At 43.0% G+C, this 57,671-nt stretch carries 48 protein-coding genes, 2 tRNA genes and 4 pseudogenes (2 of these 54 only partly in view); 33 read left to right on the top strand and 21 right to left on the bottom strand.

Annotated elements, in window-relative coordinates; translation table 11 throughout:
- Positions 1-804: the 5' portion of a tryptophan--tRNA ligase gene (trpS, locus tag ACZ45G_RS12890; RefSeq protein ID WP_464178693.1), read on the bottom strand. The gene continues 207 nt to the left of window position 1, outside the view; 804 of the gene's 1,011 nt are visible here — the first part of the coding sequence; it begins with the start codon at positions 802-804; its stop codon lies off the left edge, out of view.
- A gap of 79 nt (positions 805-883) precedes the next feature.
- Positions 884-3,559: a CBS domain-containing protein gene (locus ACZ45G_RS12885; RefSeq protein ID WP_464178691.1), complete on the bottom strand. Its 2,676-nt coding sequence runs from the start codon at positions 3,557-3,559 to the stop codon at positions 884-886.
- Positions 3,560-3,691: 132 nt separating this feature from the next.
- Between ACZ45G_RS12885 and ACZ45G_RS12880 the strand changes: the two genes are divergently transcribed.
- From ACZ45G_RS12880 to aroC, 17 genes are all read left to right on the top strand, one after another.
- Positions 3,692-4,903, top strand: a complete 1,212-nt coding sequence (locus ACZ45G_RS12880) for a type II secretion system F family protein (RefSeq protein WP_464178689.1) — start codon at positions 3,692-3,694, stop codon at positions 4,901-4,903.
- Positions 4,890-6,263, top strand: a complete 1,374-nt coding sequence (locus ACZ45G_RS12875; protein WP_464179947.1) for a two-component system sensor histidine kinase NtrB — start codon at positions 4,890-4,892, stop codon at positions 6,261-6,263. Before ACZ45G_RS12880 ends, ACZ45G_RS12875 begins: the two co-directional genes overlap by 14 nt.
- A 108-nt stretch (positions 6,264-6,371) precedes the next feature.
- On the top strand, positions 6,372-7,850 hold the full coding sequence (gene lysS, locus ACZ45G_RS12870; RefSeq protein WP_464178687.1) for a lysine--tRNA ligase: 1,479 nt from the start codon (positions 6,372-6,374) through the stop codon (positions 7,848-7,850).
- 6 nt (positions 7,851-7,856) lie between these two features.
- Positions 7,857-9,128, top strand: coding sequence for a lipoprotein-releasing ABC transporter permease subunit (locus tag ACZ45G_RS12865; protein ID WP_464178685.1), 1,272 nt, complete (start codon positions 7,857-7,859; stop codon positions 9,126-9,128).
- The gene (locus ACZ45G_RS12860) at positions 9,121-9,807 is read left to right on the top strand and encodes an ABC transporter ATP-binding protein (RefSeq protein WP_464178683.1); all 687 of its coding nucleotides are present in this window, start codon (positions 9,121-9,123) and stop codon (positions 9,805-9,807) included. Before ACZ45G_RS12865 ends, ACZ45G_RS12860 begins: the two co-directional genes overlap by 8 nt.
- Before the next feature lie 44 nt (positions 9,808-9,851).
- Entirely contained in the window at positions 9,852-12,533 is a 2,682-nt protein-coding gene (bamA, locus tag ACZ45G_RS12855) for an outer membrane protein assembly factor BamA (RefSeq protein ID WP_464178680.1), read from the top strand.
- 37 nt (positions 12,534-12,570) lie between these two features.
- The gene (locus tag ACZ45G_RS12850) at positions 12,571-13,104 is read left to right on the top strand and encodes an OmpH/Skp family outer membrane protein (protein WP_464178678.1); all 534 of its coding nucleotides are present in this window, start codon (positions 12,571-12,573) and stop codon (positions 13,102-13,104) included.
- 17 nt (positions 13,105-13,121) lie between these two features.
- Positions 13,122-14,168, top strand: coding sequence for a UDP-3-O-(3-hydroxymyristoyl)glucosamine N-acyltransferase (gene lpxD / locus ACZ45G_RS12845; RefSeq protein ID WP_464178676.1), 1,047 nt, complete (start codon positions 13,122-13,124; stop codon positions 14,166-14,168).
- A 3-nt stretch (positions 14,169-14,171) separates the two neighbouring features.
- Positions 14,172-14,942, top strand: coding sequence for an acyl-ACP--UDP-N-acetylglucosamine O-acyltransferase (lpxA, locus tag ACZ45G_RS12840; protein WP_464178674.1), 771 nt, complete (start codon positions 14,172-14,174; stop codon positions 14,940-14,942).
- A gap of 4 nt (positions 14,943-14,946) precedes the next feature.
- A complete protein-coding gene (locus ACZ45G_RS12835; protein ID WP_464178673.1) occupies positions 14,947-15,765 on the top strand; it encodes an LpxI family protein in 819 nt (272 codons plus the stop codon).
- On the top strand, positions 15,762-17,000 hold the full coding sequence (locus ACZ45G_RS12830; RefSeq protein ID WP_464178671.1) for a lipid-A-disaccharide synthase: 1,239 nt from the start codon (positions 15,762-15,764) through the stop codon (positions 16,998-17,000). The genes ACZ45G_RS12835 and ACZ45G_RS12830 overlap by 4 nt, the downstream gene beginning before the upstream one ends.
- A gap of 84 nt (positions 17,001-17,084) precedes the next feature.
- A complete protein-coding gene (locus ACZ45G_RS12825) occupies positions 17,085-18,320 on the top strand; it encodes a hemolysin family protein (protein ID WP_464178669.1) in 1,236 nt (411 codons plus the stop codon).
- A gap of 301 nt (positions 18,321-18,621) precedes the next feature.
- Positions 18,622-19,734, top strand: a complete 1,113-nt coding sequence (pheA, locus tag ACZ45G_RS12820; RefSeq protein WP_464178667.1) for a prephenate dehydratase — start codon at positions 18,622-18,624, stop codon at positions 19,732-19,734.
- Positions 19,735-19,738: 4 nt separating this feature from the next.
- On the top strand, positions 19,739-20,548 hold the full coding sequence (locus ACZ45G_RS12815; RefSeq protein WP_464178665.1) for a shikimate dehydrogenase: 810 nt from the start codon (positions 19,739-19,741) through the stop codon (positions 20,546-20,548).
- Between the two features lie 43 nt (positions 20,549-20,591).
- The gene (aroA, locus tag ACZ45G_RS12810; RefSeq protein ID WP_464178663.1) at positions 20,592-21,932 is read left to right on the top strand and encodes a 3-phosphoshikimate 1-carboxyvinyltransferase; all 1,341 of its coding nucleotides are present in this window, start codon (positions 20,592-20,594) and stop codon (positions 21,930-21,932) included.
- 24 nt (positions 21,933-21,956) lie between these two features.
- Positions 21,957-22,490 (top strand): shikimate kinase, encoded by a 534-nt coding sequence (locus ACZ45G_RS12805; protein ID WP_464178661.1) that lies wholly within the window; start codon positions 21,957-21,959, stop codon positions 22,488-22,490.
- Positions 22,480-23,553, top strand: coding sequence for a chorismate synthase (aroC, locus tag ACZ45G_RS12800; RefSeq protein WP_464178659.1), 1,074 nt, complete (start codon positions 22,480-22,482; stop codon positions 23,551-23,553). The genes ACZ45G_RS12805 and aroC overlap by 11 nt, the downstream gene beginning before the upstream one ends.
- Here the strand turns inward: aroC and ACZ45G_RS12795 are convergent.
- Both ACZ45G_RS12795 and ACZ45G_RS12790 read right to left on the bottom strand, forming a co-directional pair.
- Positions 23,543-23,857 carry a hypothetical protein gene (locus tag ACZ45G_RS12795; protein WP_464178657.1) on the bottom strand — a complete coding sequence of 105 codons (315 nt, stop codon included), beginning with the start codon at positions 23,855-23,857 and terminating at the stop codon, positions 23,543-23,545. The genes aroC and ACZ45G_RS12795 overlap by 11 nt on opposite strands.
- Positions 23,858-24,122: 265 nt before the next feature.
- Positions 24,123-25,382 carry a TolC family protein gene (locus tag ACZ45G_RS12790; protein ID WP_464179945.1) on the bottom strand — a complete coding sequence of 420 codons (1,260 nt, stop codon included), beginning with the start codon at positions 25,380-25,382 and terminating at the stop codon, positions 24,123-24,125.
- A gap of 260 nt (positions 25,383-25,642) precedes the next feature.
- Between ACZ45G_RS12790 and ACZ45G_RS12785 the strand changes: the two genes are divergently transcribed.
- Genes ACZ45G_RS12785 through ACZ45G_RS12775 form a run of 3 tightly spaced genes read left to right on the top strand, consistent with a single transcriptional unit; the run spans position 25,643 to position 28,645 of the window.
- On the top strand, positions 25,643-26,530 hold the full coding sequence (locus tag ACZ45G_RS12785) for a phosphoribosylaminoimidazolesuccinocarboxamide synthase (protein ID WP_464178655.1): 888 nt from the start codon (positions 25,643-25,645) through the stop codon (positions 26,528-26,530).
- Positions 26,523-27,542: a hypothetical protein gene (locus ACZ45G_RS12780; protein WP_464178653.1), complete on the top strand. Its 1,020-nt coding sequence runs from the start codon at positions 26,523-26,525 to the stop codon at positions 27,540-27,542. The genes ACZ45G_RS12785 and ACZ45G_RS12780 overlap by 8 nt, the downstream gene beginning before the upstream one ends.
- Positions 27,539-28,645 carry an SPL family radical SAM protein gene (locus ACZ45G_RS12775; protein WP_464178650.1) on the top strand — a complete coding sequence of 369 codons (1,107 nt, stop codon included), beginning with the start codon at positions 27,539-27,541 and terminating at the stop codon, positions 28,643-28,645. Before ACZ45G_RS12780 ends, ACZ45G_RS12775 begins: the two co-directional genes overlap by 4 nt.
- Positions 28,646-28,997: 352 nt before the next feature.
- Here the strand turns inward: ACZ45G_RS12775 and ACZ45G_RS12770 are convergent, their stop codons facing one another.
- Genes ACZ45G_RS12770 through ACZ45G_RS12725 form a run of 10 tightly spaced genes read right to left on the bottom strand, consistent with a single transcriptional unit; the run spans position 28,998 to position 39,285 of the window.
- Positions 28,998-30,677 (bottom strand): B12-binding domain-containing radical SAM protein, encoded by a 1,680-nt coding sequence (locus ACZ45G_RS12770; protein ID WP_464178648.1) that lies wholly within the window; start codon positions 30,675-30,677, stop codon positions 28,998-29,000.
- Positions 30,678-30,693: 16 nt separating this feature from the next.
- Positions 30,694-31,878 carry an MFS transporter gene (locus ACZ45G_RS12765; RefSeq protein WP_464178646.1) on the bottom strand — a complete coding sequence of 395 codons (1,185 nt, stop codon included), beginning with the start codon at positions 31,876-31,878 and terminating at the stop codon, positions 30,694-30,696.
- Positions 31,879-31,901: 23 nt separating this feature from the next.
- Positions 31,902-33,272 (bottom strand): DUF711 family protein, encoded by a 1,371-nt coding sequence (locus ACZ45G_RS12760; protein ID WP_464178644.1) that lies wholly within the window; start codon positions 33,270-33,272, stop codon positions 31,902-31,904.
- A 37-nt stretch (positions 33,273-33,309) separates the two neighbouring features.
- Entirely contained in the window at positions 33,310-33,864 is a 555-nt protein-coding gene (locus ACZ45G_RS12755; RefSeq protein ID WP_464178642.1) for a glycine cleavage system transcriptional repressor, read from the bottom strand.
- 9 nt (positions 33,865-33,873) lie between these two features.
- Complete coding sequence (rpe, locus tag ACZ45G_RS12750) at positions 33,874-34,524, bottom strand: ribulose-phosphate 3-epimerase (RefSeq protein WP_464178640.1); 651 nt, start codon at positions 34,522-34,524, stop codon at positions 33,874-33,876.
- Complete coding sequence (locus ACZ45G_RS12745; protein ID WP_464178638.1) at positions 34,515-35,516, bottom strand: PASTA domain-containing protein; 1,002 nt, start codon at positions 35,514-35,516, stop codon at positions 34,515-34,517. Before ACZ45G_RS12745 ends, rpe begins: the two co-directional genes overlap by 10 nt.
- Positions 35,513-36,859 (bottom strand): 16S rRNA (cytosine(967)-C(5))-methyltransferase RsmB, encoded by a 1,347-nt coding sequence (gene rsmB / locus ACZ45G_RS12740; protein ID WP_464178635.1) that lies wholly within the window; start codon positions 36,857-36,859, stop codon positions 35,513-35,515. Before rsmB ends, ACZ45G_RS12745 begins: the two co-directional genes overlap by 4 nt.
- On the bottom strand, positions 36,856-37,803 hold the full coding sequence (fmt, locus tag ACZ45G_RS12735; RefSeq protein ID WP_464178633.1) for a methionyl-tRNA formyltransferase: 948 nt from the start codon (positions 37,801-37,803) through the stop codon (positions 36,856-36,858). The genes rsmB and fmt overlap by 4 nt, the downstream gene beginning before the upstream one ends.
- A 26-nt stretch (positions 37,804-37,829) precedes the next feature.
- Positions 37,830-38,354 carry a peptide deformylase gene (gene def / locus ACZ45G_RS12730; protein ID WP_464178631.1) on the bottom strand — a complete coding sequence of 175 codons (525 nt, stop codon included), beginning with the start codon at positions 38,352-38,354 and terminating at the stop codon, positions 37,830-37,832.
- Positions 38,341-39,285: a bifunctional riboflavin kinase/FAD synthetase gene (locus ACZ45G_RS12725; RefSeq protein WP_464178629.1), complete on the bottom strand. Its 945-nt coding sequence runs from the start codon at positions 39,283-39,285 to the stop codon at positions 38,341-38,343. The genes def and ACZ45G_RS12725 overlap by 14 nt, the downstream gene beginning before the upstream one ends.
- Before the next feature lie 119 nt (positions 39,286-39,404).
- On the opposite strand from ACZ45G_RS12725, the gene ACZ45G_RS12720 reads away from it, so the two are divergent.
- Positions 39,405-39,491, top strand: a tRNA-Leu gene (locus tag ACZ45G_RS12720).
- 428 nt (positions 39,492-39,919) lie between these two features.
- On the opposite strand, the gene istB is transcribed toward ACZ45G_RS12720, so the two are convergent.
- The 4 genes from istB to ACZ45G_RS12700 all read right to left on the bottom strand — a co-directional run bounded on the left by istB (position 39,920) and on the right by ACZ45G_RS12700 (position 42,975).
- Complete coding sequence (gene istB / locus ACZ45G_RS12715; RefSeq protein ID WP_464171863.1) at positions 39,920-40,645, bottom strand: IS21-like element helper ATPase IstB; 726 nt, start codon at positions 40,643-40,645, stop codon at positions 39,920-39,922.
- Entirely contained in the window at positions 40,642-42,120 is a 1,479-nt protein-coding gene (gene istA / locus ACZ45G_RS12710; RefSeq protein WP_464178527.1) for an IS21 family transposase, read from the bottom strand. The genes istB and istA overlap by 4 nt, the downstream gene beginning before the upstream one ends.
- Positions 42,121-42,129: 9 nt before the next feature.
- Positions 42,130-42,450, bottom strand: coding sequence for a hypothetical protein (locus ACZ45G_RS12705; protein WP_464171865.1), 321 nt, complete (start codon positions 42,448-42,450; stop codon positions 42,130-42,132).
- Positions 42,451-42,528: 78 nt separating this feature from the next.
- Positions 42,529-42,975: a hypothetical protein gene (locus ACZ45G_RS12700; protein ID WP_464178627.1), complete on the bottom strand. Its 447-nt coding sequence runs from the start codon at positions 42,973-42,975 to the stop codon at positions 42,529-42,531.
- A gap of 827 nt (positions 42,976-43,802) precedes the next feature.
- Here ACZ45G_RS12700 and ACZ45G_RS12695 point away from each other — a divergent pair.
- The gene (locus ACZ45G_RS12695) at positions 43,803-45,212 is read left to right on the top strand and encodes a transposase (RefSeq protein ID WP_464178625.1); all 1,410 of its coding nucleotides are present in this window, start codon (positions 43,803-43,805) and stop codon (positions 45,210-45,212) included.
- 550 nt (positions 45,213-45,762) lie between these two features.
- On the opposite strand, the gene ACZ45G_RS12690 is transcribed toward ACZ45G_RS12695, so the two are convergent.
- The gene (locus ACZ45G_RS12690; RefSeq protein WP_464178623.1) at positions 45,763-45,987 is read right to left on the bottom strand and encodes a PEP-CTERM sorting domain-containing protein; all 225 of its coding nucleotides are present in this window, start codon (positions 45,985-45,987) and stop codon (positions 45,763-45,765) included.
- A 650-nt stretch (positions 45,988-46,637) separates the two neighbouring features.
- Here ACZ45G_RS12690 and ACZ45G_RS12685 point away from each other — a divergent pair.
- Positions 46,638-46,860 (top strand): annotated as a pseudogene (locus tag ACZ45G_RS12685) (IS4 family transposase); the annotation flags it as partial.
- Positions 46,861-47,115: 255 nt separating this feature from the next.
- Here the strand turns inward: ACZ45G_RS12685 and ACZ45G_RS12680 are convergent.
- Entirely contained in the window at positions 47,116-47,328 is a 213-nt protein-coding gene (locus ACZ45G_RS12680) for a hypothetical protein (RefSeq protein ID WP_464178621.1), read from the bottom strand.
- A gap of 521 nt (positions 47,329-47,849) precedes the next feature.
- Between ACZ45G_RS12680 and tnpA the strand changes: the two genes are divergently transcribed.
- The 10 genes and pseudogenes from tnpA to ACZ45G_RS12630 all read left to right on the top strand — a co-directional run bounded on the left by tnpA (position 47,850) and on the right by ACZ45G_RS12630 (position 56,376).
- A complete protein-coding gene (gene tnpA, locus ACZ45G_RS12675; protein ID WP_464178618.1) occupies positions 47,850-48,131 on the top strand; it encodes an IS66 family insertion sequence element accessory protein TnpA in 282 nt (93 codons plus the stop codon).
- Positions 48,132-48,195: 64 nt separating this feature from the next.
- On the top strand, positions 48,196-48,561 hold the full coding sequence (gene tnpB, locus ACZ45G_RS12670) for an IS66 family insertion sequence element accessory protein TnpB (protein WP_464178616.1): 366 nt from the start codon (positions 48,196-48,198) through the stop codon (positions 48,559-48,561).
- 103 nt (positions 48,562-48,664) lie between these two features.
- Positions 48,665-49,894 (top strand): annotated as a pseudogene (gene tnpC, locus ACZ45G_RS12665) (IS66 family transposase); the annotation flags it as partial.
- Positions 49,895-49,996: 102 nt separating this feature from the next.
- A complete protein-coding gene (locus tag ACZ45G_RS12660; RefSeq protein WP_464178614.1) occupies positions 49,997-51,898 on the top strand; it encodes a tyrosine-type recombinase/integrase in 1,902 nt (633 codons plus the stop codon).
- Positions 51,895-52,869 carry a tyrosine-type recombinase/integrase gene (locus ACZ45G_RS12655; RefSeq protein ID WP_464178612.1) on the top strand — a complete coding sequence of 325 codons (975 nt, stop codon included), beginning with the start codon at positions 51,895-51,897 and terminating at the stop codon, positions 52,867-52,869. Before ACZ45G_RS12660 ends, ACZ45G_RS12655 begins: the two co-directional genes overlap by 4 nt.
- A complete protein-coding gene (locus ACZ45G_RS12650; protein ID WP_464178610.1) occupies positions 52,859-53,896 on the top strand; it encodes a tyrosine-type recombinase/integrase in 1,038 nt (345 codons plus the stop codon). The genes ACZ45G_RS12655 and ACZ45G_RS12650 overlap by 11 nt, the downstream gene beginning before the upstream one ends.
- A 116-nt stretch (positions 53,897-54,012) precedes the next feature.
- Positions 54,013-54,264: pseudogene (locus tag ACZ45G_RS12645) on the top strand (transposase domain-containing protein); the annotation flags it as partial.
- A gap of 209 nt (positions 54,265-54,473) precedes the next feature.
- Positions 54,474-54,549: transfer RNA gene (locus tag ACZ45G_RS12640), tRNA-Ala, on the top strand.
- A 105-nt stretch (positions 54,550-54,654) separates the two neighbouring features.
- A pseudogene (locus tag ACZ45G_RS12635) lies at positions 54,655-54,858 on the top strand (DUF6538 domain-containing protein); the annotation flags it as partial.
- A 15-nt stretch (positions 54,859-54,873) separates the two neighbouring features.
- Positions 54,874-56,376, top strand: a complete 1,503-nt coding sequence (locus ACZ45G_RS12630; RefSeq protein WP_464179943.1) for a site-specific integrase — start codon at positions 54,874-54,876, stop codon at positions 56,374-56,376.
- 420 nt (positions 56,377-56,796) lie between these two features.
- On the opposite strand, the gene ACZ45G_RS12625 is transcribed toward ACZ45G_RS12630, so the two are convergent.
- On the bottom strand, positions 56,797-57,671 hold the 3' portion of the coding sequence (locus tag ACZ45G_RS12625) for an AbiJ-NTD4 domain-containing protein (protein ID WP_464178608.1). It continues 187 nt past the right edge of the window; 875 of the gene's 1,062 nt are visible here — the last part of the coding sequence; the start codon falls outside the window, past its right edge — the gene reads right to left on this strand; the stop codon is at positions 56,797-56,799.

Raw genomic sequence — 57,671 nt, 5'->3', positions numbered from 1 at the left:
TTGGGCATAGCGTTCTGCCATGACCTTTGTTTCAGCTTTTGTTGCAAAGGCCTTGTATATGGAAAACAGGGTACAGGTCGCAGGATCTTTGGGTTCGTCGGGACCTAGAGAATTGGTGGCAATTTTCATGATCATTTTTCGAAGCTGCTTTTCCGTATCAAACAAGGGAATAAAATTATTATAACTCTTGCTCATTTTTCTGCCGTCAAGCCCCGACAAAACGGCAGATGATTCATCCACCACCACCTCGGGAAGGATGAATAATTTTTTATATTGATGATTAAAACGACCGGCAATATCCCGAGTCATCTCAAGGTGCTGAATCTGATCCTTTCCCACGGGTACTCGTCTGGCATTAAACATGAGAATATCCGCTGCCATGAGAATGGGATATGAAAACAGGCCCATGGTAATTGCCTTGTCCGGATCTTTGTTCTTGTCCGCCTCATTTTCCTGGACCGCGGCCTTGTATGCATGGGCCCGGTTCATTAACCCTTTTGCTGTCAAACAGGTTAATATCCATGTGAGTTCCGGGATTTCAGGAATATCAGACTGGCGGTAAAAAACACAATTTTCATAATCTAGGCCCATGGCAATCCAGGCCGCTGAAATTTCCAGTGAAGAGCGTTCCCGTTTTTTGGGGTCATGGTTTTTGATCAGGGAGTGGTAATCCGCCAAAAAATAATAGGAGGTAAGATTCTTGTCTTTACTGGATTCAACTGCAGGGCGAATGGCACCCACATAATTGCCTAAATGGGGGGTACCGCTGGGGGTTATGCCGGTTAAATAATCTGCGTTTTTCATTTATATTCCTAAAATTGAAGTGTTAATTTAATGGGTTGAGCCAATTTAAAAACAAGAAGGAGTACCAAAAACCTAAGTTTTAATCAATAAGTTTGTTGGTCCTTGCATATTGGGCGGCAAATAAAATTTCCTTTTCCAGGGTCTCAAGTTTATTGTCCAGTTTCTCATTGATAATCAGATTTGTAATTTGGGTAAACACAGGTCCTGGTTTTATTCCCATTGCCAATAGATCTTTTCCACAAATGATAGGGGTGATATATCTATGGCGGGTGTAAAAATTGGATATGGCTTTTCTGACGGCTTCATCCTTTGCCAATGCCATCATGTACAAAATAAACTCCGTGTTGAAATTGATAAGCCCCCAATACAATTCCTGGCGGGTGATGGGATAGGCACTTTCAATGAGCGCCAGCCTGTTTTCCGCCTTATATCTTTTTTCAACCAACAGGCTTTTTTCCTTGACCGGTATCATCAGTCTGTGGCAGATCTCTTCACACACCCCATGGGAACATCGGTTTAAAAGGGCCATAAAATAGACGGCCCATCTGGGATAAGGGTCATCTAAATAGAGCAGATCATGCCAGGTCAATGTTTTGTTCACAGATTCAAACAATGCATATGTGGTGGGGGTTATCATCAGCTGCTTGTTGATAACCCGCTCAAGGCCGTATGATTCCATGGTGTGAATGGCAGGAATCGGATTCTCTTCTCCAAAAATCTGTTTTAGTTCAGACAGGACCCGAAGACCGCTTAAATGCTTGAAACAATCAATTTTCACCGCATTTTTAATTAAAGTGGAGGTTACTTTTCCAATATTAAATCCAAATCGGTTTGCAAATTTGATGGCCCGAAACACCCGTGTGGGGTCTTCCACAAAACTCAAGTTGTGGAGGGTTCGGATGGTTTTATCCTTTAAATCCCGGGTGGCCCCGAAATAATCGATCAGGGTTCCAAAGGTTTCTGTGTTCAAAGAGAGGGCCAGGGTGTTGATGGTAAAATCCCGCCGGGCAAGATCTTTTTTTATGGAACTTTTTTCAACAATGGGCAAAGCTGCCGGTGTGGCATAATATTCAAGACGGGCCGAGGCCACGTCCACTTTAAAATTATCCGGGAAAACGATCACGGCTGTGCCAAATTTTTTGTGAGTATTCACCCGGCACCCCTGTTGCCCTGCGTAAAATTTAGCAAAGGCAATCCCATCGCCTTCCACCACAATATCAATATCTTCAATCTCCCGGTCCAGCATCAGATCACGGACAAACCCCCCGACAACGTAGAGGTTTACCCCGAGATCCTTTCCCGCGGTACTGATGCTTTTTAAAAGGCATTTTGTATTGGGAGACACTCGATTTTCAAAAAGCGTCTCGATCTGGCGTTTTTTGACCTGGTGTTTTTGGGAAACCTGGCTTTGTGTCTGGGAGACTTCCCAATTGTGCTGCACCAGATAATTGAGAAGATCTGTCCGGGTGATGACGCCTTTTATCCGGCCGTCATCGATGACGGGTATGATCCGCTGCTTGCCTTCGATAATTTTTAATTCAATCTCGGCCACATCGGCATCGGAAGAGACAAAATGAATTTCAGAATTCATATACTCACACACCAATTGCCCGGATAATTGATGAAACAACACTTTTTCCACCACCCGCCGGGTAATATAGCCTTCATAGGCGTTGTTTTCCCCATCCACCACCAGGAGGGTATTCACATTGTACCGGGTCATGATTTTTCCGGCATCCTTACAGGTTGAATAGGGGTCTATGGTTATGGCAGGGGAGGACATAAGCTTTTTGACCACCTGTATGCTCTTGACCTCACGTTTTAATTTGTCCAAAAGCATCATCTCCGCCTGGGGCAGGGTCTGGTTGTCAATCCTGGCAGATGCAGCATAGGCGTGTCCACCGCCACCTAGCTGGGTCATGATCTTGCCCACGTCCACCTCGGGTATCCTGTTCCGGGCAATGATGTTTATTTTTGTCCCCATCAGCACAATGGCAAAAAAGATATCCAGATTTTCCATCCTCACAATTTTTTGAACAATGGAGGCCAAATCTGTAATATAAGAAGGGGAGGAAATGGTAGAAATATACACATCTATTCCATTTATCCTGTGGACCGTCATTTCGTTGAGCAATTCATTGAGCCAGGTCACCTGTTCGGCCTTGATTTCTTTTACCACAAGACTTGCAATGGTGTTTAAACTGGCACCACAGGCGAGTAAAAAGCCGGCTTGCATAAAATCTGCCTGGGTTGTGGAGGAATAGGTAAAATTTCCTGTATCCTCATAGATACCAAGGGCCATCACGGTTGCTTCTTCCGGTGTCAGTGAAATTTTTTGTTCCTGCAGTATTTCGCTCAAGATGGTGGTGGTGGCACCATAGGCTTTTGAAATATCCACATTACCCCTGATGTCATTGTCCATGGGGGGGTGATGATCATAGATTTCTATAAAAAGATCTTTTTTTTCCAATAATTTCGCGACCCGGGTCAGTCTGCTCGCCTGCCGGGTGTCCACAATGACAAGGGTTGCGGTTTCTGAAAAATCAATCATTTCCGGATCAACCATGTTGAACAGATAACTCATTGAGCTGATAAAAAAATCCCTTAGACTTTTTTCCTGGGATCCTGGAAAAATAATAACAGCATCGGGATAGAGCTTTTGTGCGGCCAGCATGGCACCAATTGCATCAAAATCTGCATTCACATGGCTGGTGATGATGGTTCTGGCCTTTATTTTCTTGTTTTTTTCCTTCAAAAACCAACTCCTGTTGAAATAATAGAATGAAATTTATATAGTATATCTGTTTCGATTTTACAAATGTTGTGATTCTGCTATACTTGATTTTTTAGTGTCAACGGTATTGAAACCTTAAAATAAGGATGTGTCATGGCCGTCTTATATGAATGGAAAGGGAAAAATCCAAAGGGCAATAAAGTAAAGGGTGAAATGGAAGCCGAAAGCTCGGACCAGGTTCGGACAAGCCTTCGGAGAAGAAAAATCACCCCCACAAAGGTTAAAAAAAAGCCCAAGGATCTGTTTGAAAACATAGAATTTTTACAGCCCAAGGTCAAGGATACGGATGTTATCATCTTTGCCAGGCAGTTTTCCACAATGATTGATGCTGGACTGCCCCTGCTTCAATGCCTGGATATTTTGCAGGCCCAGCAGGAAAACCCCACCTTTAAAAAGAATTTGAAAAAAATTAAGGAATCAGTAGAGTCGGGTGAAACTTTTGCCGATGCCTTGAAAAAATTCCCCAAAGTTTTTAATGAATTATTTGTCAACATGATTGCAGCCGGAGAGGCCGGGGGTATATTGGATGTGATCCTGGGCCGCTTGTCCGCCTATATGGAAAAAATGGCAAAACTCAAAAAACAGGTCAAGGGTGCCATGACCTATCCTGCCATTACCCTTGCTGTTGCCGTTATTGTGGTGGGCATCATTCTGGTATTTGTTATCCCGGTTTTTGAAGAAATGTTTGCAAGTTTTGGCTCTGCCCTGCCGTTACCAACCCAGATGATCGTGATCATGAGTAACTTTGTAATCGGCAATATCTTGTATATCATTATTGGCCTTATTGTAATGATGTTTCTGATCAAGCACATTTATGGAACCCAAAAAGGCCGGGTTTTCATGGATGACATGTTTCTGCGGTTGCCGGTCATGGGAATCTTGATCCGGAAAGTGGCGGTTGCAAAATTTACCCGGACTTCCAGTACCATGATTTCCAGTGGAGTTTCTATCCTGGAAGCCCTTGATATTGTGGCAAAAACATCGGGGAACAAAATTGTCGAATTTGCCATAAACGATGTAAAAGCTGGGATTTCAGAAGGCAGGTCCATGGCAGACCCCCTTCTTGAAAGCGGGGTGTTTCCCTCCATGGTCTGTTCCATGATAGCCGTGGGAGAATCCACGGGTGCCCTTGATACCATGCTTGAAAAAATAGCCGACTTTTATGATGATGAGGTGGATCAGGCCGTTACCAATCTGACAGCTATGATAGAGCCCTTTATGCTGGTTTTCCTTGGTGTTGTGGTGGGGGGGCTTGTCATCGCCATGTACCTTCCCATCTTCTCAATGGCGGGTGCCATTGGATAATCGGGTCAAAGCAAATTCGTTTGAGCAAAATTCAGATCTTTACACCCAGATAAAATGGATCATCCTGGCCAGGGTTGTCTTTGCCATTGTGCTGATTTTCTCCAGTCTGTTTTTTTCCTCTGGAGAAAATCTGCCCCTCCTCGCCCAGCCTTTTTTATCCTTGTACTATTTGGCAACCGGTGTGCTGATAGTGTCCATTCTTTATATTTTCTGGCTTAACCAGAAACGGTGGCTAATGGCCCTTGCTTATTTTCAAACCATTATGGATACCTTTCTGGTTACAGGCATCATCTTTGTAACCGGCAGTTTTGACAGTGTATTCACCTTTCTTTATCTTTTGGTCATCATCTATGCCTCCATGATTTTACTTCAAAAAGGCAGTTTTGTCATGGCCACATTTTCAAGTCTCCAATACGGGCTGTTAATTGAATTAGAATATTATGGGGTACTAACTCCCTTCATGGAGCAATATTCCATATCCATGACCCGTAATGAAACCCAGATTATCTATCGAATCATTATCACCATTGCCGCCTGCTTTGCCGTGGCCATTCTCTCAAGTATCCTCTCCATCCAGCTCAGGAATGCCAGGAAAGACCTGAAAATAACCCAGGAACACCTTAAACGGGTGGAAAAAATGTCCGCCATGGATGAAATGATCTCCGGTATTGCCCATGAGATTAAAAACCCCCTGGCATCTTTATCGGGTTCCATACAACTTCTCAAAGAAGATGCCCGTCCCGGATCCCATGAAGACAAACTCATGCACATCATTTTAAGGGAAACCCAACGCCTCAAACAGATTACCAACGACATTGGGCTGTTTGCAAAACCCAGCAAAATAAATGCAAAGCAGGTGGACATGACCAAGGCCATTGAAGATGTGGTGACCCTGTTTTTAAACACCCCTGGGACAAGAAAACTCCAACTTGATACAAAATTGGAAAAAAATCTTTTTATAACCATTGATCCAGATCACTTGAAACAAATTTTGTGGAACCTCATTAAAAACGCAGCTGAATCCATTGACGCTAAAGGTAAAATTATTATTGGCCTGGGTTCACCGAGAAACAAGCGGATCTATCTGACCATCAGTGATAACGGCACTGGCATTGATCCTGAAAAAGCAAAACATATTTTTGATCCTTTTTATACCACAAAACCAGAAGGAACTGGCCTGGGGCTCTCCATAATTCACCGCATTATTGACACCTATGACGGGATGATCGATTTTGAGTCCATCCCTGGTAAAGGCACCCTTTTTACAATCGTTTTTAAAAATACCCCCTCCCCATTAACAGCCCCTGACAAAAAACAAGAGCACAACAAAATCTTGACAATTCAAGGCAAATCAGGATAGTTACTTATGTTTTGGCATAAAATTTAATATCGGGTCATTGAAAAAGAGTTTGAACCCGACTAAACATAAATAATTGAATAAACGCAATCAAATAAAAGCATTGAGGTTATGGATAAAATAAGCAAGCTGTTGCAAGTTCGAAAAGAAAAGATAAATGAATTAAGGGAAAGCGGTGTTTCCCTTTATCCCAATGATTTTAAGCCCTCTGATTCTGTGTCCGGGGTAAAAAAAGTTGTCCTTGAAGAACCGGAAACCCTGGGCGAGGAAGGCAGACAATTCTCCCTGGCCGGCAGAATGATGGCCATTAATAAAATGGGAAAATCATCCTTTGTTCGGTTCAAGGACGGGTCTGACCAAATGCAGGCCTATATTCAGAAAGACAGGGTGGGTGACGAAACCTATGCCATGTTTAAAAAATTGGATATCGGTGACTTTATAGGCGTTACAGGGCCTTTGTTCCAGACACGAACCGGAGAATGGACGCTGCTTGCAACAAAATTCCGTCTCTTGTCTAAGGCGGTTCGGCCCCTTCCTGAAAAATTCCATGGCATAAAGGATCCTGAAAAAAGATACCGCCAGCGCTACCTGGATCTGCTCATGAATGAAGGCTCCCGGGATATTTTCCTGAAAAGAAGCCAGATTGTGGCGGCCATGCGCAAATTTTTTGAAGATAGAGAATTCATGGAGGTGGAAACCCCCATGATGCAGCCCCTGGCCGGGGGTGCAGAAGCGACGCCCTTTAAGACCTGGCACAATGCTCTGGGGATGGAGCTATTTTTGAGAATCGCACCGGAACTTTATCTGAAACGCCTGGTGGTTGGCGGGTTTGAAAAAGTATTTGAAATCAATCGAAATTTTCGGAATGAAGGGGTTTCCACCCGACATAATCCTGAATTTACCATGGTGGAATTTTACCAGGCCTATGCCAACTATGAAGATCTCATGGATCTCACCGAAGAGATGTTCGAATCCATTGTGAATCAGATTCACACAACATCCCAAATTAATTATCAGGGAGAGACCCTTGATTTTTCAAAGGGATGGAAACGAATTCCCATGATTGAATCCCTTTCAGCCATTGGCGGAATCGATCCGGCCATCCTCAATGATACCCAGGCCCTTTTAAAATTTGCAGAGGAACAAAAGATCCCCATGACAAAAAAAGACCGTCATGGAAAAATTCTTACCAAACTTTTTGATACCCTGGTTGAACCCAAACTGATCCAGCCCACATTTATCACGGGATATCCCGTTGAAGTATCCCCTCTTTCCAGAAAATCCGATACCAATCCTGAACTGACCGACCGATTTGAACTCTTTATTGCCGGACGGGAAATTGCCAATGGGTTTTCTGAAATTAATGATCCCCAGGACCAATATGAAAGGTTCATGATGCAGGCCCGTCAGCGGGATGAAGGAAATCCTGAAGCCCATATGATGGATTCAGAATATGTTGAGGCCCTTGAATACGGCATGCCGCCAACCGCTGGTGAAGGTATCGGTATTGACCGTCTGGTAATGCTGTTAACCGATTCAGCCTCCATCAGAGAAGTGATTCTTTTCCCCCATATGAAACAGAATTCTTAAAATTAGATGGCTGTTGAATTTTTCATAGCGGGAAAATACCTGAGGGCCAAAAGAAAAGAGGGCTTTATTTCTCTTATTACCTTTCTTGCCGTTGCCGGCGTCGTGGTTGGCGTAATGGCACTTGTAGTGGTCATAGCGGTTATGAGCGGAGCTGAAAACCAATTTAGAAAACAAATCCTGGGTCTTGAGCCCCATATTCTGGTAATGAATTACAAAGGCAGTTATGACAACTATGGACCTTTGGTGGCTTCTCTTAGGGATAATCCCCATATCAAAGAGGTATCTCCCATTCTTTTTGGTCAGGCCATGATACGCACATCCCATTCTTTTTCCGGTGTCATGGTGAGGGGGATCACCCCGGAAAACGGATCTCCTCTGATCAAGGGGTTTACCCCGGTTCAGCTTGAAGAGGCACTGGGTTCCCATCCTAAAACAGGTCTTGAAACTAACACTATTCCAGCGGCTAAAATAGCGGCTAAAGCCTTGACCCTGCCAGGCATTATTCTGGGAAAAGAACTGGCAAACTCCGTGGGGGTGATTAAAGGAGACACAGTTATCTTGATGTCCCCCAAAAGTTTCATATCCCCCATAGGTCAGATCCCGTCCATGAAACGCTTTATTGTGAAGGGAACTTTTGAATCCGGCATGTCCGAATATGACAGTATGCTGGCCTATGTTCACCTGAGCCAGGCACAGCAACTTGTCTCTTCCAAGGATAAAATTTCTGCCATCGGCATCTGGGTGGATGATGTTTTCAAGGTGAAGCAGATACGCGAAGAATATTTTAATTTTATTGAATATCCTTTTTATGTTCGGGACTGGATGGATATCAACCAAAGTCTTTTCTCTGCTTTAAAACTTGAAAAAACCGCCATGTTCATTATTTTAACACTGATCATACTGGTGGCAGCCTTTAATATTGCCAGCGCATTGATCATGATGGTCATGGAAAAATCAAAAGATATTGCCGTGCTCAAGGCAATGGGAGCCACCCATAGGATTATCCGGCGTATTTTTATCATCGAGGGAATGATCATTGGTATTTTTGGGACGTTTCTTGGAACCCTTTTCGGGGTGATTGTCTGCTTTTTGTTAAAAAAATACGATTTTATCCAGCTTCCCGATGCCTATCCATTTTCAACCTTGCCGGTACAATTGGAGACCATGGATGTGTTGATTATTTCAGGTTCTGCTATTCTTATCTGCTTTCTCTCCACCTTGTATCCCTCCTATAAGGCATCCAAAATGGATCCGGTCGAGGCCATTCGCTATGGATAAGGGTGATCCTTTAATCAGCCTTGAAGGCATCAGCAAGCAGTTTGCCAGCAAAACTGCCACACTCGAAATTCTCAAGGAAACCAATTTCCAGATTTATCGAGGTGAGACCATTGCTGTGGTAGGGCCTTCGGGTATTGGAAAATCAACCCTGCTCAATATTATCGGCACCCTTGATAAACCGGAAACCGGCAGGCTTTTATATCGGGGCCAGGACCTTTTTGCCCTTAATGATGAACGATTGGCCCGATTCCGGAACGCACAGATTGGATTTGTATTCCAGTTTCATTATCTGCTCCAGGGATTTACCGCCATGGAAAATGTTATTATCCCCGGATTGATTGCCAGGGTGGATAAAAAATTCATTGAACGCCAGGCGGCAAAATTGCTCGAACGCGTCGGGCTTGATTCCCAGCGCACCCAACGGGTTGAGGATCTTTCCGGAGGGGAACAACAACGGGTGGCCATCGCAAGGGCGCTTATCATGGAACCTGCGTTGCTCCTTGCCGACGAACCCACGGGAAATTTGGATCAAAAAAACTCTGACAGTGTCCATTCCTTGTTAAGTGATCTTAATAAAGAGCTTAACATGACGGTTATTGTCGTTACCCATAACAACAACTTTGCCAAAATGATGGAAAGAACGGTTACCCTCCAAAGAGGAGAAATCGTTTCGGTATGAATTTAAAAGAAATCCCTTTTTAAAAAGCCTCTGGAACAAATAAAATGGTGAAAAATAAAATGATGAAACAAGCCTTAATATCGACATGTATTATTTACCTATTCCTGATCAGTAATTTATCAGCCGAACAACAGATTTCTGTGGCTATTTTCCCTTTTCCGGTTCAAGTCAGCCAAAGCAAAACCCAGGCCGAGGACCCAGCAAATAAAAAGATAAGTGAAACCCTAGGGTCAATGCTCAAGGAAAAACTTGAAAAAGACGGTACCAAAGTTGTCTTTGTTCAGGACTTTTCTGACAAGGAAGCATGGACCTATTCACAATTTCGGCAAGAAGGCATCAAACTCGGTGTTGATAGAATTATAACCGGGACTATTTTTATGGCTGGGCAGCGGCTTAGTGTTGACGGCCAAATGCGCAATATTTATGAAAATCAACCTCCCGTAACCTTTTTTTCCCAGGCCCAAGGCATTGAAACCCTTTATTCAGCGGCAACAGAATTGGGAAAAGAAATCACAGGAGAGCTTTACCAGAAAAAAATCATCTCCAGTATTTCCGTTAAGGGAAATAAGCGAGTTGAAGCAGACGCTATTTCACGGGTGGTGACCTCTATCCCTGGAGAAATTTTAAATCCTGATACCCTGTCCAAGGACCTTTCCCTTATTTATAAAATGGGGTTTTTCGACAATGTAATAGTTGAGAAGAAAAAATTGGATCGAGGGGTTGAGATCGTTTTTCAGGTAACAGAAAAACCAAGTGTTCGAAATATCAAATTTAAAGATAATGATGTGTATAAGGATGAAGAATTATTTGAGGTGGTGGCCACCACCACTGGCTCCATCCTAAATATCTACAAAATAAACAATGATGTGGAAAAAATAAAACGGCTTTACACAGAAAAAAATTATCATAACTGTACGATAAAATATGAAATAAAATCACTCAAAAATGACCAGGCTGATATTGTCTTTACCATTGACGAGGGCAAGAAAATCAAAATTGAATCCATCTCTTTTGACGGGAACCAGCATTTTGATGACGATGATATAAAAGACGTGATGCAAACCCAGGAACGAGGCTTTTGGTCCATTATCACCTCATCTGGAGATCTAAAAGAAACCGAACTGGACAATGATGTCATCCGCATTGAATCCTTGTATAAAAACAATGGATTTATCGATGTAAAAGTCTCTGATGCCCAAATCTCCCTGACTGAAAAGAGTATTGACATAAGCTTTAAAATAGATGAAGGCAATCAGTATAAAATAGGAACCATTGACATAACAGGGGATATTCTCACCACCAAAGAAGCCTTGATTGGGAGGATGGTATCAACTCAATCAGATCTTTATAACCGGGAACTCATCCGAAAAGATTTGCTGGCCCTGACCGATTTGTATTCAAACAAGGGGTATGCCAATGTGAACGTGGCGCCTTTAATTAATAAAGATGAAAAAAACAATACGGTTAATATTTCATTTAAAATTGCCAAGGGAGAGCTGGTATATTTTAACCGAATTAATATTACAGGCAATTCAAAAACCCGGGACAAGGTTATTCGCCGGGAAATGGCGGTCCAGGAGCAGGGGCGTTTCAGCATGGCCGGCATCCAAAGAAGCAACCGGAATCTGGGGGTAAAAGAATATTTCCAGAATGTTGATATCAAACCGGTGATGACCGATAAGCCCAACCAGCGGAACCTGGAAGTCAAGGTGGAGGAAAAGGCCACGGGTAACTTTTCCTTTGGGGGGGGGTTCAGCAGTGATGATGGCCCCTACGGACAAGTTTCCGTGGAAGAGCGAAATCTGTTCGGTAAAGGCCAGAACCTCAAACTCATGGCAAAAATCTCCTCTGAAACAGCCCTTTACAACATAGGCTTCACCGAGCCTTGGTTCCTTGATATGCCCATATCTGCGGGATTCGACCTGTACAAATGGGAAAAAGAATACGACTACTATGACAAGGACGCTCTGGGGCTTACCCTTAGGGCAGGCTTCCGGCAGTTTTGGGATTACACGGCCATTGGCATCGAATATAATATTGAAAATTTTGATATTTCTGATATTGATTCAGACTATACAAGTGTAACAGAGGGGAACTATTTAACCTCCAGTATCAAACCCTATATCACCTATGATTCACGGAATCACTATTTCTTGCCAACCCAAGGGGCCCTCCATAAATTTTCCATCCAGTATGCTGGTGAATTTGTAGGCGGTGAGATCGATTTTACCAAATACCAATTGGAGTCGGGATTGTTTTGGCCGCTTTTCTGGAAATTTACAGGGGCTGCCCACGCCAAATTCGGGTATTTAGACGACAGGACCGACGGCAACCCGGACATTGACTGGGAACGGTTCTACCTGGGCGGCATTAATTCCATCAGGGGATTTTCTCAATACGATATAAATAATACTTCCGATGGGAGTACTATTGAACAGGGGGGGGAAAAAATGGTCCAGTTTAATTTTGAACTGATTTTTCCCATTGAGGAAGATATGGGGGTGGCAGGGGTTCTCTTTTATGATAGGGGGGATGTATATGGATCCAGTCAGAACATTGATCTTCTTGACCAATATTCCACTGCCGGCTTTGAACTTCGCTGGAATTCTCCCATGGGACCCATTCGGTTGGCCTATGGAATCGTCATAGACGGCTCTGCAGGCGGAAACTTCAGAAAAGAAACAGGGGATGGACAATTTGATTTTTCAATAGGCGCATTTTTCTAATCAGTTTGATAAACACGAAACAAATTTGGAGGTAAGCATGAAACGAATTTTAATTGCAATCATAACACTGGCCTTTTTTGCCGGACTTACACCTTTTGTATTTGCCGCAGATGTGGCTAAAATCGGGGTGGTTAATTTTGAACGGGTTCTCAAGGAATCCAGTGCTGGAAAACTGACCCAGAAAGACCTGAGGACAAAAGGGGAAGAATTCCAAGGCAAGCTAAAAAAAGAAAAAGATTCCCTGGATGCCATATCCAAAGCGTTTGAAAGGGAAGCCCTTGTTTTAAGCCCGGAGAAAAAAAGAGAAAAGGAACGGGAATTTCGAATCCGGGTCAATGACTTTAAAAAAATGCAGGAAGATTATACAAAAGAGTTAAGACGGATTGAAATTGAACTCATCAACAAGATGCAAAAAGATGTCTTTCAAATTGCCAATGAAATGGGCAAAAAAGAAGGCTTTTTATTGATCATTGAACGAAAGACTGCCGGCGTCATCTACATGCCGTCCAAGGTTGATATTACTGATGCCTTAATTACAAAATACAATGCCAAGGCAGCAAAAAAAGAATAGGTAATAAAATAGCTCCAATGAAATTTAGTATCAGTGACATTATAAAAATTATTCCGGCCAGGGTGACAGGAGATCCCGGGTTTGAAATCAGGGGGGTGTCATCATTTGATGATGCCGGTCCCCATGATTTGACCTTTGCCTGTGATCCACTCTATCTATCCCGAATCGATCAGACCCGTGCAGGAGCGGTCATCGTACCGGATTCATTTTCTCTGGATCCTGGGATTTTGCCCTGTGTCCTTTTAAAAACCGGGAATCCTAAATTATCTTTTTTCAAGGTAGTGGAATCCTTTTATCCTGAAAAACCCCTTGTACCCCATATTCATTTATCTGCCATTATCGGTAATAATTTAACTTTAGGCCAAGGTACCCGGATAGAGGCCAATGTGGTGGTGGGGGACAAGGTGACAATTGGGAATCATGTCCATATCATGGCCAATGTCACCATTGCCGATGGGTGCTCATTAGGGGATCACACCGTGATCAAACCCAATGTGACCCTGATGGAGGGGTCGGTTATCGGCCACCATGGGATTATTCATCCAGGATCCGTCATCGGATCCGACGGCTTTGGGTTTGCCCAGAATGCAGGAACCCATGAAAAATTGATCCATACAGGCCATGTAAAAATCGGCAACCATGTGGAAATCGGTGCCTGTAACACCATAGACAGAGGGACCCTAGGGGTCACTCTCCTTGGCAATGGCGTTAAAACAGATAATTTAGTCCACATCGCCCATAATGTTAAAATAGGTGACAACACCCTGGTGGTGGCCCAGGTAGGAATTGCCGGAAGCACCCACATTGGAAAAAATGTCATTATTGCCGGAAAAGCTGGAATTTCCGGTCATCTGACAATAGGAGATTCTGTAATTGTGGGTCCCTATGCCGGGGTCTCAAAAGATGTTCCTGCAAACCAGATCGTGTCGGGTATACCCCACATGGCCCATAAAACATGGCTTAAAGTTGTAAACATTATTCCTAGGTTACCGGAAATTAGAAAAAAATTGTTTTCCTTTGAAAAAAGATTAAAAAACCTGGAAAATAAATCAGAACAGGAGTAACTCGTGATCCACCCAAGTGCAATTATTGATTCATCGGCCCATATTGATACCAATGTTACCATTGGTCCTTTTGCCATTGTTAAAGCCAATGTTTATATCGGTACCGGTACCACCATCGGCCCCTATACCACCATTGAAGAAGATGTCACCATAGGATCGGACTGTCAGATTTTTCAATATGCCTCCATTGGAGGAGCCCCCCAGGATTTGAAATTTCACGGGGAAAAAACCGATCTGAAGATTGGCAGAGGGTCCATCATAAGAGAATTTGTCACCATAAATAAGGGAACTGAATTTGGCGGCGGTATCACCGAAGTGGGGGAAGAAAACTATTTAATGGCCTATACCCATATTGCCCATGACTGTAAAACCGGAAAAGGGGTGATTCTGGCCAACAACTCGACCCTTGCAGGACACATCGAAATCGGTGATTATGCCACCATAGGTGGCCTTGTGGCCATCCACCAATTTGTCCATATTGGTAACTATGCCTATATTGGCGGCAAATCCGCCGTGGTAAAAGATATTCCCCCCTACGTCATTGCCGCAGGGGACCGGGCCTCACTCCATGGTCTTAACAATGTTGGGCTAAAACGACATAACTTTGAAAAATCAACCCTCCAGCAATTAAAAAAAGCCTATAGAATCTTTTTTAGAATCGGCCTGACCGTAAAACAGGCATCGGAACGGGTAAAAGCTGAGGTAGAACTCATTCCTGAAGTAAAAACTTTCATGAATTTTATCATTGAATCTAACCGGGGGGTCACCAGGTAAAAAAATGAAAATAGGACTCATTGCCGGTGGCGGTCAGTTTCCTTTGCTTTTTACACAACGCGCCATCCAAAAGGGATATGATGTGGTGGCAGTAGGATTTAATTCAGAAACAGACAAGGATTTAGCCGACCAGGTAACCCATTTTAAATGGCTTTATCTGGGTCAGGTATCAAAGCTTTGCAACTATTTTAAAAGCCATGGTATCGCCCAGGCAGTCATGCTGGGCACCATTTCGAAAACCAATATCTTCAAGGATATCCGTCCGGATTTAAAGGCCCTGGCCTTCATTGCCAGAACAAGCCGAACCCATGATGACACCCTCCTTACTTCCTTTGCCAATCTTTTATTAAAGGAAGGCATTCACATCAAACCCTCCACCTTTCTTTTGCCAGAACTGCTCAGTACAAAGGGGTGCTGGACAAAACGAAAACCGGATAAAGCCGAGAAAAAAGATATTTACCAGGGATGGAAACTTGCCAAGGAAATCGGGAAACTGGATATCGGCCAATGCATTGTGATCAGCAATGGAACCATTCTGGCTGTTGAAGCCATTGACGGCACAGATGCCACCATTAAAAGGGGAGCCGGTCTTGCCGCAGGCTCTGGTGCCGTGGTTGTTAAACTTTCCAAACCAGGTCAGGACCTGAGGTTCGATTTACCCTCCTCGGGGTGTGCCACCATCCAGACAATGGTGGAATCAGGGGCTACCGTACTGGTCCTTGAGGCAAATTTATCCATTGCCTTTGATAGAGAAGAAATGATCCGGCTTGCCGATCACCATGGTATCTCAATTATTGCATTGACAGATGAAGATATTCCATGAAAAAATATTCCATTGCCCTATCTGGTAAACAACGCCGCATAATGGTGCTGACAGGAGAACCCTCGGGAGATTTCCATGCAGGAGCTCTCATCAGGGCCATGCAAAGGATTGACCCTTGTTTGGATATTTGCGGCATTGGCGGACCCTGCATGGAAGCTTCACAGGTGGATGTTTTTTTTCCCATTGAACGCTTGTCTGCCATGGGGCTCACAGAGGTTATCTTCCAGTTTAAACATATCAAACAGGCCTTTGATACCTTTAAATATAGATTAAGAACCCATCCGCCAGACCTTATTATTCTCATTGACTATCCCGGGTTCAACCTCAGGGCAGCCCAATATGCAAAACAAAAATTTAATATTCCCATATTTTATTATATTACCCCCAAGGTCTGGGCCTGGAAAGAATCAAGACTCAAGCAAATAAAATTATACGTAGACCATGCAGCACTGATTTTTCCCTTTGAAGAAAAATTGTATAAAAAAGCAAAGATCCCTTCAACCTATGTAGGCAACCCCTTGATGGACGATTATCCCGAACATCTGGCCAAACCATTCTCCAGATCTTTTTTGATGGGGCCGTCCTCTCTTATAGGGTCTGACCTCATGGAATCTGGTCTTATAAAATCAGGAAGCGCGTGCCTTGACCAAAAGGAACCCAAGGGACCGGTGATAGGATTGCTCCCGGGATCCAGGCGAGCGGAAATCACAAACCTGCTGGATATTATGCTCAAAGCCGCCTTAAAAATAAACGACAAAAAAAAGAAGTCTCGATTTTTAATTTCAGCAGCTTCCAGCCTCCATTCAGAACTAATAGATAAAATTTTATCCCCCTATCATCACACCGGGCTGTTTGAGGTTGTTCAGGGCAGACCCATGGAAATTTTCAAAAGATCTGACCTGTTGATTGCAGCGTCTGGTACCGTCACCCTTGAAGCTGCGCTCTGTTGCCTGCCGACTATTATTATTTATAAAATGTCTCCCATAAGTCACAAAATTGCCAAACTTTTGGTGAAGGTTAAATATGCGGGTCTTGCCAATTTGATCGCAGGCAAGGAAGTGATGCCGGAACTGCTTCAAAACGATGCCACCCCCGAAAAAATAAGTCAAAGGGCATTTTTTATGTTGAAAAACCTGGGGGACCATGAAAATCAACTTTTAGTGGTGAGAAAACTTCTCGGTGCACCGGGTGCTTCAAAAAGAGCGGCCCGAATTGCCCTTGATCTGGTTAAATAAGAAATTTGACAAACACACTAAAAAATTATTAGAGTAATATCACCCATAGGAAGGACAATCGGGTGAATAATTTGAGGAATTGTAATGACGTTTGAAATAACGCTACTGGTTATATGCCTTTTTCTGTCGGGTTTTTTTTCATCATCGGAGACGGCTCTTTTTTCCATCTCAAAAGTTAAGGCCCTGCATATTGCCAAAGATGGTTCAAGGACCGGTCAACTCATCCTGGAGATGAAAGCTGACTCCCATACCCTGTTGACTACCATTCTCATCGGGAATAATTTGGTAAATATCGGTGCATCCGCTCTTGCTACTGCCCTGGCTATTTCCCAGTTCAAATCCAATGCGGTTGGAATTGCCACGGGCATTATGACCCTTTTGATTCTGATATTCGGAGAAATTTTCCCCAAATCCTTTGCTAATCACAACAATATCCTGGTAGCAAGGGGGGTAATTTTTCCCTTGTATTGGCTCTCCAAATTATTTTGGCCTTTAATCTTTGCCTTAAATTTTATCCCCAGGCTCCATGGGGCCAACGACAATGGTCAGGACGCTGTCACTGAAGATGAACTCATGACCATGGTGGAAGTGGTGGAAGAAGAAGGGGAGATAAAGGAAGAGGAAAAAGAGTATATTTCCAATATCTTTGAATTTGATGACACCTCCTGCTCGGAAATTATGACTCCCAGAGCCGACATGTTTGTTATTGATGCATCCGATGAGTTTGATATCCAGGAAACCTTGAAATCAGGGTTTTCAAGAATACCGGTCATCGAAGACTATATTGACAATATCATCGGTATCCTCCACCTCAAAGATCTGTTTGCAAGTTTTCAGAGGCTTTCAAAAGAAAATGCCACTGCCTCCCTGGATATTAAAAAAATCATGAAAGTTCCCTATTTTATACCGGAGTCAAAAAAACTCGATTCCCTGCTCAAGGACTTCAAGGTGAAAAAAAGTCACATGGCCGTGGTGGTGGACGAGCATGGCGGGGTCGCGGGAATCGTGACCCTGGAAGACGTGGTCGAAGAGATTATTGGAGAGATTGTTGATGAAACTGACCACATGGTACCCGATATTGTTAAACTCAAAGGAAACAAATGGCTGGTGTCCGGCAAGATTGACATTGATGACCTTAACAAGGAAATAGGGATATCCATCCCCGAGTCAAGTAATTATGACACCTTCTCCGGTTTTTTCCTTGAAGAGATTGAGAGAATTCCCACACCCGGTGAGTCCATAGAAATAGATAAGTGGACCATCACAGTCAAGGATATGGACGGCAACAGGATTCAAACATTTATTATAAATAATGAATAACCCCGTCGCATTATTTATAATATTAGATGGATGCCCCATAAAAATCCTTGACAGAATGAAAACCGAAGTATAGATTTTTACGACTTTATTGAATTTTAATTGGAGCCGAGAACTAAAATGACAATTGCACACAGATATTTTTTCTTTTTTAGGTATTTAACCTGTCTGTGGTGAGCTGATCATTTACAATAATAATTGAACACGCTTTAAAAACCGCAGCAGGCAAGACCTGGTGCGGTTTTTTATTTTGCACCAACTTTAATAGTGTACCAAGGTTTATTACAAAAGGATGACGACCCCCATGGAAAAAAATCCCCCAAAACATGATCCCCAGGAAAAAGCCCTTGCACCCCTCAGAGATGAGATAGACCAAATTGATTCCCAGATTTTGGACCTGATCAACCAGCGGCTGTCCATTGGAAAACAAGTGGGTGCCGTTAAAAAAGAAAAAGGAAGCCAGGTTCTGGATCGGTCCCGGGAAAGAAAGGTCATTGAAAAGATCTGGAAAATGAATAAAGGACCCGCCAACCGAGATCTATTGCAATATATATTTAACGTGATCATCACCGCCACCCGGGAAATTCAAAAACCCAAAACCATTTCCTATCTTGGACCAAAGGCCAGCTATACCCATATTGCAAGCTTGAACCATTTCAAGCATTCCGGCAAATTTATTGAACAGCCCGGCCTGTTTGATATCTTCAGGGAGGTTGAAAAAAATGAAAGTCATTTTGGGGTGGTACCCGTTGAAAACTCCATTGAGGGGGCTGTAAATCACACCCTGGATCTGTTTACCGATTTTAACCTGACCATCTGTGCCGAACACTATGAGCCGGTTTCCCATGCCTTATTGTCCATAACAGGGGAAGCGCGTGATGTGAAAACCATTTACTCCCATCCCCAGGCCATAGCCCAATGCAAAGGATGGTTGAAAAAAAAATTTCCCCTGGTGGAAGTTTTGGAAACCAGTTCCACCTCCAAAGCCGCTCTCATGGCATCCAAGAACATTGAGGTGGCTGCCATTGCCAGCCCGAAGGCTGCCCATTTTTATGAATTACTGCCAGTGGAATCAAAAATCGAAGACTATTCCGGGAATGTCACTCGGTTTTTGATTCTGGGCAAACAATCGCCTGAAAAAACAGGGAAAGACAAGACCTCTATCATGTTTGCCACTTCCCATGTTCCCGGCGCCCTGTTTAAAGCCCTTGAACCCGTTAACAAGGCCGGGCTCAACATGCTCAAACTCGAATCCAGGCCCACCCGGGATCAGAACTGGAGCTATTATTTCTTCCTTGATATTGAAGGTCATGTTGAAGACAGCCATGTGGCAAAAACCATTGAACAGATAAGGGCATTCTCCCTTACCCTGAAAGTGCTGGGCTCCTATCCTGTATATGTCAAAGAGGACCTCTAAGAATATGATCTCTGCAGCCACAAATCTTTATTGCGTACTGGGAAGTCCCGTATCCCACTCCCAAAGCCCCCTGGTGCATAACATCAGTTTTAAAAATAATAAAATTGATGCCGTGTATCTGGCATTTGAGCCCCCTGATATTGAAAGTGCCATCATGTCCATGCGAACCCTTGGGATAAAAGGTGCTTCTGTTACCATTCCCTTTAAGGAAACCATTATACACTATCTGGACGAGGTAGATCCCCTGGCCCTGGACATAGGGGCCGTGAATACAGTGGTAAACAAGGCCGGGCGCCTTGTGGGATATAACACAGACTGTGATGCGGCGCTTGCCCCCTTAATCTCCCATGGGATACAAGGCAAAACCGTATGTATCATCGGGGCAGGGGGAGCGGGCAAAGCCGTGGCCCATGGGATTGCAAAACAGGGGGGACACATTATTATCGTCAACCGTTCGGCAGAGAAAGGCGCTGCCCTGGCGGCTGAAGTCAAGGGACGATTCATCTGCCAGGACCAGATGGACACCATTGCCGCAGATGTTGTGATCAACACCACAAGTTGCGGTATGTATCCCCTTCAGGTGAATGACCTACCCTTTCCAGCCAGCAACCTGATCCCGGGCATGGTGGTGATGGATGTTGTCTATACCCCTTTGAACACAAGATTGCTGTCCATTGCCAGGGGAAAAGGGTGCACCATAATTGACGGGCTGTCCATGTTTGTGGCCCAGGCAGCGGCCCAGTTTGAGTTGTGGACCGGGCTCAAACCAGATACAAAGATCATGAGAGATGCTGTGTTAAAGAATCAAGGCTAAAGGCAAAAACCTTTTAACAAAAGACCCCAAGGAATTAACCCCAATGGAATTAACCGACCCAATAAAATCCAAACAAGTACAATCCAAACAAGTACAATCCAAACAAGTACAATCCAAACAAGTACAATCCAAACAGATAAAATCCAGACAGATCACGAATCAAATAGTTCAGGTGCCTGGATCTAAGAGCATTTCCCATAGAATGCTGATCTGTGCGGCCCTTTCAAAGGGGTCTTCAAAAATTAGAAACTTGTTGGAAAGTCAGGACCTTTCCCTGACAGCAACGGCTCTTTGTGCCATGGGGGCAGGCATCAAAGAATTGGAACCCGGCCTTGTTGCGGTACAAGGATTTAATGGTCGGCCCACTCCCCACGAAGCCCCCATATTCTTAGGCAACTCAGGTACCTCCATGCGCCTTTTAGCGGGGATTGCAGCCCTTGGACAGACCCGGTACACCCTGACCGGGGATAAAAGGATGTGTGAGCGGCCCATGATTGAATTGCTGGATGCACTCAACGCGCTTGAGGTGGAGGCAAAATCCATCCATCCAGGGGGAACTCCCCCCGTCGCCATCCAAGGGCTTGGCAGACGAGGCGGCATCACCACCATTGATTGTTCCAAGAGCAGCCAGTATTTATCTTCTTTGCTCATGATGGGGGCATTGATGGAAAAGGGCCTGACCATTTTCCTACCCGGCTTGCCGGTTTCAGTTCCCTATATTGATTTAACCATTGATGTGATGAACCAATTTAATGTTAAGGTGAATCGAATCAGTGACCTTGAATATCAGGTTCCGGGAAATCAAGTTTATGTTCCGGGTGAGTATGTGGTGGAGCCCGACCTTTCCAATGCCGGATATTTCTGGGCTGCAGGGGCTGTCACCGGCAAAGAAATCGGGGTGGATAATATCCAGGAAAATTCGCTCCAGGGGGATTTAAAACAGATTCACATCCTTGAACACATGGGCTGTTCCCTTAATATTGAAAAAAATAGTGTGGCAGTCAAGGGAGGCTCCCTCAAAGGCATAGACGTGGACATGTCCGACACACCCGACGCTGTTCCTGCCATAGCAGTGGTGGCAGCCTTTGCAAAGGGAACAACCCGGATCTCAAACATTGGCCATTTGCGGGTAAAAGAATGTGATCGCATTGCGGTTGTCGCTTCCCAATTAATAAAAATGGGAATAGGGGTCACCCAGGGTGACGACTGGCTTGAAATTACCGGCGGAACGCCAAAGGGGGCTTTCATTGAAACCTTTAACGACCATAGAATCGCCATGGCCTTTTCCGTTGCCGGGCTCGTTGTGGAGGGCATGGAAATAGAAAATCCAGCCTGTGTTGAAAAATCATTCCCAGGATTTTGGAACATCTTTGAAACCTTATAATTTTGTGTATAGGACCCCTAACCAATGAAAACCATAAAGCCCCTATACCTTGTCGGATACCGGTGCACCGGAAAAAGTACCACGGGAAAGCTGCTGGCAGCTCTTATGGGTGTCTCTTTTTTTGATACAGACAAGATTATTGAAGAAACGTTTCAGACCACCATAGAACAGATGGTCAACCAAAAGGGATGGGATTATTTCAGGCTCAAAGAAAGGCAGGTCCTTTTGGAGACTGCTAATCTTTCCAATAGTGTCATCGCAACAGGCGGGGGGGTAATATTGGATCCAGAAAATCGCAGGTTCATTCAAACCCACGGAATTTGTGCCTGGCTGTATGCAGATAGCGCCACCATCGTTGCGCGACTGGTTGCCGATGTCAAAAATTATGAGTCCAGACCCAGGTTCACAGAGGAATCCTTATCCCGGGAGACCCAAAAGATTTTAGATTTTCGCACGCCTTTGTACCGGGAATTGGGCCAGATACAAATCGATACAAGCACCCATTCACCCACCCAAGCAGCATCCATTATCAAAAGGAGACTAGCCCATGTCCGGTAGCAGTCTTGGCAAAGCATTCCAGATCACCACCTTTGGAGAATCCCACGGCCCTGCCATTGGGGTCGTAATTCAGGGGTGTCCTCCCGGACTTCCCATCAGTCAAGCCATGATCCAGGCATCACTGGACAAAAGAAAACCCGGACAGGGACCTGCCTCCACCAAGCGAAAGGAACCCGATGTCCCCCTTATTCTTTCGGGAACATTTGAGGGAAAAACCACGGGCACTCCCATAATGATCATGATTGAAAACAAGGATGCCAAATCCAGATCTTATACCGATATTGCATCGATCTTCCGTCCCGGCCATGGGGATTATACCTACCATCAAAAATTTGGTATCCGGGATTACAGGGGGGGCGGACGGGCATCTGCCCGGGAAACAGCGGCAAGGGTGGCAGCCGGTGCGGTTGCAAGGCTTGTTCTCGATCCCTATCAAATTAAGATTCAAAGCTACACCATTGGGCTGGGAGGTATCAATGCGGCTATTTTTGATGCAGATGCCATTGAAAAAAATCCCTTTAAATGCCCGGACATGGAAGCTGCCCAAAGGATGGAAAAAAGAATAGAACTAGTCAAAAGCCAGGGAGATTCCCTTGGCGGCATTGTTGAAATAAAGGCTGTAAACGTTCCGGCGGGTATCGGGGATCCGGTTTTTGACAAGCTGGATGCCGATATTGCCAAGGCAATGATGAGCATTGGCGCTGTTAAAGCGGTTGAAATCGGTGCGGGTATTGGGGCCCCTGAAATGACCGGCTTTGAGAACAATGATTCGTTAACCCTCAAAGGATTTGCCAGCAATCATTGTGGGGGGATACTGGCGGGTATTTCCAATGGAGATGAGATTGTTGTTCGGGTTCATGTAAAACCCATCCCTTCCATATCAAAACCCCAGAACACCTTGACGGATAAAGGCGTTCCCACGATTATTTCCACCAAGGGACGTCATGACATTTGTGCCATTCCCAGAATAAATATGGTCTGTGAATCCATGCTGGCGCTGGTTCTCACAGACCATATTTTAAGGCAAAAAGCCCTGGGACAAAAAAATGACCTTATTTTTTGACGATATCTGATTCCAGTTTATCAGCTATGGCAAGGGCTGAGTTCAATGAATCATTGATCACAAAAAGCTGAACTTTAAGGGTTTTCAGGGATGCCGGTGTTGCAGAGATTTTATCATTTGATGAAAAAAGCTTGGCAAGTTCCTTGGATTTATTGGCAAACTCGTTAAGTTTTTCACTAAAATTAATGATTTCACCTGCCCAGTTATTCCGTTCTTCCCGGGATAGTTCTATGCTTGCATTTCCGGTTCCGTTTACGAGCTGATCAATTTGATAGTCTTCAGGGTTTGCAATAATTTCGTACATAATGTCTCCTTTGAAACAGGTTTTATCCATGAAAATAAAAACAACACCTCAAGAATATTGAAATCCTTATGTTTAGTCAAGGAAACCCGCCTAAAAACATTGAGGATTCATAGCCTTATCCAATGAATTTGCCCCCTTAAAGATACTGCTGAATCAATTGCCGCAACTGGGTTTATGGGATATTTTTTTTTGGGATGCTTGCCAAAAAATTGAATCCTGGTTCATTGATGAACGCGCCATGATGAATACACTATATCGGACAAGATCAGGAGGCTTCCAACACATAGGACAACAAATCACCCTTGGTATATAAAATCTTTAAAATAGAAAGATACAGGGTATATTCTGCATTGTTGATTCGACGTTCGGCCTGGACGAGCAGGGTGTTGGCATCCATTATGTCGATGCTGTTGGCCATGCCGTATTTAAACTGCATGTCAACGGCTTTATAATTTTCCTGGGCAGATTTCAACTCATGCTGGAGATTGGCAAGGGCGTTGCGTGCGGTTTCAAATTCAAGAAAAGATACCTTGGATTCAAAAATAATTTTTTTCTCTACCAGGGACAAGGCTTGCCTGGCCTTTCTTTCATCGGCCAACCGCTGGTTCACCTGTGCTTTTCTAAGGCCGCCGTCATACAGGGTAAAGACAAGGCCCGCCTGGATATATGCATTATCCGATTCACCATCATAGCCAAGATAAGAGGCATCTATATCCCTGTAACCACCTTCCAGGGAAAGGGTCGGCCAATAGTCCCCTCGTTCATATTTCGTGCTCTGGGTGGCAATTTCCACGGTCTTTTTTGCTTCCATGATTTCATACCGGGTCTTGAGTGCCTGGGTTTTAATCTCATCCAGGGTGATGGTGAAATCATCCATGTTTCGAACCTCGTCTGCCGATACCCTGAAATCATCTTCAATTCCTGTGAGTCGAACAAGGGTTGCCTTGAGTTGGCCGACGGTATTGTCAGCCACAATCTTATTGGTAAGAGATTTGGAAAATTCTGCTTCTGCCCGATATAGGGCAGTTTTTGTAACATTGCCCACACTCAGTTTTTCCTGAACAAAATTTTTATGGGTTTCAAGCCGTTCCACATCGGCCTGGGCGATTTCCACCAGGCGTTTGGCATTCAAGGTCTGAAAATAGGACTGGGAAACTTGAAACAGGTAATCGGACCGGACGGATTCCTTGGAAAATTCTGCCTTTTCAATCCCTTTTTTGCTGACATCATAGGCGATCAATTCCCGTCCGTTAAGGGTAAAACTTTGGGTCAGCTTTGCTCCCAAGGTGTTCGAGTCAGGGGACAGGGCATCTTCATCTTTGTAATTAAGATAATTTCCATACAGGGTCGCCCTTGGAATCAGAACTGACAAGGCCCGTTGTTTTTCCTGCTGGGCAATAAACAGGTCATCGCCCGCTATTTTAATGGTTTCAGCATTTTTATTTGCTTCACGGCATAGATCCTGAAGCGAATACAGGGGTTGTGAATTGGCAGACACGGCCAGACAGCCAATACAAAAAATCATAAAAAACAAACTAAATAAGATCCTTCTCATCAATCACCTCTATTTGTAATAAAAAATATTTTCCACATTATTATGATTTTGCCGTTTTCGTCAAGTCAACTTACGGATGGCAATATAAAATTTTTCTTACCATATACCCTTACTCCTTTTTATCAAATACCTAATCAAAAACTTTAGGGTTATAATAGAAAAATATCCCAATTTATGATATTAATCATTAAAATTATTAAAAATGGATGGAAACAAATAAGGAGAGACAATTGACACTTATTCCAAGCACTGAATTTGACGACCTGTCATTGGTAAGGCAGGGCAAGGTAAGGGATATATTTGATACCAAAGATTCCCTTTTGATGGTCACCACAGATCGGCTGTCAGCCTTTGACGTGGTGTTGCCCGATACCATCCCTGACAAGGGAAAGGTATTGAACCAGATCTCCGTATTCTGGTTTAACCTGGTGGAGGATATTGTAAAAAACCATATCATCACAACCAATGTGGATGAATATCCCGAGGAATTTAAACGCTACAAAAAGGCTCTGGATAAAAGAAGTATGCTGGTTAAACGAGCCCAGCCCCTGGAAGTTGAATGTATTGTCCGGGGATATATCAGCGGGTCTGGATGGAGCTCCTATCAAAAGGAGGGCCATGTTTGCGGCATCCCCCTTCCCAAGGGACTCAAGGAATCGGATAAACTTGCGACCCCTCTTTTTACCCCTTCCAGCAAAGCTGAAATCGGGGATCATGATATTAATATCAGTTTTGAAGAAACCATAAATATCCTGGGCCAGGACAAGGCGGAAAAATTACGGGATTTAAGCCTTGCCATTTACAACAAAGGGGCCAAGCTTGCCCTTGAACGAGGCATCATCATAGCAGATACCAAATTTGAGTTCGGCATGCTGGACAATGAGATCATCCTCATTGATGAAATTATGACCCCGGATTCTTCCCGATTCTGGCCCCTTGATGATTATGAACCCGGAAGAGGGCAAAAAAGTTTCGATAAACAAGGCATCCGGGACTGGCTGACGGCCTCGGGGTGGGACAAAAAACATCCCGGGCCCAAACTTCCCTCTGAACTTATCGAGGCTACCGCCAATACCTATAAAGAAATTTTTACCCAATTGACGGGTGAACATGTCTGATTTGCCCAAAGAAATCCAGGTGCTGCATATCCCCCAGGTGCTGCATATCCAATTGGATAAAATTGACCTTACCGATACCCGGTATCAAATTTCAAGAGAAGCTTGTGATATCACCGGCCTGGCCCAGTCCATACGAGAGACCGGTCTGACACGTCTGCCCCTTGTCAGGTCCCAAAGGGAACCAAAGGAATCTGGAGAACCAAGTGAATCCTATATTCTGGTCACAGGCTTTAAACGGATAAAGGCCCTGGTCCACAACGGGTACAAGGATAAGGTTGCATGTCAAATCTTCCCCATGGCCTCAAAAGCAGATTGCGCTGTCCGTGCCGTATCCGACACTGCATTCTCCCGGCCATTGACCCCGGGTGAACTCATTCAAAGCATTGAGCTCCTGGGTCGATCCATGGACGCCGCTGGCATCGCAAAAAAATCATTGAGTATTTTTAATACCCAGTTTAACGCCAGATATATTAAAGATCTCCAACAAATTGCCACCTTACCCCGAAGGGCGCATGAACTCATGGATGACGGCCGGCTGTCCATTAAATCTGCCAAAAAGATAGCAAGCGGCCCCCCAGAGCTTGCCAATTGTTTTGTAAATCTTTTTTCCGCTGTAAAAACATCCGCCAGCAAGCAAGTGGAGATCATTACCAATTTTTTGGAAATTGCAGCAAGGGAAAAGATAACACCCCAAAATTTGTACCAGGAGAAACAGATCCAGGAAATACTGACGCTTGACAACAAGGATCTTGGCCACAAGGGTAACCTTTTGCGACGCTATCTCGTTGAAAGACGGTTTCCCTCCCTTGAAAAAAAACGACAGGAGATCCAAAAAAAAATCAATTCACTGAAACTGGGGCCCGGGATAAAATTTGTGGTACCGGATAATTTTGAAAGCATGATCTACGCTTGTTCCTTTGAATTTAAAACCTCTGCAGAATATGCAGCCCGGGTGGCTTGTCTTGACAGGGTATCGACCGATCCTATGTTAGAGGAGGTTTTGAAAAGATGAAAATCAACCGGCTTTTCATGGATGCCAACCTCCCCCAGGACGATGAAATTCAATATTTGACAGAAAAGGTCGGGCTTACCCCGGAAATGGTGACCGATTCACAACCGGTGTATGATGCGATCAATTCGGCCAAGGATCCCATACTGGCTGGGAAATCCATCTTGTATATCACCCGAAACAAGGGGGCCGTCATCCGGAAATGTCCCGGCACCAGCCATTACACCTGTTGTGATTACACCATTTTACACACCGGCACCTTTTGTACCATGGACTGTTCCTATTGCATTCTCCAGGCCTATTTCCACCCCCCGGTTCTCCAATACTTTGCAGGACAAGATACCCTTATCCCCCCCCTGAAACAGACCTTTTCCGAAAACAAAATCTATCGCATCGGCACAGGCGAATACACCGATTCCCTTATCTGGGAAAAAATCAGTACGGGGCCAAAGTTTTTAATAGAAACCTTTGCAAAACAGTCCAACAGTCTTCTGGAACTTAAGACCAAAACCATTAATGTGGACTCTCTCCTGGATCTGGATCACAATGGGAAGACTGTTATGGCCTGGTCCGTCAATACCCCTGAGATCATCCGGTCCGATGAACGAGGGACGGCCGCCCTGACTTCACGGCTTGAAACCGCGAAAATTTGTGAAGCAAAGGGCTATAAGCTGGCCTTCCATTTTGATCCTTTAGTCGTTTATGAAGGATGCGAGGATGCCTATAAACGGGTTGTTCATTCCATATTTTCCCATGTGAGCCCTGACAATATCGTCTGGATCAGCATCGGTAGCTTCAGGTTCATGCCCCCCTTAAAGTCCATTATTGAAAAACGATTTCCCTCATCCACCATCCCTTATGGAGAGTTTATCCTGGGTCTTGATAATAAGATGCGGTATTTCAAACCATTGAGAATACATCTTTACAAAACACTCATCGATACCATTCGAGAATATGCCCCCCATGTTAGGGTCTATTTTTGCATGGAAGATGAAGAGGTCTGGGAAAAATGCATGGGGTTTTTTCCTAAGAAAGAAGGGGAGCTGGGCCATTTGCTGGATAGGAGTGCGGCCGCTCATTGTAAACTGAATACCGCTTTTTTATGACCCAGGACTATATGGTGACAAAGAGCAGAGCCTGATAACAGACCCTGCCCTTTGTTTTTCTAGGGTTACATGAAAAACTACGCTGCATAAAATTTTTCTTTACTTCTGATTAAATATTTGAAATTTTACAATGAACAAAAAGGAATCAGATTATACCGGAAGAGGGCCTCATTCCATCCTTGTTCAAAGGCTTGCTTCTAAGGACTGATCAAGGAGCTGGTTCCCTTTGGATATAAAATCGGCCATATTAAGGGTAAAAGAAATTTTCTGATACAATCGATTCACCTCAGTCAACTCCAGTCAGAAAGAAAGACAGACAGACAGACAACACATTTTGTAAAAAATGCATGATTCAGGAAAATTCAAGGGGACCTTTTTCTACTCCCATGAGGGGCAGGTTCTTTATTTCCTCTATAAATTTCTGGCATAGAGCGGTATCGGTTTTATGGGCATAGAGATTGCCAGTCTTGTCCACCCCCCGAATAATACCATCCTGTAAAAAATATTGTACCAGTTTGAGGCTGATCGTATCCCGGTCGCCGTCCAGGACTTCACTTTCACAGGCTTCCCCAAGGGGGAGGCACCCATGGTTGTCAATCCGGGTTTTAATGAAATTGAGAATTCGAGCCAGCCTTAAAAGGGTGACCGCCTCAAGTCTTTTGGTGGTATCATCCAGGGGTAGGGCGGTTGAGCGCATCAAAGAAAAATGTTTGGGAAGAAGACCTTTTTCCCGGCAAACCCCATAATCAAGACTTCCCGGTGCGGGATAGAAAATAGAAAGTCCGGCCAGGGTTCTTCTTTGTGCCAGGCAAAGCAGGTCATTCAGGGAGGAGGTGGCAGATTGCCCCGGGGCGGCCGCTATCACGTAGGAGACACAGGTTAACCCCAGATCCTGGGCAAGGGAAAGCGCTCGGTCATGGGATCGTCTGACATCGGGTCGTTTAAAGCGCATAAGCTGGTCCCTGGAAAAAGAGCCCATGGAAAGATTAATGGTTTTAAATCCAGCCACTTGCATTGCCGTCATGATTTCCCTGTCAAGGGAGGGGGGATACAGCCCATTCATGGCGCGCAGTTCCGGGGAGTTCCCTTTAAAAATTTTGTTAAGCCCGGATAGGAGCGCCAGTATCCATTTTTTTTCCAGGGCCAGGTTTTCATCTTCAAAATCAATAAACCCAATATCCAATCGGTTGGCTTGTTCTTCTATCTCCTTGAGCACCTCCGTCACATCCCGTTGACGAAATTTACCATGGGAGGCCAAGGCAGATACAGAACAATAGGTACAATGCATGGGACAGCCCCGGCTGGAAACCATGGTGATGGCGGCCTTTTTATTGCGCTGGTAATACGCCTGATTTATACAGTCAAGGGCTGGCAGGGGGAGTTGGTTTAAATCCTTTATCCAGACAGGAGGATGGAGGGTTATTTTCCCCTTATCCCTGAACCCAATGCCGGGAACCTTGTCAAGGGCGGTTTTGTTTTTCAGTGCATCACAGAGAAGCCCAAGAGAATTTTCTCCTTCACCCCTAAGGACAAAATCTACTGCCTTGCACTCTAAAACCGCTTCGGGAAAATGGGTGGGATGGTGGCCGCCCATTACAATATAGGCCTGGGGATAAAATTTTTTAATGACCCTTGCTGTTTCCAGGGCCTGGTCGCAATAGGCCGTAAATAAGGATGAAATACCCACCAAAAATGGTTTTATATCCCTGACCCTTGTCCCGATGTGTTCATAGCTGTATCCAAAATGTTTGAATTGGTGAAACAGGGAGAAAAGACTTATATCCTCCCTTCCATAGTAGGGGGATAAATAGGAAAACCCGGACGGATAGGCAATTGATTTTGATTTGTCCGTGGCAAGCCCATCCAGGATTTGACTTGAATACCCCTTGGCTTCAAGGCTTGCACAAATAGAGGCAAGCCCATAGGGAATGGTTCTTTTGGAGGTGAGATAAAATTCTTCAATGGGGGGCTGCACCAAAAGAATATTTAAGGTTTTGTTGGAGGCTTTATAATTTTTTTCTGGAAAATTCATCTTTTATAATCCGGGTTTAGGTCTGGTCAACATCGGGAAATTTGACGATAAGGACAAGGCACAAAAGGGGGATAAATGCGGAATAAAAAAGGATGGTCTCAAGGCCATAGATGTCAGCCAATTTTCCCACAATGGGGGTAAAAATACCCCCCAGTCCGTAGGCAAATCCCATCATCAGGCTTGAGACCATGGCCCGGGATTTCGGGGCCAGCCTCTGGGCCATGACAACCCCCAGGGGCAGGGACGCCAACACGGTAAACCCTGCCAGAAAAGAAGTCAAATAAATCCAGGGTCCGGGCAGGAACAGGTATAATAACAAACTAGGGGGCATCAATACAAAAGAGAAAAGAAAGATCTTTTTAAAGCCGGTCCGGTCTGCCATATAACCGGCCAGAAGCCCGCTCAGGGTGCCTCCCATGATAAAAAGAGAAAAAATCAGCCCCACAGACGTCAGGTTATAGCCTTTATTGGCCAGAAAAATGGGCATAAAGGTCATAAAGGTTTGGCCGGTGATAGCCCGCAACACCATGACTCCCCAGATCAGGAGAATGGGTTTGTAAACTTTGCCAAGGCTTTCTTTCATGGAACCCATAAACCCTAAATGGGACATATTTTCTGAAACAGGTTTTGGCAGATATTTAAAACAGAATATACATGCCACAAGACCGAAGGTAAGGGTATAGGGCATGGCTTCCAGGCCATATCTTGCTACATACCAGGTAATAAATATAGGTCCCAGGGCAAAGGAAAGGGTACCGCCGGTATTGAATATGGACAAGCAAAAGCCGGTCCTGTTGCCTGAATACAAGGGCACCATACCGGTTGTTGCGGGGTGAAACATGGAGGACCCGATGGATCCCAGACAAAGCACCAAAAGCAACAAGGTAAAATTGGGGGCCAGGCCGGAAAAGGGGATGCAAAAGAAGGCAAGACACAGGCCGGTAATTACAAATTTTCTGGTTTCATGGCGGTCTGACATATAGCCCACCACGGGCTGGACAATAAATGCCAGAAACCTGATAAGACCTGTGATAAGACCCACCTGGGCAAGTGTCAGACCCAGTTTATCCACAAAGGCCGGCAGGAGCGGTGTGAAAAATGAGGAATAAAAATCACCGGTAAAATGAACCAGGGTCAGAATAAAAATGATCTTGTAATTCACTTTGCCCAGGGAGGTGTCGCTAGTGTTTGCTGGGATCATGGAGTGTTCCGAATTAAAAACTTCTAATTTTTGAGGCTGTGGATGGGGGCCGGAATCCGGCCGCCAAAGGTGACAAAGGGATCTTTCAGATCAAAATGGGGAACTGCCATGATCCTGGCTTCTCCCAAAAGACCGCCAAAATAAACCTTGTCGCCTGCTTTTTTCCCGGGTACAGGGATCAAACGGGTGGCAGTGGTTTTGGCATTGATCATCCCAATGGCCATTTCATCGGCAATAATACCCGCCAAACATTCCTCGGTAATATCCCCGGGAATGGGCACCATATCGAGCCCCACGGAGCAGACACAGGTCATGGCCTCGAGTTTTTCAATGGTCAGATACCCCTTGTGGGCGGCTTCAGCAATATTTAAATCCTCACTCACCGGTATAAACGCCCCGGAAAGTCCCCCCACATGGGAGCTGGCAAAGGCACCGCCTTTTTTAACGGCATCATTTAGCATGGCAAGGGCTGCCGTAGACCCGGGAACCCCGATATGGGTAAGCCCCAGGGCCTGGAAGATCTCTCCAATGCTGTCTCCCACGGTTGGCGTGGGCGCAAGGGACAGGTCCACCACACCGAACTTGATCCCCAGGTTCTGGGCAACTTCCCGACCGATGAGTTCCCCTACACGGGTGACCTTGCAGGCGGTTCGTTTAATGATTTCTGCAATCTGGCCCAGACTGTGGTGTTTATCTTTCAGGTTTCTTTGGATGGCCTGTTTTATAACACCGGGGCCAGAGACCCCCACATTAATGACGGCATCGGCAACCCCCACTCCCAGATAAGCCCCGGCCATGAAAGGCATGTCTTCGGGAATATTGGCAAAAACACATAGTTTGGCACTGGCAATTCCGTCGTCGTCGGCTGTCAGGGCAGCGGCTTCTTTGATAGCCCTGGCCATTAAAAGAACGGCATCCATGTTAATGCCAGCCTTTGTGGTGGCCACATTCACAGAAGCGCAGACCCGTTGGGTTTGCGCCAGGGCCCGGGGAATGGCGGCAATAAGGGCTTTATCTCCATTGGCCATGCCTTTTTCAACCAGGGCTGAAAACCCACCGATAAAGTCAATATTAACCTCCTTGGCAATATCATTGAGTTCATGGGCGATTTCAACCATCTGGTTTGAAGAAAAAGGGGCTCCCACAAGGGCAATGGGACTGATGGAGATGCGCTTGTTCACCACGGTGATCCCATATTTTTCTCCCACAGCATCGCAGACTTCTACCAGGTTAGCGGCATGGGAAATAATTTTGTTTCTTATTTTTTTCTTGAAAACTGAAAGATCGTGGCTGACACAGTCAAAGAGGTTGATCCCCATGGTGACGGCACGGACATCCAAGTTTTCATTTTTTACCATTTCTATGGTCGACATTATTTCATAATCATCAAACATGGTTTTTCCTGTTCTATTTTAAAATTGTATTTTACAATTAAATTTTATTTATGGCGTTAAAAATATTTTTATGCTGGATCCGGATATCCAAATTCAATTCACAGCCCTTTTCTCTAAGGGCCTTGAACATGGCAGGGGCATCGACGTCGGGGGTTATACTCACCTGGTAGGACATGACATTGGCATTGGGGTCGCTGCCCCCTTTGAACACGGCTTTCAGATTAATAATATTGGCATTAAAGCTTGCAATAATGCTTGAAAATCGGGCCACCAGCCCTTTTTGATCGGGGCCTATGGTGGTGATTAAAAAAATTTCTGTTTGTATTTCTTCTTGTACACCGCCGTTTGTCCCCAGGGGGCTGACATGGATGGTCAGGCCTGTGCCTTGTGTTCGGTCAAGGAAAATTTGCTCAAGTTGAGCCTGGCCAAGCCCCAACGACGGTTCAACAAAGAAAAATCCGGCAAACTGGTTTTGCAGAATCATCTGATTGACATTTTCAAGGTTGCACTCGTTCTCGTATAAAATAGCAGATATCTGGGAAATAATTCCGGGTCTGTCCTTTCCCAGGACAGTGACGATCAGTTTGTTCATTTTTTACCTTTACATTGCCTGTCGCAGGGCTGAAATGGTTTTTGTGTAATCGGGGGTTTTGAAAATGGCCGAACCCGCCACAAAGGAGGTGGCCCCGGCTGCATGAATTTTATGGATGGAATCGCAATTAACGCCGCCGTCCACCTGAATAATGGCAGAAGAATTTTTTTCCTTGAGCAATTGGGACAGGGCCGCAATCTTGTTAATACTGGAATCGATAAATTTTTGTCCGCCAAATCCGGGATTAACGCTCATGATGAGGACAAAATCCAGTTGATCAATGACCCACTCAATGGCGGATAGAGGGGTGCCGGGGTTCAAGGCAACCCCGGCCTTGACATCAAAACTTTTAATGAGTTGAAGGCTCCTGTGAAGATGGGGACAGGCTTCTGCGTGGACCGATATGTAATCGGCGCCGGCCTTTGCAAACTCAGGGATAATAAGATCAGGCGTTTCAATCATCAAATGAACATCTAATTTAAGTCGGGTTGCACGTTTGCAAGCTTCTACAATAATGGGGCCATAGGTGATATTAGGGACAAACTGGCCGTCCATGACATCAATATGAATCCAGTCGGCACCTGCTTGTTCAACCCTGGCAAGTTCTTCACCCAGAATGGTAAAGTCGGCCGATAATATAGACGGGGCAATTATTCCCATAATAGTTCTCCTGTATCATTGTCCGGATTCCACGGATCAATGAGTCGTGTTTTTACAAGTTCATGATCAACAAAAATATTTATTTTAGTTTTAATTCCAGCAGGAATCAATACATTAATCTCTTTTCCCGGTTTAAAAAATTCATTGAACAAATCAAGGGGAAATCCCAGATAATCGGTTTCCACCCGGACATGTCTTTTTAAAAATCCAGGGCTTAAGGTATGGGTTACCAAAATCAGCCCCCTTAAATTCTTGGGTTCAATGGAAAGACCGTCCCTGGTGCCATTGGCAATCAATTCAATGGGGGTGTAGGAAAACACGGGCCTCCCAAATTCAGGCGTCTGGGATAAGATAAGACCCTGATCCATATTTTGATCAATTTTGGAACGAATTTTCGAAACCAGGAGATGCCGGTTTTCCAAAAGGTTCACAGCGGCATTCAGACCAAGCCCGGTCAGCTCTGGCATCACCTGGGCCATGGACTCGGGCCCGCGGCTGACCAGCAAATTGCAAAGGGAATTACTTTTTACCCTGGAAAAGGCCAGGGGGTATTGGGCAATTATTTGACCTTTTCCGGTGCTGTCCGAGTGAACATAGGAGAGGGTTCCAGGTTTGAATTCTTTTTTTTCAAGGATCAAAAGGGCCGTTTTTAGTGGGACTTGGCGTAAATCCGGAAGGATAGTTTCCTTGTGACCCTTGGAAATAGTAATAACCACATCCCGACCTTTTTTTATGGTGCTGCCGGCAGGGGGATCCTGGAAGGTCACCCCGTATTTAGGAATAATGTCATCGAAGCGCGTGCCATGGAGTTTGGGATTAAGTCCCAGGTGAGTAAGGGTTTCCAATACATAGATAATATTCTTCCCCTTAAGCTCGGGAAGAATAATCTCCTTGGCACTCTTTGTAAAAACGCTGACGGCAAAATAAGCGACAGCTCCGGAAATGAAAACGGCCATGCAAAAAACAAAACCATATTTTAAAAATGGTTTCATGGGGTTTTATTAGCCCTTTTTAGTCGGGCGGCAAAAAAACCGTCCATATGCTGCCCCTCGGGATATGTTTTAAAAAAATGATCTGCAGTTTTGATCCCCTCCATGGTTGTGTCCAGAGAATAATCTTTTCGCTTTTGTAAAAAAGCCGTTATCACCTGCTCATTTTCTTCGGGTTCACAGGAACAGACCGCATATAGGAGTATGCCTCCGGGTTTGACAAGATTTGCCGCTGCGTTCAGCATTTTTTTTTGTTGGGCACAAAGCCTGAGTACATCCTTTAGGGTCCGTTTCCATTTGGTATCGGGATTTCGGCGCATGACACCTAGTCCTGAACAAGGAGCATCCAGAAGAACTCGGTCAAAATATCCATCAAAATCTTTTATCGTGGCCTTTAACAGATCAATCTGCCGTACCCGGATATTTTCAATTCCCAGTCGCCGTGCCTCAGCTTCAAGGCTTTCAAGTTTATGGGATTCCAGGTCAGCTGCAATAATCTGCCCCCGGTTGTTCATTAACTGGGCAATATGACAGGCCTTGCCCCCAAGTCCGGCACATGCATCCAGAACTATTTCACCTGGTTTGGGATTTAAAATTTGACTCACCAGCTGGGCCGCTTCATCCTGGATTTGGAAGAGGCCCTGTGAAAATCCCTCTATCTCGGTCACAGGCTTCCCCGGGCTTGAAATATTGATCCCGTCCGGGCTTTCATTTGTATACGCAACTATAAAGTTCTGGGTTTCAAGAAGAGCGCCCAGGGGTTTTCTTTGCATTCTTAATGTGTTGACCCGCAGGGTAATTGGGGGGATGGTGTTGATGGACCGGCAAAGGGCGAGGGTTTTTTCACCACCATAAAACCCTATCCATCTTTTTATCATCCAGCCAGGAAAACTGTGGCCAGTACAAATATGGGCCAATAAATTTTTATCCAGGTCGGGCAGGGCAAGGGTGTGGTGGTTTTGTTCGGCATTCCTGAGAACGGCATTGATAAAGCCTGCAGTCCCCTGGTTCGTTTGTTTTTTCGCCAGTTCAATACTGGTATTGATGGCGGCAAAAGCGGGAATCCGGTCCAGGAACAAGAGTTGAAAAAGGGCAATCCTTAAAATATACAACACCAAAATATCCAGGTTTGCAAAGGGTTTTTTCGAAAAAGATTTAATGATAAAATCAAGATACTCCCTGTGACGCAATACCCCAAATACAATTGCATTGCACAGGTTTCGATCCTGACGTGACAGACCTTCCAATTGGCTTTGAGCCGCATCAATGCTCTTGTCCAGGGTACAGGTTCTTTTTTGACACCGCATCAAAATCTTGAGTGCCATCTGGCGCGAATCAACCTTCATAGCAATTCAAACCGGGCCGGAAGATCAATTTTATGCCCCCGTAAAAAGGCATCTGCCGTTAATCTCTTTCCAGAGGATCCCATTAGTTCAAGAATTACAACCGCATTCTCGCCTGTTGCCACATGAATGCCAGACCCATTGCAATGGAAAATTTGTCCGGGATCAAGTGAGGTCTCTCGGTCACTGGGAAGAGCCCTAAAAATTTTGAACCGTTTCCCCTCCAAGAGAGTAAAGGCGCCGGGCCAGGGGGTCATGGCATTGATATGGGCACAGATTGCGCCATTGGAACGGGTCCAGTCAATTTTTCCATCTGATTTTTTCAGCATGGGCACATAGGTGGCCTTGGAATGGTCTTGGGGAATGGGGGTCAGGGTGTTCTTATTTATTTTTTGAATGGTTTCAACAATCAATTGTCCCCCCATGACGGACAACCGGTCATGGAGCTCCTGGGCGGTTTCTTCCGAGTTAATGGGGGTTGATGAGGTCAGCAGAATATCTCCTGAATCCATGCCCTTGGCCATTACCATGGTGGTGATGCCGGTTGTTGTATCCATATTCATCACCGCCGCCTGGATGGGCGCGGCTCCCCGGTAAAGGGGCAAAAGAGAGGCATGAATATTTATGGGATATATCCTGGGGATATCCAGGATTCTCTGGGACAAAAGCTGACCAAAGGCCACCACCACAAAGTAGTCTGGATGAATGGCCGCAAGTCGTTCAAAGCCTTCCTGGGTATTGAGATTTTCAGGCTGAAACACATCAAAACCTAGCTCAAGTGCTGCCTCTTTAACCGGTGGAAAACTTAATTTTTTCCCCCGGCCCCTGGGCCGATCGGGCTGGGTAACCACAAGGCTGATAGTAAAATTGTCCTGGGCCGCAAGAGCCCTTAATGCCGGGACTGAAAACCCAGGGGTTCCCATGAAAATAATATTATTTTTTTTCATTATTTTTTTATACGATTGGTTCTCTATTATTGATTTTTTAATTCTTTCATCCGCTTCTTTTTATACATGGCCCTTTTCAGGGAAGAGATCCGGTCAATGAAGAGAACACCATTCAAATGATCAATTTCATGCTGCATGATCACCGACAAGATCCCGTCTGCATCAAACTCCAGCTGTTTACCGTCAATGTTCAGGGCTTTGACTGTGACCCTCTCAAAGCGTTTGACATCGGCCCGATAATCAACCACGCTCAGGCAGCCTTCGTCTTCTGAAATAAAACTGCCATAGCTGGCAATGATTTCAGGGTTGATCAATGCGGTGATTTCTCTGGTTTCTTTTTCATATTCAGGATCCATGGCATGGGAATCATATACAATAACCCGCTTGTTAATGCCTATCTGGGGAGCGGCAAGGCCAACCCCTATATCATGGAACATGGTATCTCCCATATCTTTAATCAGTTCTTTGATCCCATCGTCAATGACATCCACCTTTACAGAAGGCTGGGCGAGAGATTTTTCCGGATACTTTACAACATTACGAACAGCCATTTTTTTCTAAAATTTCCTTTGCAATTTTAACATCATTTTTAATTTGTTCGGACAATTCATCGATGGAAGAAAACTTTTTTTCATCCCGTAACCGGGCCACCAGATTAATCCGAATCCGTGTATCATAAAGATCACCACTAAAATCAAGAATGTGCACCTCAATGGTAAACATATGATCCCCAAAGGTGGGTGAAAAACCAATATTAGCCACCCCAAGGAATGATCCTTGAATGGTTTCAACCTTGACAGCATAAACCCCAATCTTAGGGCAAAGTTCATCATGAAGTTTGATGTTGGCAGTGGGAAACCCCAACTGACTTCCCCCCCTTTTTCTTCCCCTGATAACCTTTCCCCTTATCTGGTAGTGCCGGCCCAGGTATTTCATTGCCTGCTCCACCTTTCCCTCCATAACGACGTCACGAATCCGGGTACTCGAAATCCGTTCAATCCCTGCATTTGTATCATTGATCCAAGGAGAAACAATGGTTTCAAATCCCAGCCGTTTTCCTTCGGACTTTAACAACTCGATGGTTCCGGTCCGATCTTTTCCAAAGGAATAGTCCGCCCCTATAATGATCCCCTTCATCCCTATTTTATTCACAAGGATGATTTCGATAAAATCATGGGCGGTGATGGATGCAAATGCTTTATCAAAGGGAATACAGATCAGGACATCAATTCCGGATTTTTCAATTAGCTCTGTTTTTTGATCATGCCGAGTAATTAGAGGCGGGCTTGAAATGCCCAGTGCCCTTAAAGGATGGGGCTCAAAGGTAATCGCAATGGAGGTGCCGTTTATTTCATCGGCTTTTTCCATGACCTGATGCAACAACGCTTGATGGCCCTTATGGACACCATCAAAATTTCCTATAGTGATAACAGCGTTTTTAAACGGGCTGTTAATTTGATCTAAGTTTTCAATTAATTCCATGGGTCCCTTTTTTCAATTGGAATAATATAGTCTTGACAATTGGCATAAACAAAGATATATAGCCTACCCATCGCTTTTAAGCAATCCTTAATTGCTTTCAAACGGGCGGTAAAGAGTGTGCCGAAGTGGCGGAATTGGTAGACGCACCAGTTTCAGGGACTGGCGAGTGTATACTTGTGGGAGTTCGAATCTCCCCTTCGGCACCAATCCTTAGAGCATCAAGGGTCTTGACGGATACTGACTGTCATCGATACTAAGTGGTACTTAACGGTACTGAAAGGTAATGGTGGCAGTTTTTGTATTTAGAGCAAAGACGTAATATTTTCGGATTCAGATTCAACATTCCAGCAAGACATCGAAAAACATTAGGCTATAGCATTAGAAGAAGCATTGGGGGTAACCTGGATGCTGCAAGACTCATTTCAAATAAACTCGGATCGACCCTCAGAGGTATCATGAAGAAAAAACATCTTGATTGTGATCAGGGATTTGTTTTTGCCCCAAAACCAGGATTCCAAAATGCCCCACACCTGAGTTAGGACGTACCTATCCATTTTGATACTAAAAAAAACGATCAAGAGGTCTTATATGCCGGTTAAAAAATTACCAGTTTTTCAGTTTTTATTTTTTTCGATTAATTCCTCTTTCTATAGCTTGGGCCCTCCAATACAAGGATATCAGAGTTGTACACAAGACGGTCAGCAATCGCTGTGGCAACAGTAGTGCTGTCAAAAATGTTTCCCCATTGGGCAAATGGCAAGTTGGTTGTAATCATGGTAGATTTTTTCTCATGCCTTGCACTGATTACCTGGAAAATCAGATTTGATCCCTGTTGGCCAAGCGGAAGGTACCCAATTTCATCTACGACTAAAGTATCCGGTGATTGATAATATTTAAGTTTTTTGAGCAGATTATGATCCGCTTCCGCTGCTATCAAATGATTGATCATATCCATGGCAGTAGTGAAAAGCGTTTTTATTCCAGCCTGGGTCGCAGCAAAGGCGATACATTTAGCCAAATAACTTTTTCCTGTGCCAGGATTGCCAATCATGATGATATCTTTTTTCTTCTCAATAAACTCAAGATCCATAAGGTTTAAGATTATACTTTTTTGAGCCTGTCGGGACTTGTGATAATTAAAATCAAATTGATCAATGGTGACCTTTGTATCAAGCCCGGACTGCTTGAACCTTAATACCATCCTGGCTTTATCCCGTTCTTCGATTTCAATGTCGATTAACCGTTCAATGGCTTGAAGGGGAGACAGGTTTTTTTGGTTCGCCTGTTCAATGATGCTTTCTATGTTTTGGGCACAATTTCTTAGCCTTAATGTTTTGAACTTTTCTATAACGGTATTCATGTCTTTTTCCTTTTTTTGAGGAATAGAGCATCATATTCTGCAAGGTTTGGGGAGCAAAGTCTTATCTCGTTGAGAGTATCACTTTTCAGTTTCACAGGTGGATGACAGGTTTTGGGTGTCATCTCCTGGTAAAGAATATTCTGGATATAACCCGCACCATATAATTTTAGATCCAATGCTTTGTTCAGGGCGATAATTATTGAACTGTCTCCATATTTGTCTTTCAGGGTCATTATCTGGATGATGTCCTTTTTTAATGGAGACCTTGTTTTTTCAAGTTCATTCAAATAATCCAGCGCCGTTTGACCCAAAGACAAAAAGGCAAGAACGTTTTTGTCAGCAAGCCTTCTTTTTCTAAGCTTATGAAGTTGTGATTTATGGGATTCGAGTTCGATCCTTTGTTTTTTTTCCCAGGACCGAGCATGGACGGCAATACATCGGGTTTTGTAATACATCCATACTTTTTCCTGATTTGCTTTCAAAACAACAGTTTTACCAATCGTCCAAACCGGAACACTATACGTATTGGAGTCAAATCTCACGGAAAAATCTTTATGGACATATAAGGAGTGTATTTCCCTGTAATCCGGGGCAGGATACGGAAACTTTTTAAGTCGGTATCTCTGAAGTCTTTTTACCGGGATTTCTCCTGTCGTACTATGTGTCCTGGTGTTGGCAATATTGTTTAACCATTCCATAGCCTGGGACTGGAGTTCTGGTAGGTTGTTAAATTCTCTTAATGGCAAAAAATTGTGCCGGATATAATGAATGCTTCTTTCAATTTTTCCTTTTTCATGGGGAGATCTGATATTGCAGGCCACAGGCTTGATACCAAGGGGGAGTAAAAAATGAAGAAAATTGCCATTAAAACGTATCAGAGCGCCCGTCCGTTCAGTCACCGCTGTGATCATGTTATCCACCACAAGTTCTTCCGGAGGGCCGCCAAAATACTTAAAGGCATCAAACAAAGCCTGATGAAGGGCTTCTTGTTTCTGGCTATGGGTAAAAGAAACATAAAGCATCCTGCTGTGGGATTCGATGACGGCAAGCCCATACAGCTTTCTTTTGGTTTTTCCATAGGAGATGGTCCCAAAATGCCCCCAGTCAACCTGCATTTGTTGCCCGGGTTCTGATTCAAATCGGCTATACGCCTGCTTTTTTAAGGACTGTCCCCGGATTTTACGCAGAAAATCCCTCAAAATGCTTATTTCGCCATCAAAACCCTTTTTTTGTATCTGACGTAAAACAACGGGTGCTTTGAGCTTTGGATATCTGTTTATTATTTCCCGGATATAGTCGTGGTATGGTGACAGTTTCAGCGTCCGGGCTTTCCTTTTAGATGGTTTCGACTCTGGGTTGGAGATATACTTTGATACCGTTTTCCTGCTGCAGCCAATTGCTTTTGAGATTTCTCGATTGGACATTCCCATATCTTTTAACCGGTGGATTTCAAAAATCATTCTCATGTCAATCATTGCTCCTCCTTATATTTTATGGGCACTTTTCGGCAGGGAAAGCACCTGGAACAGGGTGCCGTCATAAACGATAAGGTCTTTGTGGATCAAGCAACTGCGGGCAAAAAGATAGTCTTGTTCTTTAAGGCCCAGTTTAGAGCAGATGCTTTTGTCTCCGTAATATGAAAGTCCATGTTTGTCTGAGGCCAACACAAGGAACAGGTATAATGCCAACTCATGCCGGGTCAATGATTGTAAAAATCCGTCTGTAAGGAAACGGTGAGGGATAAAACAAAAACTCTTGCCGGTACGGCGTATCCGGTCTTGAATAAGCACTTTTTTTCTTATCATGATGCCCTCCTGGCCTGATGGGGTTCATGATCTCTGTAACACAAAATTTTTCTCCAGTCCTCGAGTCCATCTTTGCAATTATGGCGAACAGACTGGGGCTGTAGCGATAAAAATTTTTACCGGGTCCATCTTTGCAACGACGGGAACAAGCCAATATTGGCCTAAAAGCCCTTGGTTCCAGGACTTGCTCGAGTCCATCTTTGCAATACCGATAGTTCTTGATGCCTTGGAATGGACCTTGTTTTTTTGAATTTTACAGTTTCTGATTTTCTGTAAAGAGCGGTTCCTGTCGGCTTTTTTCGGATTTCTTTGACGATATTTTGTCCAGTAATCGGGGTTATTCTGAAGCCATTTCTGATTAGCCAATTTTTGATCTTTTTTGTATTCCGGGTCACATACCAATTTTTGTTTTTGCCATAGGGCTTTTCTGGTTCTTTGGCAATCCGGATCGGTACAAAAAATCTGTAGTTTATTTCTTGGCACAAAAAACGAATCGCAACCGGGACAAGGTATCGGATCCATCATTCCCTCCATGTAAACATCGTTGGGTACGAAATGGAATTATATGGAAGAAATTAAATTTTGAAAAATTTATTTTTAAGGGAATTAGATGGATTGAATTAAATCGGGCCGGGGAAGTACATTCCCGGATTTTGGGGCGGAATTAAAATCTTGATCACAATCTTGATAAACAAACCATTGATAAACTTGTGGATCAGCATATTGAAAAGGTCCTCACGATACTGGATGATCAAAGCCGTGAGACTGTCCGAAGCCTGGAGTTGGTTCAACAGAGGCTTGAGCATAATATCGAGCAACAGGGTGAATATGAAGAGGCTCTGGCACTCAGGGATTATGGTAAGGTTAAGCATCTTACAGAGAGATTGGCCCAGATGCAGATCAGGATAGTACCAGACAATTAGCGCAAAGGCTCCTTGAAGCGGTGATCAACTTGCATGAGGACCGTGCTATCAATATCAAAGGTGAGGCCATTGAGGGCAAGGTAGGGACTCAACCAGAGATAAAAACGGTAAAACCCACAGGCCCAACCATCAAAAAAATGATCAAAGCGTACAATGATCCCGGTTGGAGTAAGTCCACGGTCAGTGACTATAACTCGATCTTCAAGTTTTTATATAGACAAGCAATAAGACAAATTGGGCGTCAACCAGCAGAACTCGGAATCTCGACTCTTCTCAATCCCTTAACATTCTCGCTGGCTGGCACCCTCTGAATCTATAACCAAATATAATTTAATAATCAACATGAATAATTTTCAATTAACTGTAGACAATCACTTCAATATCAAATACCCTGACAATGGTTCCATATACTATAGTCAGGAGATTCAAATGGTTATTGGAAAAAAAATAGTCCCTTTTATCACTGAATTTGTAAATGCATTAGATGATGTTATTTCGCAACAAAAATCCGATAAAAGGCTATCGAACACACAAAAATATTGGCTTGCTTTTTGCCTTATGGGTATCCTTATTACAAAGTCAGTGTGCTGGGCAAAATTTGAGCGGGCCAGCTTTGGTCGATATAGTACTGCTGCCCTTTCCTGGGTTTTTTACCATTCTCCAATTCCATGGTCAAGATTACTTCAATATAGTGTAGAAACCATTCTTAAATTTTATGGCATCAGCCAGGGATCCCTTGTTATAGATGACACTGATAACAACCGATCTAAGAACACAAAAAATATTTGGCATGTTCACAAACTCAAAGATAAAGCCAGTGGTGGATATATTATGGGCCAAGGAATAGTCTTTATGATATTGGTCACTCCAGAGATAAGCATCCCTGTTGGCGTTGAATTTTACATGCCAGATCCTGAGTATACTGCATGGAAAAAAACTAACGATAAGCTTAAAAAACGAGGAGTTTCAGCAAAACAACGCCCTCCAAAGCCTTTAAAAAATGCTGAGTTTCCAACAAAAGTTGAAATTGCTATTAACATGGTAAAACATTTCAACGAGTGCTTTTCAAGCATTGTGATAAACTGCATCATTGCAGATGCTCTGTATGGAACAAGGCAGTTTTTCACAGGTGTTTCAAAAGTGTATAACAATGCTCAAATAATTAGCCAGATACGCAGAACGCAGAATGTTTTTATCCGGAATCGAAGACAAACTGTGGACGAGTATTTTTCAAAACATCCTGGCGTTGCTCAAGAAATGCGAATCCGTGGAGGTAAGATTATAGCAGCTACCATAGGAAGTGCCAGAATACATGTTTGTAGTTTTGGCAGAAAACTTTTTGTTATTGCGCTTAAATATGAAGGTGAAGACCAATACCGCTATATTATTGCCTCTGACCTGAGTTGGAGAACCATTGATATTGTGGAAGCATATTCACAAAGATGGCTAGTGGAGGTTTTTATTCAGGACTGGAAAGCCAATGAAGGATGGGCTACATTGACCAAGCTGCAAGGTGAAAAGGGGTCTCGCAGAGGCTTGATCCTGAGCCTTCTGGTTGATCATTGTCTTTTCTTTCATCCGGAACAAAAAGCCCGGTTTAAAAACAATCTTCCCGCACTGACTGTAGGTTGCCTACGACGCCAAACTAATCTTGAAAGCTTATTTTTGTTTATTACCGATATTCTTGATTCTGAAGATCCATATAAAGAAAGGGACCATAAATATTCAATACTGAAGGACAATTTGCTTAATTTTGAGGAATCAAAAAAACATATGATCACAAAAGATATAAACAATTTTAAACCTACAGAATCGTTAAAATACAAAAATGTTGCTTGAGTAGAGGTGTTAATGGCTAAAAAAACTTGAAGATCGAGTATAAAGGCATTGGGAAGGTACTGGAACACTTTGAAGGTGATACAGTTGTAGGTGCAATCAATCGGACCTGGGTGATCAAACATCGGGATCGACTTCTCAAACTACCCACAAAGTACCTGATGAAACATAAAGATATTGACCTTGATAAATACGAGGGTTCCACCATCAGCATTCAGAGTGTCAGCAAGCACATGACCTATCTCAGTGGACTGATTGGGTACTGCATGGATCAAGGGCACATCGAAGGTAATCCTGCCTTAAACATCAAGCTACCAAAAACCAAAACCAAGAGTACGGAGAGTGTTGGTGCCTTCACCGATGATCAGGTAAGGTCGATCCTCAAAGTAACTGAGGGAAGCTCTGGACATCATTATTGGATACCACGGGTGGCGTTGTTGAGTATGCTCAGGCGTGAAGAGATTGCACAACTTCATACAAGTGATGTAAAGCAAGATGGGGACATCTGGTATTTTGATATCAATGATACGTTTCATATGATAACATCCGTCTGTCATATGGTGAGCGTTTCTTCTCTGTGTTTAATAATATTTTCTTCTTCATGTGTATTAAAATCCTGGAGTTGTTTTCTACCGATTCCTGCAAGGGCCAAAAGGCCAACGCCAAGAATAAGCATAGTAGTTGGTTCTGATAGGTTGTGTATATGGACATGAACCCAGCTCAGGGCAGGGGGTAAAAGTAGACCAAAGGATAATACAGCAACAACAACTTTTTTCATTTTTCTTTCTCCGAATCAGTATGGTTCAGTCCATAAGCACACAACAGTAACTGATACAGCAAAAAGAGTGCCACAAGCAACATTCCCTTAACGAAGGGCTTCTTAGTGATTTTCGGTCTATTCTTGGTAATTATTTTGGTAAAAAAAGTACGTATTTATGTAAAAAATGTTACAATTATTGTATTTTTAGTACACACTTTGTCTGGTCTTGAGCAGAAATATAGATTTTCTTTATTGACTTAAAGCCCTGCTTGGATTAGGACATAGTCGTTGTACAAACTGGCATAATTGAGTTTGGCAGCATACCGGATATTTTAAATATTCAAAGTAGTTGAGTGTCTTGATAGTAACTTCTCAATAAATGCGGGAGAGGAATTATATTGAAATCGAAGTAGCTTGCATCCTTGCGGCCATAATATCAGATAGCAAGGGGATGTCCTTTTTATTCTGGACTCGATCCATAAGGTAATTCCAAAATGAAACACCTAATTTCCTGCAAGTTTTCTTAATGCTTGTAAATATGTCTCGGCATGCTTGCCCAGAAGCACTTCGGGTTGATCCACTTATTTTTCGTTTCTTTACATAGCATTAGCCCGAAATATTGCGTTAGGGGTTCCTTTCGGAGAATAATGGGAACATGAATGCCAGGAAGGAACTATGATGGTTTGATCGGACACACTTCCCTGGTAATGGCCAGATACAATATCCTGAGTCTGTTCCAAAGGAAAAGCGTTGACCAACGGTCCTTTGGAAATTTATTCAGAGCCTGCAATGAAGAATTGGCCAACCTAACTTTCCTTGATGCGCTAACTTAGGATAATGCAATTAGCCATGTATAGGTTACGAAAAGTTTATAAATTGTCTGAGAAGGTCAATTATAATTTTGTTACGTCAAGTACATTAATAACCGCAATGGAGAGGTTTCCCGCAAAAATCAGGTAACCAATATATCAAATTGAAAGAACACTACTGGTTTAAAATTTTAATAACCCTTGATAAGATAGACGAACACTTTCTGTCAAAGCAAAGAGTTTATAACCGCTAAACCTTCTATCGTTACCAGACCTTCTTTCAGGGGAATACGTCACATATGATAACATCCGTCTGTCATATATTGATTGTCTATTGTTATTTTTTAATGATATTTTTTTCTTCATCTGTATTTAACTCCTGAAGTTGTTTTCTACCGATACTTGCAATTCCTAAAAGGCCAAACCCGAGAAAAAGCATAGCAGTTGGCCCTGGTATTGTGATAGCGGGGGATAAAAGAGTATCAGCTTGTGTAGCAATAGGGACTAAAAGAAATCCGACAGAGATAATAACAGCAATAACTTTTTTCATTTTTATGTCTCCAACAACTATGTGGTAAATTCAATAAATGTTCAACAACAAAGAATATTGCAAAAACGAGGCCAGAGTAGACTTTCTTCTATTGATAGAGCTCTTAGCATTTGTGACCCAAAATTTAAAAATGCTTTTAGCACAATAAAGTTATATTTTTGGGTAAAATATATCACAATATATCAAAAAATGAACTCAAAGGACTTCAGGCATTACGGCAAAAACTCGGAGCAATGCATCTCACGGTTCTACTCCAGTCCAAGTCAACAGTAAAAATAAAAAACAAGTGCGAAAAGGGAACCATTCAAAGGGATAATTGTCCAGCTTGTTGTCGAAAAAGCCTAATACAATGCTACCTTTAAAGAGATGGTGGACCGAAGAACCAACAGAGTTTCCATCAGACTTGAAACCTATTAGGATATTCGGTTGTAGGTAAGCGCTCTATAAACCCCATCTTTTCATGTGGTTTGACCCGTGACATATTAAGCCAAACTTAAATATCTAAGGAGGCTCAATCAATTATGACAGATCAAATTCAAGAGGATAATCCGAATCAAGAGCGTTACCAATACTGGCAAACCCATATAAAAGCGTGGACCCGTAATGGGTTAAGCCAAGTAGAATATTGCAGGCAAAACGGTTTGAGACCCAATCGCTTTACATATTGGAAACGTAAACTTCAAAGAAAAGATTTGCCGATAGAGTTTGTCCAGGTTCCCACACAGCCTGATACTCAATTTTATTTTACCAAAATGAGAGTAGATCCCCCCTGCGACTTATTGTTAAATCAGACTATGCCATAGAAATTCCGGATGGTTTTTCTTCTGATACCTTAGAACAGGTCTTGTTGACCTTGAAGGGGGTGTAATGTTTTTATCTTCAGTCAATATTAAGGTCTATCTGGCCTTGGGCACTACCGATATGCGAAAATCTATTAACGGATTATCCATTCTGGTCAGCGAACAGATGGAGCTTAATCCCTTTTCCGGCCATCTATTCGTTTTTTGTAACCGCCAAAAAAATATGCTTAAAATTCTGTACTGGGAAAGGAATGGATTCTGTCTATGGCATAAAAGGCTTGAAAAGCATTCTTTCAAATGGCCGTCTTCAAAAGAAGAGATTTTGACCATCGGAAAAAGAGAACTTACCTGGTTGATGGACGGGCTTGATATCAGCCAAAAACAAGCCCATAAAACCTTGAATTATTCAACAATTTACTTAAAAAATCTATAAATTTTCAAGCAGTTATGCTATATAAAAGCATGACTTGTGAAACTCAAATAGAGACTGAGAATGTTGCTCCACTAAAGAAAATTATTGATTCTTTTCTCATAAAAGAAAAAGTGAGAAAATATCATCAGACGACGGACAGCTTTCTCTTTTTGAAACACCGGAACAGGATTTCCCAATTGTGGAGCAGCCTGAAGATGATGATATAGAAATCTCCGGCCATACACGGAAAAAACGTGGGCGGAAAGCGATTCCAGAGGATCTCCCCCGCATAGATGTCATCCATGATGTGGACGAGACAGAAAAACATTGTGAGTGCGGTTGTGAAAAAACCTGTATAGGCCAGGAAATTTCAGAACAGCTGGATATTATCCCTGCAACAATCCAGGTGATTCGAAATGTCCGTCTAAAATACGCCTGCAAAAATTGTGAGGGCGTTGAAAGTGAAGGTCCTACGGTTACAATTGCCCGGATGCCGGAACAACTTATTCCAAAATCCATTGGAACACCAGGGCTGATTGCTTTTGTCATAGCGGCCAAATTTATTGATGCTTTGCCTTTTTATCGTCAGGAAAAACAATTTCTAAGAATTGGTGTTAAACTTTCCAGGGCCACCATGTGCAATTAGGCTCAAAAAATTGCACAAAGTTGTGAAATTCTCCTTATGATGCTTAAAGAGGAGATTCTTTCCGGCCCGTTAATTAATATTGATGAGACTCCGGTCCAAGTTCTTAAAGAGCCGGGGAAAACCAGTCAGTCGAAATCATATATGTGGATATTCCGGGGTGGTACCCAAGAACATCCAGGGATACTGTTTGAATATCACCCAACTCGTTCAGGTGATGTGCCCGCTGAATTTTTGAAAAACTATAAAGGCGTTGTTCAGACGGACGGGTATTCTGGCTATGAATTTCTTGACCATATTCTAGTAATCCTGCACATGGGATGTTGGGCACACCTGCGTCGTAAATTCCTTGATGTCGTGAAGGCTGCCGGTAAACCAAAGGATGGCAAGAGTAAATCGGGCAATGCTGATCAAGCACTGAAGTACATCCGAAAACTTTATAAAATTGAGAAGGATGCCAAAAAGTTGGGCCTGGTGAATGAGGATCTCCTCAGAGAACGACAGGAAAAAGCAAAACCGATTTTGGAGGAATTCAAGCGCTGGTTGGATACTAAAAGCGAACAGACACCGCCAAAAGGATTACTGGGCAAAGCGATTGGCTACGCCTTAAATCAATGGCACCGACTTGTTATTTATGCTGATACATACCATGTGACCATGGACAATAATATGGCTTTATTCTCATTTTTAGAAAATCCTCAGGATTGGGTGAAAGCGGCTTAAATAAAAGACTTTTTTCTTAAATCCTGAGGATTTTATAATACTACAAATAGTATGATACTGAAATTACAATTAAATTATGGAGGTAATTTCATGTATCAAAATTATGACAAGGCGGTTGATAAGATAAATAAACATCTCATCAAAAGCCATTTTTCAAAATCTGTTATTTACAATCATTTAAATTGTTATCGTTCCTTCAAGCAATACCTGGAGGTAGAACAACTTCCATATTCACATGGCGTGGCGCTAAAATGGTTAAACGATAACAGAGCAAAGTGGCAGCACCCCAAATTTAAGCCATTCAGACTTTCCCTTTTTCAAATTAATGACGTCATTCAGAATGGGTGTATCACTACCAATAAATATGTATATGAAAGCTCGTGCAATTACGACAAACTCCCCAAATGGTGCAGGTTATTACTTGATGATTATCTGAATGAATTTTCACAATCATTCTCTGAAGGCTATGTTAGTCAACGGAGAATAGCATGTTCTAAATTTTTAATTTATCTTAGCTATAATGGTGGAAAGAGTATAAAGGATATCAATTATAAAAATATTATAGGATATTATAACCAAAACGAACATCGTACAGTCCAGGCTAAAAATCTAAACAGCCGTAGTATACGACATTTTTTTACCTATCTGGCCGATAAAGAATTGATATCTGCATCATTGCCGTATGTGTTGAAGCAGGATGTCATTCCAAAAATAATCATCATAAATGAACTTTCTGCAACCACAAAAGATTGTTTTTATAACTCAAACCAATCTTCAGACAAAATTCCCACCGGCGAATATTTTGCCATTGCTAAGGAATTAGGTAATACTTGTCTTGCCCGTCATAACTATTCAAAGAGTATCAAGAGAGTATTTTGCAAAGCATGGAGGAACTTATATATTTTTCTTGAGGCAAATGGACTTAGTTATTCATATGAAACAGCGAAATACTGGTGCATTTGCCAAAAAAACTATACTCTTCAATGGAGATCTTACCGGCGTGCCGTAAAACTTTTTGAACAGTACAGGATTTTCGGTGATATCAAACCAAACATGGTATATTCGTACAAAAAAAATCCGGTTAACACACTACCCGAATGGAGTAGAAGTCTGCTTCTTGACTTTTTATCCAAAAAGCAAAAAGAGGGGAATGCAACATCTACAGTCTGCATGTATCGTTCTTCATGCTTAAGGTTTTTAAAATATCTTGATCAAAAAGAAATCAAATGCTGTGCATCAATACGCCCTGAAATTATAAAGAAATTTCATATTTCAGACCCACATTCAACAGCAGAAGCAAGAAATGCATACAGTGTAAGAATACGAGGGTTTCTAAACTATCTTGCTGACCTGGGATATGTGCCGATAACACTTCAGTTGGCCCTGACGACCCAAAAAGCCCAAAAAACAAAAATTGTTGAGATACTTACCAATGAGGAAATTATTTCGATTTACACCTTCATAACAAATGCAGAAAAACCTTTGGAATTAAGAAATATTGCTATTGTACTCCTTGGGCTTCGGATGGGGCTGCGCGCCTCCGATATTATAAGTATAAAATTTTCTGATATTTCATGGAATGAACGTGCTATATCTGTGCAGCAACAAAAAACGAACAATTTTTTAAAACTTCCTATGCCGGTAGATGTTGGAAACAGTCTTTATAGATATATCATGAATGGAAGGCCCCGCATGCCTTCTGATTATTTATTTATCACTCACAGGGTTCCTTATGACAAACTTCACGCAGGATGTTGCCGCCGAGCCTTAAACAAAGTGTTAGATAAACGGAAAAATGGTTTTCACATTACCAGAAAAACATTTGCATCCCTTATGCTTAAAAGCAAAACGAATACTGACACAATCGCAGATTCACTCGGGCACAGCAACAATTCAACCGTTCTTAAATATCTGGCAACAGATAGCAATACCATGCGGCAATGTGCCCTATCACTGAAAGACATTGAAGTGAAAGGGGGAATACTGTCATGAATAAAAAATATATTTATAGCAGCAGTCTTGCCCCATATATCAAAGGATTAATCGATCAGAAAAGGGCCGATGGCTTTATATATGAGTATGAGGCGTATATCTTAAAAACTTTTGATATTTTTTGTATAGATAATGGTTTCTGTGGCAACATAATAACACGCGATCTTGTAATGGAATGGGCTGTCCAAAGAAAAACAGAGGGTCTTAATTACCGTAATCAGAGAGTTTCTTTCGTACGACAGCTATCTTTATACATGAATTCGCTTGGAATTAATTCATACATACCCCGTAAGACAGCTTCAACAGCTTCCACTGTTCCTCATATATTTAATTCAGAGGAATTAAAGGCATTTTATAAGGCAGTTGATTCTTATCGTCCCCAAAATGAGAAATGGCATCGTTTTTCCATGGAGTACCAAGTCATCTTTAGGCTTTATTACTGTTGTGGTTTACGGTTGGCAGAAGCTTGTAATCTCAGAGTAAATGATGTTGATCTTCATGATGGTATTCTGAAAATCATGCACTCGAAAGGAAATAAGGACAGGCTTGTATATATGGCAGATGATATTACTGAACTGTGTAGAAAATATCACCAAAGAATAGTATCCATATTGCCATCTACAGAATGGTTTTTCCCAGGTAAAGACTGTAATCAGCCTATCCAAAAACACAACTTAGATAAAAAATTTAAGCAGCTTTGGAACATGACACCTTTTGCGGATACCTGTGATAAAGCACCCACTATACATGCATTGAGGCATACGTTCGTTGTGGATAAAATGAACGAATGGATGCTATGTGGAATCAAGCTAAATTTCATGATGCCATATCTTGCCAGATATCTCGGTCATTCAAGCGTTGAAGGTACTTTTTACTATTACCATCATGTGGACAGGGCTTTTCAGATTGTGCGCGATAAAGATTCACTCTCAGATAGAATAATCCCGGGGGTAGTTCCATATGAAGAATAAAAAGATGCAAACCGATTCACTATTTTTTTCCATGACTTTGGAGTTTCTTGAAACATATCTGCCACGTCAATTAGGGAGGAGTCCTAAAACCATTAAATCTTATAAAGATTCTCTGACAATTTTTAGAAGATATTTGCATGATGAATGCCATATATCTATCACTACATTTAAATTTAAAGAATGCGATCAGAAATGTATTCAGAATTTTATTATATATCTAAAAGATAATGGTAATAGCCCTGGAACATGTAATCAAAGGCTTACCGCAATAAAATCCTACCTGTGGTTTGCTTCAGACAGAAATATTGCACTACAGTCAGTAGCACTATGTATCTCCAGAATACCCCAATGCAAAACCCCTAAGCAAGAGAAAGAAACACTAACTGAAAAATCTATAACCGCAATTTTACGGTCACCACAAAAAACAAAAATGGGACTGCGTGACCGTGTTATCATGATACTTCTTTATGATTCTGCAGTAAGATTAAGTGAATTGTTATGCCTTACACTGAAGGATCTTTCCCTGCAAACGAATGAACCTTATATAAGAATTTCAGGAAAGGGAAATAAAGAACGTATTGTGGCAATCACACTTAAAACGGCAGAACATTTGAAGCAATACTTGTTGGCATATCATAAAAATGAAATAAATATGAAACAGTATGTGTTCTATACTAAAATAAAAGGAGTTACTGATAAAATGTCTCCCGGGAATGTGGAGCGTTTTATCAAGCAGTATGCAAATTGTGCAAGAAAAAAATATTCTCAAATACCATTAAAGGTATATCCCCACATGTTCAGAAGGACCAGGGCAACCAATCTCTACCAGAATGGAGTGGAGCTTGAACTTGTATCGAGAATCCTCGGGCATTCTTCGACTGAAACAACAAAAATCTATGCAAAACCATCGTTAGAAATGCTCAGAAAGGCGATCGAATCTGTAGAAACACCTGAAAAAACAATTGAAGGACCATTGTGGACCGCCTGCAGCGAGGATGAAATGGCTAAACTGTGTGGGATAAGATAAAGATAATCCTCAGGATTTAAGAGAGATCTCTTTTATTTAAGCAACTTTCAGCCAATCCTGAGGATTTTCTAAAAATGAGGATAAAGCCATAAATCCTCATGTAAGGATTTATCTGCGAAAACACCATCCGGCCGTTCGTCATTGGACGAAAAAACTGGTTATTCAGTGGGACACCCGCGGGCGCAGCCGCCAGTGCTGCCATCTATAGCCTGATTGAAACAGCCAAGGCAAATGGCCTTGAACCCTACTGGTACCTGCGTTATCTCTTTGAAAATCTTCCTGAAGCCATGACCAAGGATGATTATAGAGCTTTGCTGCCCCAATACCTGAATAAGTCTCAACTTGCAGGCCCTGCTAATATCTCATAATCAGTTGTGCCTGCCAAGGTGTGGTTTATAGAGCGCTTACGGTTGTAGCATAAGGTTTACCTTTCGTCACACCCTCCACGAATTCTGAACCTAAAGCCGATTAAAAGTTAACTATTTTGTTACAGAATAATTTTCTTTGACTGCAAAATAAATATTTTTTTTGTTGACATGAATCCTTGTTTCGATTATTAATCACCATCTTCTGTTGTGGGGCTGTAGCTCAGCTGGGAGAGCGTACGGCTGGCAGCCGTAAGGTCAGGGGTTCGATCCCCCTCAGCTCCACCAACATCCAATCAAGTCGCTGTTAATGCAGCGGCTTTTTTTGTTTTAGGCCTCTCTGATTTTAAATTCTTCAACTGCCATACACTTTTGCCATACACTTTTATATTGATGGAGGCTCAAATGTATAAGGCGTTATCACCGACTTACCTTTTAAAAGATCCCTACTCCTACTATTTCCGGATCAAAACCCCCAAAGACCTTTTAACCATTTTATCCAGAAAAGAGTTGAGATTTTCTTTAAAAACAGGCAACCTTTCCAAGGCCAAAGCCATGGCCAGACTGCTTGCTGGACAAATCCAGTTATTATTTAGAAAAATAAGGAGGGGTATGAACTTAACAAATGAACAGATTCTTCAGATAATCAAAAATTACAGGGACAAGCTTTTTCAGGAATACAATCAGCCTGTGATGTATTGTCAGGATACAAAAAGCTGGCCTGAAGATCAGACAGAGATTGAAGTCCAATATCTGGATGGTAAAATCCGTTATACCAAAGAAAAGGTAAATTTATGTGATTATTCCGAAGTGGAAGCAGTTGTGGACAAATTATTAGCGGAGGAGGGGATATCTAAAAAAGAAATTAATAAAAAATCCGTAAAATACTCCAAACTCTGCTCTGGCATTTTGAGATCACAGATTGACAGTGATGAACATGATCTAAAAAGATTGGCCACTGGTAAATTTTCTGATGATATTGAAAATGTTTTTAAGGAAGGGTTGCCAGGTTCTTTTGCTTTGCCCCAACAAAATTCCAAAAAAGAACCTGTTAAACATTCCAAGACTATAAGCCAGGTCATGGATGACTTTTTTGAAAAAGGGGAACGGGAAGATACATGGTCAGACAAAACTCAGGGGGAAATTGAATCAAATCTGAATCTCCTGATAGAATTTTTTGGGGATGTTCCAATTAATACCATTAACCGGGCTATGATGCTGGAATATCAAAAAGCACTCTGGCAGTTGCCACCCAGAATGACCCAGACCAAAAAATACCAGGGTAAAACCATCCATGAAGTGCTGGCAATGGAACCAACGGAAACAATCAAAGCCCACACCTACAACAATTACATGGGTAGAGCCATTAAACTCTTTGATTTTGCAGTTAAAAGTGAAAAGATGGACAAAAATCCTGCCACTGATCTAAAAATGAAGATTAACAAAAGGAATACTGATGCCAGGGAAATATTTGATAAAGCAGATCTTATAAATATTTTTAATTCTGACCAGTACCTCAGTGATATTTTTAAAAAGCCATATCAATTCTGGATTCCGGTAATGGCACTGTTCACAGGTGCCAGGCTGAATGAAATTGCACAGCTTCATCTTTCAGACTTCCAGCAGTATGAAGGTGTCTGGTGTATTAATATCAATGAAAATTCTGAAGACAAACGGCTTAAAAACCTTGCCAGTCACAGACTGGTTCCCTTGCACCCATTCCTGGTAGAAGATTTGGGGATTATTAAAAGGGTAGGGCAGTTAAAACAAAAAGGGGCTGAAAGGTTTTTCATAGAATTGCCTCCTGGCAGGGATGGTTATGGAAAAAATGTCAGCAGATGGTTTAATGAAAGTTACAAACAGTCCTGTGGTATCCCCGGTGGATCTAAAAAAGTCTTCCATAGTTTCCGACATACCTTTGCCACAAACCTGGCACATAATGATATCAATGACCACAGCCTAAAATCCTTAATGGGACACTCTGAGGGATCTGTTACCTTTGATACTTATGCAAAAAGGGGTTTCCCCACCAAGCTATACAAGGATCTTGTGGGTCACCTGGATTATGGGATCAATCTGGATCATCTGAAAGGCAGCAAATATGTTATCAAATAGTTAACTTGGCAAAATAAAAAAGAAAGCGGTGGAAACATCACCCTTTCTGCGTCTATATGCTTTCAGTAGTGAAAGTATCCATCCCCCTGATCATATTCCCCTGTACGATATGAGTTCCAGTTTACCCAAACAACCCTTTCCCATCCGATCCATTATCATTGTTAAATCCTGGATCAAAAATGGGCCATTTCCTGAAAAAGCCTAACCGTTTACCCATGATCATTAAAACTTTTCGCTGTAAGTGGGCATTTTAATCTGGGATTGTGGTGGAAAATATGAATCAGTATCAGATAGCTGCCCGAAGGGCAGTGGGTTATGCCGGGATTGCCAGTTAGCAACTATTTATATTAATAACTTGCCTATGGGAAAAGCCTTTGAATGAAGGTTATCAAAGGAATAAGTTGATTCTTAACGTGCTTTTCATAATCTTCTGATAAGAGTTCGTATCCATGACATAGCGGTTTCGATGGCCCAATCGGTTTGTGGTATTGATAATACGGGCATTGGCTCTGAGCCAGGACCGTGACCAAGACTATTCCTGACTTTACGAAAATAGTCTTTAAGTATTTCACTTTCCCAAACAGCCAGAATCCTTCCATTGGCTTTACTCACAAGATTATCAATGTAATGAGATGCACCGGACTCTTTACCACGGGTTAAGCCTTTTTTATCAGATACTATCTTTATTGTACTTTCAAGAGACTTGGCGGCAAAAAGTGCAGGATCTTTGTCATTAGAATCTCGGCGGTCGAGCGCCTCTTTCATGTCAATATCTACGTTCTTCCAAAGCGGATCTGCAACTAAATTCCAGAAGGGTTTGGCAATATTTTGTTCAATGACCTCATCCATCGAGACTTGAATGAATCCATTATGGTAAGATAACGGTGCTCTTGCCCGACGGAATCGTTCATTCAGTTCTGATACTTGAGCATCGAAAATTGAGTTTTGAGTCTGATTCAAAGCTTTGGCACCGTCAACGGCACTTCCCGGCAGACGAATACCTCTTGAGGGCGATTTGTCATGTAGCGCCGCATTAGCAAGCACCTGTGGTAGCCGTGCATTCAACTGCTTTATTTTCTCACCCCGAAGACGCATAGATAGTTCAATAAAGCTTATTCGCTCTTTTATAAATCGGTCGGGGTCTCGATGCCCCTCTAAAAACTGAGCCTTGACGAATTGTTCACATACGTAGTCCCAACCCCAAAAACCTTGTGCCTGAAACTCCTGACCAACGACATTTTTCTGTGTATAGGAATAATATCTTTTCGAGAGCTCATTAACACCTAATTCACGAG

This window comes from Desulfoconvexum algidum (genome assembly GCF_055382125.1).
Note: the sequence above shows the minus strand (reverse complement) of the source record. Positions and strands in the feature narration are given on the sequence as shown.

What these genes read in the sequence shown, in the direction of transcription:
- aroA (WP_464178663.1), top strand. Translation starts at nt 20,592, where the DNA reads ATGGAATTAACCGACCCAATAAAATCCAAACAAGTACAATCCAAACAA.
- ACZ45G_RS12770 (WP_464178648.1), bottom strand. Translation starts at nt 30,677, where the DNA reads ATGAATTTTCCAGAAAAAAATTATAAAGCCTCCAACAAAACCTTAAAT.
- ACZ45G_RS12795 (WP_464178657.1), bottom strand. Translation starts at nt 23,857, where the DNA reads ATGTACGAAATTATTGCAAACCCTGAAGACTATCAAATTGATCAGCTC.
- ACZ45G_RS12695 (WP_464178625.1), top strand. Translation starts at nt 43,803, where the DNA reads ATGGTTATTGGAAAAAAAATAGTCCCTTTTATCACTGAATTTGTAAAT.
- ACZ45G_RS12745 (WP_464178638.1), bottom strand. Translation starts at nt 35,516, where the DNA reads ATGAAACCATTTTTAAAATATGGTTTTGTTTTTTGCATGGCCGTTTTC.
- ACZ45G_RS12650 (WP_464178610.1), top strand. Translation starts at nt 52,859, where the DNA reads ATGAAGAATAAAAAGATGCAAACCGATTCACTATTTTTTTCCATGACT.
- ACZ45G_RS12790 (WP_464179945.1), bottom strand. Translation starts at nt 25,382, where the DNA reads ATGATTTTTTGTATTGGCTGTCTGGCCGTGTCTGCCAATTCACAACCC.
- istB (WP_464171863.1), bottom strand. Translation starts at nt 40,645, where the DNA reads ATGAATACCGTTATAGAAAAGTTCAAAACATTAAGGCTAAGAAATTGT.
- ACZ45G_RS12725 (WP_464178629.1), bottom strand. Translation starts at nt 39,285, where the DNA reads ATGGAATTAATTGAAAACTTAGATCAAATTAACAGCCCGTTTAAAAAC.
- rpe (WP_464178640.1), bottom strand. Translation starts at nt 34,524, where the DNA reads ATGGGAATAATTGCCCCGTCTATATTATCGGCCGACTTTACCATTCTG.
- bamA (WP_464178680.1), top strand. Translation starts at nt 9,852, where the DNA reads ATGGTGAAAAATAAAATGATGAAACAAGCCTTAATATCGACATGTATT.
- ACZ45G_RS12865 (WP_464178685.1), top strand. Translation starts at nt 7,857, where the DNA reads ATGGCTGTTGAATTTTTCATAGCGGGAAAATACCTGAGGGCCAAAAGA.
- tnpA (WP_464178618.1), top strand. Translation starts at nt 47,850, where the DNA reads ATGACAGATCAAATTCAAGAGGATAATCCGAATCAAGAGCGTTACCAA.
- ACZ45G_RS12705 (WP_464171865.1), bottom strand. Translation starts at nt 42,450, where the DNA reads ATGATAAGAAAAAAAGTGCTTATTCAAGACCGGATACGCCGTACCGGC.
- ACZ45G_RS12830 (WP_464178671.1), top strand. Translation starts at nt 15,762, where the DNA reads ATGAAAAAATATTCCATTGCCCTATCTGGTAAACAACGCCGCATAATG.
- ACZ45G_RS12680 (WP_464178621.1), bottom strand. Translation starts at nt 47,328, where the DNA reads ATGAAAAAAGTTATTGCTGTTATTATCTCTGTCGGATTTCTTTTAGTC.
- ACZ45G_RS12815 (WP_464178665.1), top strand. Translation starts at nt 19,739, where the DNA reads ATGATCTCTGCAGCCACAAATCTTTATTGCGTACTGGGAAGTCCCGTA.
- aroC (WP_464178659.1), top strand. Translation starts at nt 22,480, where the DNA reads ATGTCCGGTAGCAGTCTTGGCAAAGCATTCCAGATCACCACCTTTGGA.
- ACZ45G_RS12780 (WP_464178653.1), top strand. Translation starts at nt 26,523, where the DNA reads ATGTCTGATTTGCCCAAAGAAATCCAGGTGCTGCATATCCCCCAGGTG.
- ACZ45G_RS12760 (WP_464178644.1), bottom strand. Translation starts at nt 33,272, where the DNA reads ATGTTTGATGATTATGAAATAATGTCGACCATAGAAATGGTAAAAAAT.
- ACZ45G_RS12850 (WP_464178678.1), top strand. Translation starts at nt 12,571, where the DNA reads ATGAAACGAATTTTAATTGCAATCATAACACTGGCCTTTTTTGCCGGA.
- ACZ45G_RS12765 (WP_464178646.1), bottom strand. Translation starts at nt 31,878, where the DNA reads ATGATCCCAGCAAACACTAGCGACACCTCCCTGGGCAAAGTGAATTAC.
- ACZ45G_RS12660 (WP_464178614.1), top strand. Translation starts at nt 49,997, where the DNA reads ATGTATCAAAATTATGACAAGGCGGTTGATAAGATAAATAAACATCTC.
- rsmB (WP_464178635.1), bottom strand. Translation starts at nt 36,859, where the DNA reads ATGAAGGTTGATTCGCGCCAGATGGCACTCAAGATTTTGATGCGGTGT.
- istA (WP_464178527.1), bottom strand. Translation starts at nt 42,120, where the DNA reads ATGATTGACATGAGAATGATTTTTGAAATCCACCGGTTAAAAGATATG.
- ACZ45G_RS12775 (WP_464178650.1), top strand. Translation starts at nt 27,539, where the DNA reads ATGAAAATCAACCGGCTTTTCATGGATGCCAACCTCCCCCAGGACGAT.
- tnpB (WP_464178616.1), top strand. Translation starts at nt 48,196, where the DNA reads ATGTTTTTATCTTCAGTCAATATTAAGGTCTATCTGGCCTTGGGCACT.
- ACZ45G_RS12700 (WP_464178627.1), bottom strand. Translation starts at nt 42,975, where the DNA reads ATGATGGATCCGATACCTTGTCCCGGTTGCGATTCGTTTTTTGTGCCA.
- ACZ45G_RS12860 (WP_464178683.1), top strand. Translation starts at nt 9,121, where the DNA reads ATGGATAAGGGTGATCCTTTAATCAGCCTTGAAGGCATCAGCAAGCAG.
- ACZ45G_RS12805 (WP_464178661.1), top strand. Translation starts at nt 21,957, where the DNA reads ATGAAAACCATAAAGCCCCTATACCTTGTCGGATACCGGTGCACCGGA.
- ACZ45G_RS12755 (WP_464178642.1), bottom strand. Translation starts at nt 33,864, where the DNA reads ATGAACAAACTGATCGTCACTGTCCTGGGAAAGGACAGACCCGGAATT.
- def (WP_464178631.1), bottom strand. Translation starts at nt 38,354, where the DNA reads ATGGCTGTTCGTAATGTTGTAAAGTATCCGGAAAAATCTCTCGCCCAG.
- ACZ45G_RS12825 (WP_464178669.1), top strand. Translation starts at nt 17,085, where the DNA reads ATGACGTTTGAAATAACGCTACTGGTTATATGCCTTTTTCTGTCGGGT.
- lysS (WP_464178687.1), top strand. Translation starts at nt 6,372, where the DNA reads ATGGATAAAATAAGCAAGCTGTTGCAAGTTCGAAAAGAAAAGATAAAT.
- pheA (WP_464178667.1), top strand. Translation starts at nt 18,622, where the DNA reads ATGGAAAAAAATCCCCCAAAACATGATCCCCAGGAAAAAGCCCTTGCA.
- ACZ45G_RS12630 (WP_464179943.1), top strand. Translation starts at nt 54,874, where the DNA reads ATGAACTTAACAAATGAACAGATTCTTCAGATAATCAAAAATTACAGG.
- ACZ45G_RS12880 (WP_464178689.1), top strand. Translation starts at nt 3,692, where the DNA reads ATGGCCGTCTTATATGAATGGAAAGGGAAAAATCCAAAGGGCAATAAA.
- ACZ45G_RS12690 (WP_464178623.1), bottom strand. Translation starts at nt 45,987, where the DNA reads ATGAAAAAAGTTGTTGTTGCTGTATTATCCTTTGGTCTACTTTTACCC.
- ACZ45G_RS12835 (WP_464178673.1), top strand. Translation starts at nt 14,947, where the DNA reads ATGAAAATAGGACTCATTGCCGGTGGCGGTCAGTTTCCTTTGCTTTTT.
- fmt (WP_464178633.1), bottom strand. Translation starts at nt 37,803, where the DNA reads ATGAAAAAAAATAATATTATTTTCATGGGAACCCCTGGGTTTTCAGTC.
- ACZ45G_RS12655 (WP_464178612.1), top strand. Translation starts at nt 51,895, where the DNA reads ATGAATAAAAAATATATTTATAGCAGCAGTCTTGCCCCATATATCAAA.
- lpxD (WP_464178676.1), top strand. Translation starts at nt 13,122, where the DNA reads ATGAAATTTAGTATCAGTGACATTATAAAAATTATTCCGGCCAGGGTG.